Here is a 57,671-nt window from a genome sequence, read left to right on the forward strand (position 1 = left end):
GCCGGGCGCAGCACCGACCCGGGCTGCACGGTGGCGGGCTGCGGCGCGGCGGACAGGCTGGTCGGGGTGGACGCGACGGCGGGTGCGACGCCCGGCCCGAGTCCCGCGGCGCCACCGGCGACCGCGACCACCGCCGCGAGGGCAGGCAGCAGCGAGGACGGGCGGGACACCCCCCGATGCTAGACGGTGTCGCTGTGGCTCCCGGGGAGCGCGGCACCGCCCGGGCGCGGATAGACTGCCCGCCCGTGTCGACCGACGATCCCGCACCGCTGCGCACCCCCGGCCCCCTCAGCGTGGTCGAGGTGCAACGGGCCGTCACGACCGAGCTCGACCGCATCGCCGAGGTCATCGACGAGCTGGGCCGCCGCTTCAGCGCCGCGGGCCACGAGATCGCCCTGGTCGGCGGGCCGGTGCGCGACGCCATGCTGGGCCGCGCCCACAACGACCTCGACCTCACGACCTCGGCGCGCCCGGAGGAGACCGAGCGGCTGATCAAGGGCTGGGCCGACGCGACCTGGGACATGGGGCGGGCCTTCGGCACCATCGGCTGCCGCCGCGGCGAGTGGCAGGTCGAGATCACGACGTACCGCTCCGAGGTCTACGACCCGTCCTCGCGCAACCCCGAGGTGCAGTACGGCGACTCGCTGGCCGGCGACCTGGGCCGGCGCGACTTCACCGTCAACGCCATGGCCGTGCGCCTGCCCGGCCGCGAGGTCGAGGACCCCTTCGGCGGCGTCGTCGACCTGGCCCACCAGGTGCTGCGCACCCCCGGCACGCCGGAGGACTCCTTCTCCGACGACCCGCTGCGCATGCTGCGTGCCGCACGCTTCGCCGCCCAGCTCGGCTTCACCGTGGACCCGGGCGTCACCGCGGCGATGACGGCGATGGCCGACCGGATCTCGATCATCTCCGCCGAGCGCGTGCGCGACGAGCTGGTCAAGCTCATCTGCGCCCCGCACCCGCGCCTAGGGCTGACCCTGCTGGTCGAGACCGGCCTGGCCGAGAAGGTGCTGCCCGAGCTGCCGGCGCTGGCGCTGGAGCGCGACGAGCACCACCGCCACAAGGACGTCTACGAGCACACCCTCACGGTGCTCGAGCAGTCGATCGACCTCGAGGAGCGCCTCGGCGGCGGGCCCGACTTCGTGTCGCGCTTCGCCGCGCTCATGCACGACGTGGGCAAGCCCCGCACCCGCAAGTTCCTCGACGACGGCACGGTCACCTTCCACCACCACGACGTGGTCGGCGCGAAGATGACCCGCAAGCGGATGAAGGCGCTGCGCTTCTCCAACGACCAGATCGAGGCGGTCAGCCGGCTGGTCGAGCTGCACCTGCGCTTCCACGGCTACGGCTCGGGGGAGTGGACCGACTCCGCCGTGCGCCGCTACGTGCGCGACGCCGGCGACCAGGTCGAGCGCCTCCACGTGCTGACCCGCGCCGACTGCACGACCCGCAACCGGCGCAAGGCCGAGCGGCTGCGGCGCACCTACGACGAGCTCGAGGAGCGCATCGCCGTCCTGGCCGAGGCCGAGGAGCTCGACGCCCTGCGCCCCGACCTCGACGGCAACGCGATCATGGAGCTGCTGGGCCTCCCGCCGGGCCGCGAGGTCGGCGAGGCCTACCGGTGGCTGCTGGAGCGGCGCATGGACCGCGGACCGGTCGAGCCCGAGGTGGCGCGCGAGGAGCTCCTCGCATGGTGGGCGACACGCTGACGCGGGCGGCGTACTGACGGTACGGTCCGGGCATGACCGACACCACAGCCGCCCCCGACGAGCTGGAGGCCTCCATCGAGGTCTCCACCTCCCCCGCCCAGACCTGGGCCCTGGTCTCCGACCTGCGCCGCATGCGCGAGTGGAGCCCCCAGGTGCTGCGCACGTTCATCCCCGGCGGGCCGGTGAGGCTCGGCAGCCGCATGATCAACGTCAACCACCGCGGCGCGCTGGTGTGGCCGACGACCGCCAAGGTCGTGCGCTTCGAGCCCCACACCAGCGTGGCCTTCCGGGTCGCGGAGAACCGCACGATCTGGTCCTTCACCCTCGAGCCCACCGACGGCGGCGGCACGCGGATCGTGCAGCGCCGCGAGGTGCCCGACGGCATCTCGACGCTGTCCAACAAGCTGGTCGGCGTGGCCATGGGCGGGGTGCCGACCTTCGTCGGCGAGCTCCGGCAGGGCATGCGCCAGACGCTGGAGCGGATCAAGGCCGAGCTCGAGCGCTGAGCCCGGGCCGTGGGGCCCTTGACCTTGACCCTGCGGCAGGCCGCACGGTCTCCTCACCGGTGGATCCCCCACCGGTGACGAGGACCCAGGAGGCGGCGTGGACGGACAGGCCGGCAGGAGCGGCGCCACGCGGCTGATGAGCATCGGCGACTTCGCGCGCGCCAGCGGGCTGACGCCCAAGGCGCTGCGGCTCTACGACGACTCGGGCCTGCTGGAGCCGGCCGAGGTCGACCCGCACACCGGCTACCGCTGGTACGCCGAGCAGCAGCTCGCCCGCGCCCGGCTGGTGGCGCGGCTGCGGCTGGTCGGCATGCCGCTGGCCCGCATCCGTGTGGTGGCCGGGCTCGGGCCCGCCGCCGCCGTCGCGGAGCTGGTCTCCTACGGGCGCCAGCTGAGCGCCGACACGGCCAGCGCCCGCGCCCTCCTGGCGTCCCTCGTCGACGAGCTCGGCCACGCGCCGGACGAGGAGACCCCGATGAGCACCGACGACCGACGCACCACCCCGGACGGCAGCACCGACCACAGCACCGACCACGGCACCACCCCGGACCACGGCGGCCCCGTGCTCCCCGGGCCGACCCTGCGCTGCGCCGCCCGTCTCCAGCAGGGCGGCCGGGCCACCCAGGAGGACGCCGTCCTGGTCGGCACCCGGCTGGTGGCCGTCGCCGACGGCGTGGGCTCGGCGGGCGGCAGCGGCGAGCGCGCCGTGGCCGCCCTCGCGGCCGCCGAGCGCGACGGGCTCCTCGACCGCCGGCTCGACGGCGCAGCGCCGCTGGCCGCCGTCGAGGCGGTGCTCGCCCGGGCCGCGGCGGCGCTCGCGCCCGGTGACGCCACCACCTTGACGGCGCTGGCGCTGCACGCCGGTCAGCTGGTCGTGGCCCACGTGGGCGACTCGCGGGCCCACCTGGTGCGCGAGGGCCGCCTCACCCGGCTGACCCGCGACCACACGGTCGTGCAGACCCTCGTCGACGAGGGCCGCCTCACCACCGAGGAGGCCCGCTCCGACGAGCGGCGGGTGCAGCTCAACCGCGCGCTCGAGGGCGGCCGCCCCGCCGAGCCCGACCTCGCCGTGCACGCCGTGCGGCCCGGCGACCGGCTGGTGCTCACCACCGACGGTGTCCACGGACGCGTCGGACCGGCGGTGCTGGCCGACCTGCTCGCCGGTGGCGGGGACCCGCAGGAGGTCGCCGACGCCGTCGTCGCGGCGGTGGAGGCCGCCGGCGCCGACGACAACCTCGCCGTGGTCGTCGTCGACGTGGCCTGACCCGACCAGGCCCGATCCGGCCCGGCCCGGCCGACGTACGACGACAGCGCCGGTCCCCTCGCGGGGACCGGCGCTGCCGGGTGCTGCTGGTGCTGCGGGGTGACCGGTGCTGCTAGGTCACTCCTCGCCGCGGATGAAGGCCTCCACGCGACGGCGGCCCTCGTCGTCGGGCAGCTGCACCGGCGGGGACTTCATCAGGTAGGACGAGGCCGAGATGATCGGGCCGCCGATGCCGCGGTCCTTGGCGATCTTCGCCGCGCGCAGCGCGTCGATGATGATGCCGGCCGAGTTCGGGGAGTCCCAGACCTCGAGCTTGTACTCGAGGTTGAGCGGGACGTCGCCGAAGGCGCGACCCTCGAGGCGGACGTAGGCCCACTTGCGGTCGTCGAGCCACTGGACGTAGTCCGAGGGGCCGATGTGCACGTTGCGGTCGTGGATCTTGTCCGCGAGCTCGCCGTGCAGGTTGGAGGTGACGGCCTGGGTCTTGGAGACCTTCTTGGACTCCAGGCGCTCGCGCTCGAGCATGTTCTTGAAGTCCATGTTGCCGCCGACGTTGAGCTGGTAGGTGCGGTCCAGCGCGACGCCGCGGTCCTCGAACAGCTTCGCCATCACGCGGTGGGTGATGGTGGCGCCGACCTGGCTCTTGATGTCGTCGCCGACGATCGGGACGCCGGCGTCCTCGAACTTCTTGGCCCACTCGGGGTCGGAGGCGATGAAGACGGGCAGGGCGTTGACGAAGGCCACGCCGGCGTCGATGGCGCACTGGGCGTAGAACTTGTCGGCCTCCTCCGAGCCCACCGGGAGGTAGGACACGATGACGTCGGCCTGGGTGTCCTTGAGGACCTGGACCACGTCGACCGGCTCGGCGCCGCTCTCCTCGATGGTCTGGCGGTAGTACTTGCCGAGGCCGTCGAGGGTCGGGCCGCGTTGGACCTCGACACCGAGGGTCGGCACGTCGGCGATCTTGATCGTGTTGTTCTCGGAGGCGTTGATGGCCTCGGAGAGGTCCTTGCCGACCTTCTTGTCGTCGACGTCGAACGCCGCGACGAACTCGACGTCGCGCACGTGGTAGTCGCCGAACATCACGTGCATGAGACCAGGCACGGTGGTGTCGGGGGTGGCGTCCTTGTAGTACTCGACACCCTGGATGAGGGAGGTGGCGCAGTTGCCGACTCCCACGATGGCTACTCGAACCGAACCCATCGGATTCCTTCCTTACTTCTGCTGGTCGGCCGCGGGGCTCGCGGGCGGTGTGGTCGTGCTGGTCATGCGGTCGGGACGACGGGCGAGGTCGTCGGCGACCCGCTCCGCGTCGATGAGGTCGGAAAGCCAGCGCACCTCGCGCTCGACCGACTCGACCCCGTGTCGCTGGAGCTCGGCCGCGTAGCGGTCGACCTCCTTCTGCGTCATCGAGAGCTGGCCCTGGACCCGGTCCAGCCGCTCCTGGAGGCGGGTGCGCCGTCCCTCGAGCACCCGCAGCCGGATCTCCATGTCGGTGCGTCCGAAGAAGGCGAACCGGATGTCGAAGTTGTCGTCCTCCCAGGCGGTGGGACCGACCTCCGACATCAGCCGCTCGAACTCGCGGTGGCCGGCGTCGGTGACCTGGTAGACGATGCGCGGCCGGCGGCTGACCGGGGTGCCCGGTGCCTGCGTGGCCGCGACCTCCTCGATGAGGCTGCCCTTGAGCATCTTCTTCAGCGTGGGGTAGAGCGAGCCGTAGGACAGCACCCGCCCCCACCCGAGCATGAGGTTGAGCCGCTTGCGCAGCTCGTAGCCGTGCATGGGTCCCTCGTGCAGCAGCCCGAGGACTGCCAGCTCGATGGTCTCTCCACGACGTGCCATGCGACCTATCGTAGCGATATATCCGTCGAACGCGAACGCTGGACCTATCCAGGTCACCGTGTCGCGTGACACGTCGTACGCCGGTGTCGGCGCGCGCCGGGTGCGTACCCTGAGGGACGGTCCGGGGGCGCCGCGCGGCGCGCTGCGGGCCGGGACGGACCCTCGAGCACCCCCGGGAGAGACGACGTGAGTGGCAAGCGCAGGGCCGACGGGCCCCCCGTGACACGGGCCCCGAAGCAGAAGGGTGCCCTGAAGCGCCGCGTGCTGAAGACGGTGAAGTGGCTCTCGATCCTCGGGGTCGTGGGCCTGCTGCTGGCCGTCGGCGGCTTCTACTACCTCTACACCGTCACCGACATCCCCGACGCCAACGAGGACTTCGAGGCGCAGACGTCGTTCGTCTACTACGCCGGCGGCACCGAGGAGATCGGCAGCTACGCCACCCAGAACCGCGTGCCGGTCGCCTTCGAGGAGATCCCCCAGGAGCTGCGCGACGCCGTCGTCGCCGCCGAGAACCGCACCTTCTGGACCGACAGCGGCATCGACCCCAAGGGCATCGCGCGGGCGTTCCTCAACAACGCCACCGGCGAGTCGACCCAGGGCGCCTCGACGATCACCCAGCAGTACGTCAAGGTCCTCTACCTCACCCAGGAGCGCTCCTACACCCGCAAGGTGAAGGAGGCGATCCTGTCGCTGAAGGTCGCGCGCCAGCAGAGCAAGACCGAGATCCTCACCAACTACCTCAACACCATCTACTTCGGTCGCGGCGCCTACGGCGTGCAGGCGGCGGCGCAGGCGTACTTCACCAAGGACGTCGGCGACCTGAACCTGCGCGAGTCGGCGGTGCTCGCCTCGGTGCTCAACAACCCGACCAACCTCGACCCCGACAACGGCCGCGACGCCCGGCAGGAGCTCAAGGGCCGCTACGACTACGTGCTCGAGAGCATGGCCGAGCTCGACATGGTCGAGCCCGCCGCCGCCGAGAAGGCGCTCAAGCGGCTCCCGACGTTCCCCGAGATCGACGCCGAGAGCACCTACGGCGGGCAGAAGGGCCACGTGCTGACCCTCGTGCGCAGCGAGCTGCGCCGGCTGGGCTACTCCGACGAGGAGATCGACGGCGGGGGCCTCGAGGTGACCACCACGCTGACCCCGCAGGCGATGAAGGCCGCCGAGGACGGCGTGCTCGCGGCCAAGCCCGAGGGCTTCGGCGACAAGCAGCTGCACATCGCGGTGGCCAGCGTCGAGCCCGGCACGGGGGCGCTGCGCGGCTTCTACGGCGGCCAGGACTACCTGCAGTCGCAGCTGAACTGGGCCGTCGAGGGCGGCATGGTGGGCTCGACCTTCAAGCCGTTCGCCCTGGCCACGGCGATCCAGCAGGGCTACTCCATCCGTGACAGCTTCGAGGGCAACTCCCCCTACGAGTTCCCCGACGGCCTGCAGGTGCGCAACGAGGGCGTGGGTCCCGACGGGCTCGGCAACGACTACGGCTCGAGCGTCGACGGCGTCTACGCCATGGAGCAGTCGATCAACACCGCGTTCGTCGACATGTCGGCGAGCATGGACGACGGCCCGGCCAAGATCTACGAGACGGCCGAGAAGATGGGCGTGCCGCCGCCGGAGGCCGACCAGGAGTACCCCGGCATCCCGCGCACCAGCGTCGACCTGAGCCCCGAGGACACCCTCATCACCCTCGGTCGCGCGCGGATCAGCCCGATCAACATGGCCAACTCCTACGCCACCATCGCCAACGGCGGCGAGCGGGCCGACGTGCACCTGATCGAGAAGGTCGTCAGCCCCACCGGCGACGACTACGAGTGGGACGGCCCCACCCGCCGCGCTCTCGACGAGGACATCGCCGCCGACGTGTCCTACACGATGGAGCAGACCGTGCTCGAGGGCACGGGCGCCACCGCGAGCAACCTGGGCCGACCGGCCGCGGGCAAGACCGGCACGGCGACCAACGACGACGACGAGGTCTCCTCGGCGTGGTTCGTCGGCTTCACCCCGCAGCTGTCGACCGCGGTGATGTACGTGCGCGGCGACGGCGACGACCAGCTCGACGGCTGGCTGCCGTCGTACTTCGGCTCCGACTACCCCACCGACACCTGGCTGGCGGTGATGCAGCCGCTGATGGAGGGCCGCGAGGTCGAGGAGCTGGCCGACCCCGTCTACGTCGACGGCGACGCCCCCGACGGCCAGGAAGACTACGTGCCGCCGAGCACCGAGGCCCCCGAGCCGGCGCCCACGCAGCCCCAGCCGCAGCCGAGCCGGACCCCCTCGGCCCAGCCGACGCCCACCGAGGAGCCGACCCCGACCGAGGAGCCGACGCCCACCGAGGAGCCGACGCCCACCGAGCCGACCGACGACCCGACGATCCTGCCGCCGCCCCCGCCCGAGGAGCCGACGCCCAGCCCGACGCCCTCCCAGGGCGGGAGCCGGGGCGCGAGCCCCTCGCCCGCGGCCGACACGGGTCCCGCGCAGTGGCGTACGACGGCGACGGGGACTCCCGTGACGGCGGCCCGGTCACCCTGGACGACCGGCTGGCTCTGGCCGTGGTGACCCCGCGTGGGTGAGGTCGCCGGCGACGCCGGTGCCGCCGGCGCGAGCCCCGTCGACGGCCACGTCCACCCCACGCGCGACGACGCCGTGGCCCGCGCGCTCAGCGAGGGCCTCGGCGGCCCGGTGGGCGAGCACGCCGGGCGCCACCGGTGGTGGACGCCGGTGCGGGTGCTGCTCGCGCTCACCGCGGTGTGTTTCGCCCTGGGCATGGTGCAGAAGAGCGGGTGCTTCGAGCGGACCTGGCAGGACAACCAGGCCGGCTACGCCCAGATGTGCTACTCCGACCTGCCCTACCTCTACACCGGCCGCGGCCTGGTGGAGCGGGCCTGGCCCTACTCCGACGACCCGGCCGTGCGCGAGCGCTTCCCCGAGGTCATGGAGTACCCCGTGGGGATCTCCTACCTCGCCTACGGCACGAGCCTGCTCACCCAGGCCGTGGTCGGGTGGCCCGACCTCGCGCCCCGTCAGGCGCTCGCGACCGACCAGCTCTTCGTCGACCCCGAGGTCAGCCAGGAGATCCGGTGGTTCATGGTCGTCAGCGCGCTGGTCTTCGCCGCGCTGGCCCTGCTCACGACGTGGTTCGTGGCCGGCACCCACCGGCGCCGCCCCTGGGACGCCGCGATGCTGGCCGCCTCGCCGACCCTGCTGCTGACCGGGCTGATCAACTGGGACCTGCTCGCCGTGGCCCTGACCGCCGGCGCGGTGTGGGCCTGGTCGCGCGACCGGCCCGTGCTCACCGGCGTCATGGTCGGCCTCGGCACGGCGGCCAAGCTCTACCCGCTCTTCCTGCTCGGCGGGGTGCTCGTCGTGTGCCTGCGCCAGCGGCGCTACCGCGAGCTCGCCGTCACCATCGCGGTGGCGGTGGCGGCGTGGCTGGTGGCCAACCTGCCGGCCCTGCTCACCGGGCCCGAGCAGTGGCGGGTCTTCTGGAGCTTCAACTCCGAGCGCGGACCCGACCTGGGCTCGCTGTGGCTGGTGGCGCGCGACGCCCTCGACACCGAGATCACCGCCCACACCGTCAACGTCGGCTCGTGGCTGTTCTTCGGCGCGTGGTGCCTGGGCGTGCTGGTGCTCGGGCTGCGCGCCCCGCAGACCCCGCGGCTGGCCCAGCTCGGCTTCCTCGTCGTGGTCGGCTTCCTGCTGGTCAACAAGGTCTACTCCCCGCAGTACGTGCTGTGGCTGCTCCCGTTGGCGGTGCTGGCCCGCCCGCGCTGGCGCGACCAGGTGGTCTGGCAGGGCGCGGAGATCCTCTACTTCGCCTCGGTGTGGTGGTACCTCGGCGGCTACCTCGCCCCGGGCGGCGGCGGCGACGCCGGCTTCTACTGGGTCGCGATCGTCGTGCGGGTCGCCGGCGAGCTCTACCTCACCGCGCTCGTCGTGCGCGACGTGCTGCGCCCGGAGCGCGACCCCGTGCGGGCCGCGCCCGACCTGGGTCGGGGCTCAGCCGCGCCGGGCCCGCCGCCGGGCGGCGGGGCGGGTCAGGAGACGACGACGCGGTCGAACGACGTGGTGGTGTAGCGCACCCGCACGTCGACCAGCTCGCCCACCTGCGGCACCCGGGCGCCGCCGGGCAGGAACAGCATCGAGGCCTGCATGTGCGGGGGCTCGGCGAAGAGCCGCTGCTTGCCGTCGGTGGAGAAGGGCGAGCGCACGAAGCCGACGGCGTCGAGGCCGCCCCGCGCCAGGGCGCCGGCGCGGGCCTTGATGCTCGAGTCGCCCGTGGGCGCCTCCAGGCCGATGCCGTGGGCGGTGCCGCCGGACACGATGAGCAGGTGGCCGTCCTTGGGCACGGTGCGCGAGCGGTAGCCGAAGGCGTCGCCCCGGCTGACCGGGTGCACGTCCAGCACGGTCGAGGTCACCCGCATCGCCTCGCGCGCGCCCAGCCACAGCGCCGTGCCGATGCGCGGGCGCAGCCGGAAGTCGGGGTACGCCGCGCGCAGCTCGGCCAGCTCGGCGTCGGTCAGGTGGCTGACCCAGATGGTGCGCGCGCCGGGGGTGTCGGGCAGCTCGGCGCCGGCCACGTCGGTCATGAGGCGGTGCACCTCGCCGACGTGGGAGCCCTGCTGCAGCGGCAGGTGGAAGGCGATGCCCTCGAGCCGGGCCCGGGGGTGGGAGCGCAGCTCGGCGGCGACGGCCCACAGGTCGCGTGCGCTCAGGCCGTGGCGCTGCATGCTGGTGAGGCGCTCCAGCACGAAGCGGGCGTCGGGCTGGCGCGCCAGCAGGTCGCGCACGTCCTCGGGGCGGCTCAGGGTGTGCACCAGGCGCCCCGACAGCGCGGGGTCGACCTCCAGCGCCGACTCGAAGGGCCGCCACGGGGTGAGCACCAGCAGGTCGCCGTCGAAGCGACTGGCCAGGTGCGGCAGCTCGTCGTAGGTGCCGACGGCGATGGTGTCGACGCCGTGGCCGCGCTCGTCGAGCCACTGGGACCTGCGCGCCAGGCGGCCCAGCGTGAAGCCGTAGCCGTTGCCCTTGCAGACCGGCACCAGGCCGGGGTGCTTCTCGGCGGTGGCGAGCAGGTGCTGGCGCCAGCGCTCGCCGTCGACGGTCAGGGTGAGGCTCATGTCGTCAGCGCCGCTTCATGTAGAGGTCGAAGGCCTTGTAGAGGACCGTGCTCAGCGGCAGGTCCCACTCGCCGGCGTACTCGACGGCCTCGCCGCCGGTGCCGACCTTGAACTGGATCAGCCCGACGTGGGAGTCGTCGCTGTCGAGGGTGTCGGTGATGCCGCGCAGGTCGTAGACGTCGGCGCCGGCGGCCAGGGCGTCCTGCACCATCGCCCACTGGGCCGCGTTGGAGCCGCGCACCTCGCGCTTCTCGGTGGAGGAGGCGCCGTAGGAGTACCAGCTGTGCGCGCCGACGCGGATCGCGATGGTCGCGGCCACCAGGTCGCCCTCGTGGCGGGCCAGGAAGAGCTTGATCCGGTCGGGGTCCTCGGCGGCGAGGGCCTCGACCATGGTGCGGAAGTAGGACAGGGGTCGCGGGGTGAAGTGGTCGCGCTCCGCGGTGTGGACGTAGAGGGCGTGGAAGGCCTCGAGCTCGGCCAGCGCCTCGGCCGCGCCGGTGGTGGCGGTGACGACCACGCCCTCCTTGGCGGCCTTCTTGATGTTGCGCCGCCACAGCTGGTTCATGCCCTTGAGCACGTCGTCCTCGCTGCGGGGGCTGCCGTCGGCCGTGCGCAGCGGCACCTGGAAGACGTACTGCGGCTGGCCGGCGGCGAAGCCGCCCTCGACCTGCTGCGGCACCCAGCCCAGCTCGCGCAGCTGGGAGACCACGCGCGCGCCGGTGTGGTCGCGCTCGGAGGGCGCGACCTGGCCCAGGGTGCGCACCCCGTCGTCGGCGATGCCGGCCTTGACCTGGGCGGCGCTCCACCGGCGGCAGACCACGGGCGGGCCCATGCGCACACCGAAGGCGCCCTGGCCGCGCAGGTGCTCGGTGAGCGGGTCGAGCCAGGCGCGCAGGTCGTCGCCGGCCCAGTCGATCACGGGCCCCTCGGGCAGGTAGGCGAGGTAGCGCTTGAGCTTGGGCAGCTGGCGGTAGAGCACGAGCGCGGCGCCGACGGGGGCGGCGCCGCCGGGCTCGAAGAAGCCGAGCGACTCGCGGCGCCACTCCGCCTTCACCCGGCCCCACGCGGGGGTCTGCAGGAAGCTGGCGGAGCGCTGCGTGGCCAGGAAGGCCAGGTGCTCCGCGTCGGAGATCGGGCGCACGCTCAGGGCGCTGGCGGTCTTGTCACGGGGCACGGCTGCGAGGCTACCGGTCCTCGCCGGCCGGTCCCGGCACCCCTCCGCGGGCTCCGTGTGGGCCGTGGTGCGGGCCACGGGGCGCCCGTCGTGGTGCGGGCGGTGGTGCGGGTCGTGATGCGGGCCCGGGGCCGGCTCGGGTGCGGGCGGTGGGTGCGGGCGGCTCGGGTGCGGGCCGTGGGTGCGGGCCACGGGTGCGGGCCACGGGTGCGGGCCCGGTCGTGCGGGCGGCGGGTGCGGGACGGGGCCGGCGTACGTCAGAGACGCGCGCGCAGCCAGGCGAAGTCGGCGACGTGGGCCTCGGCGGGGCCGGGGGTCTCGCAGACGACCGGGGCGCCGGCGTCGCGGACCACCGCGGCGAGGAGGTCGGGGTCGATGCGTCCGGCGCCGAAGTTGGCGTGGCGGTCGGCGCCGGAGTCGAAGTCGTCGCGGCTGTCGTTGCAGTGCACGAGGTCGATGCGCCCGGTGATCGCGAGGACGTCGGTGACGACGCTCTCCAACGCGTTGCCGCCGGCGTGGGCGTGGCAGGTGTCGAGGCAGAAGCCGACGCGGTCGGCCTGCTCGGCGCCGGAGATCGCGTCCCAGACCCGGCCGATGCGCTCGAGGTGGCGGGTCATGGCGTTGTCGCCGCCGGCGGTGTTCTCGATCAGCAGCGGGACCTTGAGGTCGGTGGCCTCGACGGCCTTGCGCCAGTTGTCGAAGCCCTTCTCCGGGTCGTCGGCCTTGCCGACGTGCCCGCCGTGCACCACGAGCCCCCGGGCGCCGATCTCCGCGGCGGCGTCGACGTGCTGCTGGAGCAGCTTGCGGCTCGGGATGCGGATGCGGTTGTTGGTCGTGGCCACGTTGATGACGTAGGGCGCGTGCACGTAGAGGTCCACCCCCGCGGCCTCGGCGTCGGCGCGCAGCCCGGCCGCGCCGCCGGCGTAGGCCACCACCGGGCCCTTGTAGCTCTGCGGGTCGCCGAGGAAGAGCTGCACCAGCGGGGCGCCCCGCTCCTGGGCCTCGGTGATCGGGTCGACCTGGTCGACGTGGGCCCCGATCCTGATCCCTGCCTGCGCCGCTGCCTGGGTTGCCTCGCTCATGGCGCCACCCTACGAGCGCCCGCCGACGCCGGGTGTGGCCCGGCGGTGTGGCCCGGGGTGCGGCCGGCGGTGCGGCCCGGGGTGCGGCCCGGGGGTGCGGGGTCGTGGATCGCGCAATTGCGCGGAGCGGGGCGGTGCTGGCTGCGGCCGCGTGGTGCTGGGTCGTGGATCGCGCCATTGCGTGAACCGGGTGGGCGACGGGGTGTGGGGTCGTGGATCGCGCAAGTGCGTGGAGCGGACGGGCTGCCGGGTGTGGCGTTGCGTGGTTCGCGCCGTCGCCGCCCGTCGAGGACCGCCGCAACCACGCAAACCGTCCGCGGGCGCGCCTGACGGGCCCGCTCACCCGGTGCCTGTGGAGGAGCGGTCGCGCGCCGGCGGTTGCGGTGACAGCCTCGGAGGGTCAGGCCGGTCGACCGGGAGGGGGGAGCGTGACCCCGTGGCTTCCCGGTGACCCCGGTGACCCCGGTGACCCCGGCGACCCCGGCGACCCCGGTGTCCCCGGTGCTCCCGTCGCCGCCGGTGCCGCCCGGTGCGGCACGGCACGCCGTGCCGTCGTCGCCGCGGTGCCCGTGCCCGCGGTGCTCGTCGCCACGGTCCTCACTGCCGCGGTGCTCACCGCCGTCGTGCTCCCAGCCGCGGTGGCCGAGGCCCTGAGCCCCGCCGCGGCCGCCGCCTGGTCGCCCGGCTCCGCGTCGGGCGGACCGCTCACCGCGCGAGGGTCGGGCGGCGACGAGGGGCTCCGGCCGGTCGACGGGGCCGCCGGTCACCGGCGGCCACCGGTGCTCACGACCGGGCGCTACCGCGACCGCACGGTGGAGCCGACCTCGCAGAACATCTACTCCGTGCGCCGCGCCCTGCCCGGCTCGACCGTGGTGGTGGGGGCCACCGTCACCCGCGGGCCGGGCGGGCCGGGTGGCAAGGGCGGCCAGGGCGCCGCAGGCGCGGGCGCCCCGGGGCCCGGGCGGCTGACCGTGCTCCTGGGCTACCCCCGCGCCGACGGTGGCGGCTTCGTGCCCTGCGGGCGCTCTGACCGCTCGCCGCTGACCCGCGCGGCGCGGATGCCGCTGTCCACCGACGTCGCCTGGTCGGTCGAGGCCCGCGGCTGCCCGGCCCGGGCCGAGCTCAGGGTCGCGGTCTTCGCCGTGCGGACCTCCGGGGTGCCGGTCGGCAGTGCCTACGAGCTCGACGTGTGGGAGGTCCCCGCCCCGGGTGGGAGGTCGCTGCCGGAGCCGGCCCCGGGCGCCGGGGCGCACCCCGACGCGGGTGTCGCCACCACCACGGTCGCTGCGGCCGCGTCGCCCGCCACGGCACCGGTGCTCGAGCCGGGCGCGAGCGTCCACGTCGCGCTCGATCGCGGGCGGGTCGGCTGGCTCGGCGTACCGGTCGGGGTGGGGGAGGAGCTGGCGGTGCGCGCCGACGTCGACCCCCTGCCCGGCCGGCCGGCCGCGGAGCTGGCGCTGGTCGGCCCCGCCGGAGGGCTGGCCGGCCCGCCCGACGTCGGCTCCCGGGGCCGCGCCGGGCCCGGGCCGCTCGTGCTCGGGGCCGACGGGGCGGTGGTGACCCCCGCCTCCCGGGCCGGCGGCGACCCCGGCGCGGGCGCCGCGTCGGAGCCCGGGGTGCACCTCGTCGCCCTGTGGGTGGCGGGGTCGGGCACGGCCGAGGTCACGGTGACCACCGCGGCGGTGCCGGGCGCGCCACGCACCGGCGCCGGCGCGTCGTACGCCGGTCCGCCGCGGGCCCTGCCGCTCCCCACCGGAGCATCACCCGCGGCGTGGCCCGGCGCGCGCGGCGACGTCGGTGCTTCCGGGCAAGCGGACGCCTCCGGGGAGGCGGCGGCCCGGACCCCCGCGGTCCCGGGCCGCACGGTCGGCGGCGTGGCACTGCTGCTGGGCGCGGTGGTGCTCGGCGGCGCGGGGACGGCCCTGCTGCGCCGGGCCCGGCGTCACTGACCCGAGGCGGAGCCCTCGCCCTCGTCCGAGCCCGCGCCGCACCGCACGTCCTCCTCGGGCCTGGTCCCGCAGGTGCCTTCGCCCGGGCCCTCCCCACGCCCGCGCTCTTCCCCGGGCCCGCGTCGGGGGCGGCCTCCGCCCGCGGAGGTGGGCGAGCGGGGCCCGGTGACGCTCAGCCGGCCAGCAGCCGGACGCCCGCGACGGCGAGGCCGCCGGCGCCACCGAGGCAGCCCGCGCCGGCCAGCCCGAGGGCCCAGCGGTGCGCGCGGCCGGGCGGGCGGTCCCGGGAGGGGTCCGTCACGGCCCGCGCCCCCGGCGGCGCCGGCCAGGGCGGGGGACCGATCCGGTCCACGACCACCGGGGGCCGGGGACCGTCCCTCCACGGGGCGCCCGACGGCACGCCGGCCCGCCGCAGCAGGCCCAGCGCCGCGGCCGCCGAGGCCGGACGTCGTCGGGGGTCGTGCGCGGTCAGGGCGTCGAGCAGCGGCACGAGACGCCCCGGGGGCGGCGTGGGCGGCGGTCCGGAGCGGGTCGGGGCACGCCCGCTGAGCAGCTGGAGGGCGACGACGCCGGCGGCGTAGAGGTCCTGGCCGGGGTCGGGGGGCTCGCCCGCCGCCTGCTCGGGGGCCATGTAGCCGTCGGTGCCGACGGCACCAGGGGTGCGGGTCAGGCGCACGTCCTCGGCGAGCGTGGCCACACCGAAGTCACCCAGGCGCACGTGCGGCCGCGCCGAGCCGGTCGCGTCGAGGAGCAGGTTGGCGGGCTTGACGTCGCGGTGCACCACGCCGGCCGCGTGCACGGCGGCGAGCGCCTGCAGCAGCTGGTCCAGCACGACGGCGACGAAGTCGGCGGGCAGGGGGCCGTGGGTCTCCAGCAGCGACTGCAGCGAGCCCCCGCGCACGAGGTCCATGGCCAGGACCACCAGGTCGTCGTCGGCGGCCCAGCCGTGGGGGGCGATCACGTGGGGGTGGCGCACCCGCACCGACTGCTCGCGCACGAAGCGCAGCAGCAGCGAGGCGTCGTGCTGACCTAGCACCTTCACGGCGACGAAGCGCTCCTGGCGCAGGTCCCACGCCCGCCAGACGCTGCCCATGCCGCCGGCGCCGACCTGGTCGGCGAGCACGTAGCGACCCGCCAGGGGCGGGATCGGCGGCACCGGGCTCACCGGGACGACGCTAGCCACGGCGCCGGCGCGTCGCAGCGGCTCTCCACAGCCCCCCGACCGGGGGCGGGGCGGCCCGGGGGCCACCCCGGGGGCGTCCGGGACGGGGATTGCCGGGCGGCGTCGGGGCGCTGGTAATCTCAGGCGTCCTCGTGCGCGCTCCCCACCGATGGGATCGGGCTCGCGCGGGACACGCTCGATGTCCCCGGTGCGCCGGGGCTCGGGCGACGCACAGCCCTCCTGCCACGGAGAGACCGTGGCCGCCGAGTCCAGAGGAGGTGGAGACCGCTATGCGTGCTTATGAAGTGATGGTCATCCTCGACCCCAGCCTCGAGGAGCGCACGATCGCGCCCTCGCTCGAGAAGTACCTCAACGTCGTCACCAAGGACGGTGGCACCGTCGAGTCGGTCGACGTCTGGGGACGTCGTCGCCTCGCCTACGAGGTGAAGAAGAACGCCGAGGGCATCTACGCGGTGATCTCGCTGAACGCCGAGCCGGCCACGGTCAAGGAGCTCGACCGCCAGCTCACGCTCAACGAGTCCATCCTGCGCACGAAGGTCATCCGCCCCGACGCCAAGTGAGGCGTGGCGGCAGGTCGGGCCCCGAGCCCGTCCCCGCCGCCTGTGGAGGACCTCTGGCCGTTGTCGGCGGCTGCCGCCACCATGGCAGCACCGACATCGGACCCGACTGATGCGCACGCACCACCCGACACCCTGAGGGAGAACCCATGGCCGGCGAGACCATCATCACCGTGGTCGGCAACCTGACCGACGACCCGGAGCTCCGCTTCACCCCGTCCGGGGCCGCGGTCGCCAACTTCACGGTCGCCTCGACTCCGCGCACCTTCAACCGTCAGACCAACGAGTGGGAGGACGGCGAAGCCATGTTCCTCCGGTGCTCGATCTGGCGCCAGGCCGCGGAGAACGTCGCCGAGTCCCTGCAGCGCGGCATGCGTGTCGTGGTGCAGGGCCGCCTCAAGGCCCGCTCCTACGAGACCCGCGAGGGCGAGAAGCGCACCGTCTTCGAGCTCGAGGTCGAAGAGGTCGGTCCGTCGCTGAAGTTCGCCACCGCCAAGGTCACCCGCGCCTCCCGTCAGGGCGGCGGGGGCGGCTACTCCGGCGGCGGCCAGGGAGGCTCGCAGGGCGGGTCCTCCCAGGGCGGCGACGACCCGTGGGCCAGCCCCGCTCCCTCGGGCGGTGCCGGTGGGTCCGGCGGTGGCTACGGCGGCGGCGGTGGCGGCGGGCAGTCCCGTCCCGCCCCTGCGGCCGGCAACGACCCCTGGGCCGCCCCCGGCGTCCAGGACGAGCCCCCGTTCTGACCCGCAGCACCACCTGCACGACCCGCTCCACCGCCGGTCGCTCGACCGGCGTCCTGTCCGTCCACCTCAACCATTCCGACCTGGTAGCCACTCCGGGACGGGCTTCTAGAAAGGAAGCACCACAATGGCCAAGGCAGTGATCCGCAAGCCGAAGAAGAAGGTTTGCCAGTTCTGCAAGGAGAAGGCGACCGGTGTCGACTACAAGGACACCACGCTGCTCCGCAAGTTCATCTCCGACCGCGGCAAGATCCGCGCGCGTCGGGTGACCGGCAACTGCGTCCAGCACCAGCGCGACGTCGCCACCGCGGTCAAGAACGCCCGCGAGGTCGCCCTGCTGCCCTACACGTCCACCGGTCGCTGAGAGGAGCGGAGAAGATGAAGCTCATCCTGACCCAGGAAGTCACCGGTCTCGGTGCCCCCGGCGACATCGTCGAGGTGAAGGACGGCTACGGCCGCAACTACCTCGTCCCGCGCGGCCTCGGCATCCGCTGGACCCGCGGTGCCGAGAAGACCGTCGAGTCGATCAAGGCCGCCCGCGCCTCGCGCGCGGTCCGCGACCACGACCACGCCGCCGAGATCAAGGCCAAGCTCGAGGCCTCGCCCGTCACCGTCAAGGTGCGCGCCGGCGAGGGTGGCCGCATGTTCGGCTCGGTCAGCGTCAGCGAGATCGCCACGGCGGTCACCGACGCGACCGGCGAGGCCGTCGACAAGCGCACCATCGCGGTGACCAACCCGATCCGCTCGCTCGGCGCCCACCAGGTGTCGGTCAAGCTGCACGACGAGGTGTCCGCCACGGTGGCCCTCAACGTCGTCAAGGGCTGATCCCAGCACGACCCCGGGCCGCTCGGCGGCCCGCACGCCGACGGGGCCGTCCCTCCTCCAGGAGGGGCGGCCCCGTCCGGCGTTCCCGGGGCCCTCGGTGTCGGTGGGCCGGTGTCAGTGGGCCAGGATGCCGTCGAGTCGCACGGGCCGACCGTCGCTGGTGACGCGGATGCGGATGGTGCCGGTGCGCAGCGGGCTGTTCTGGTCGCGCACCGTGTAGATGTGCTGGCGGTCCACGGTCGGGGTGGCGAGGTCCACCGGCTGCCACGTCCGGGCCCGGCCGATCTTCACCTCGACGCTGCCCGCACCGGGACCGCTGGGGCCGATGAGCAGCAGCTCGCGCACGTTGCGCCCGTAGTAGCGCAACATCGCGCCCCTCTCCCAGGTCTCCAGGAAGCTACCGCCCAGCGCGTCGGCGGAGCGCAGCGAGCGCCAGGGGCCGCCGTCGGCCGCGGTGAGGTCGGCCGGCACCGCGAAGACCGCAGTGCTGTCCTTGAGGGTGGGGTCGGTGTTGCCGGCCCTGTCGGTGGCACGCACCGTGAGCGTCTTGTCCCCCGGCCCCAGGCCGCGCAGGGTCGTGACGCCCTCCGCGCACGGCACGGCGGCGCCGTCGACGTCGCAGGCGAAGGTCGAGCCGCCCTCGTCGGCGGCCAGTCGCACCTGCGGGCTCAGCGAGTCGGCGATCGGCAGCCGGTAGCCCTCGAGCTGGGGCGGGGAGCTGAGCACGAAGGTGTTGGGTGCGACGGTGTCGACGCGCACCACGCTCACCGCGGCCGACTCGTCGAGGTCGGGCAGGTCGGTCTCGGCGCCCGCGACGAGCAGCCCGGGTGGGGCGGTGGCGTCGATGGCGTCGTCGGCGGTGTCGATCGCGCGCACGCGGAAGGTGTAGGGGGCCGCAGAGCTGTCGTCGAGGTCCTGGTAGGTCTGCGGGCTCCGGCAGGCCTCCCAGCGGTCGTTGGTCGACGCACCGTCGTCGTCGAGCTGGCACTCGAAGGAGATCGGGTCGGTGTCGCCGTCGGTGTGGCGCCCCGAGAAGGTGAAGGTCAGGTCGTCGGTGCGCAGGTAGCCGGCCGCGTTGGGCGGCGGGGTGAGCGCGGTGATCGTGGTCTCCGGCGGCGCGATGTCGTCGCACGGCGGGCCGGTGGGCAGGCCCAGCACGCTGCGCGGTGCCACCTCGGTGGTGCAGGCCTCGGCGGCCTGTGCGATCCCGGCGGGGCCGACCAGGGGGAGCAGCCCGGCGACGAGACCGCCGGCGGCCAGGAGTCCGACGCGGCGGACGCGGGGCGAGGTGGGCATGGCGACTCCTGGGGGCAGCGGGACCGGTGGTGGCTGGACAACGCCCCGGGGCCCGCCCAGGCTACGAAGCCGCGCCGGGAATCCCAGCTGCTCCAGACAACTGCCCGCGGGTGGCCCAGGGGCGCGCGGCGTACCGGAAGCCGAGCCAGACCAGCACGAGCAGCAGCAGCTGCGCGGCGACGTACGCCGGCACCTCGAGCGCGGCGACGCCGGCGCCGAAGACCAGCGGGGGCAGGACGGCGACGACGACGGCGAGCAGCCGCAGGGTGCGCAGCCAGGCCGACGCGCGGGTGTCGCCCGCGGCGCGGGCCCGCTCGGCCAGCTCGTGGCACAGCAGCAGCACGAGCGCGAGCTGGGGCAGGTTGGCGCTCCACAGCAGTGCCGGGTCGCCGTCGGCCAGGCGGGTCGCGACCTCGGGGAACCACACCGCCACCGACACCGCGCCCGCCACGGCCCCCAGCGCCAGCAGCGGGCGGCGACGCGCGACCGGCAGGTCGCGCACGCCGAGCAGCACGAGGACCCACCCGACGGGGTCGGCGAGCAGGTCGTGGCCGCGCACGGGAGCGACGAGCAGGATGATCAGCAGCCCCATCGCGACGGACTGCAGCGGCTTCATGGCCGTGATGGTAGGCCGCGCCCCTGCTGCGGCGGAGGGGCGGTCAGGCGCGGGCCGGCCCGGTGACCATCCACGCGTCGCCGCGGGCACGCGCGACGAGCACCACCAGACGCGCCCCCATGAACACCGCGCTGAACCCCACCCAGAGCAGCACGAGCCCGCCCGTCGGTGCGGCCAGCAGCGCCACCGGGGCGTAGACCAGCAGCGTCGCCACGCCGCCCCAGGCGAGGTAGACGCCGTCGCCGGCACCGATGAGCACGCCGTCGAGCACGAAGACCACCCCGGCGACCGGCTGTCCGAGCGCGGCGACGAGCAGCACCGGCACCAGTCGCTCGGCGACGGCGGGGTCGTCGGTGAAGAGCCGCCCGAGCACGGGGCTGACCGCGGCCAGTCCCAGGCCGGTCACGACACCGGCGCCCACGCCCCACTGCAGCATGCGGCGGGTGGTCGCGCGGGTGCCCGCCAGGTCGCCGGCCCCGAGGGCGCGACCGGTGAGGGCCTGGGCGGCGATGGCGATGGCGTCGAGCACGAAGGCCAGGAAGGTCCACAGGGTCATGGCCAGCTGATGGGTGGCGAGGTCGACGTCCTGGGCGCCGCCCACGACGCCGAGCGTCACGGCGTAGGTGGTCACGAGCAGCGCCGCCCGCAGGGTGAGGGTGCGCACCACCAGCGGAACGCCGGCGCGGCCGGCCGCTCGGATGCCGGGGAGGTCGGGCCGCAGGGGGGCGCCCTCGCGTCGCGCGGCGCGCACGACGACGGCGAGCAGCGCCGCGGCGGAGGCGACCTGGGCCAGCACCGAGCCGATCGCGGAGCCGGCGATGCCGAGGTCGAGGCCGTAGACGAGCAGCACGTTGAGCACGACGTTGAGCAGGTTGCCGGCGACGGCGACGACCAGGGGGGTGCGGGTGTCCTGGAGGCCCCGCAGGATGCCGGTCGTGGCCAGCATGACCAGCAGGGGAGTGGTGCCGAGGAAGGCCAGGCGCAGGTAGGTCTCGGCCTGCGCCGCGACCTCGGGTCCGGTGCCGAAGGCGGCCACCAGCGGCGTGGTGCCCAGGACGCCGCCGACGGTCACCACGGCGCCGATGACCACGGCCAGCCACACCCCGTCGACGCCCTGCGCCATCGCCCGCCGCGTGTCGCCGGCGCCGAGGTGGCGCGCGACGGCCGCCGTGGTGCCGTAGGCGAGGAAGACGCACAGGCCGACGGCCGTCTGGAGGACCACGGCGGCGATGCCGAGACCGGCCAGCTCCGGGGTGCCGAGGTGGCCCACGATGGCAGCGTCGGTGAGCAGGAAGAGCGGCTCGGCCACGAGGGCCAGGAACGCCGGCACGGCCAGGCGCAGGATCTCCCTGTCCTCGGCCCGCCGCACGGGTCGCAGTGTAGTCACGTAAGGGGCTCCTGGCCGTTCCGGTCCTGACCGTCGTAGTCCGTGGCGACCAGTGGATAACTCGGGCCTGCCTGTGCATATCGCACGGGCACGGTGCTTTGTCGACAAACACCCAGGCATCCGCCCGGTAGCCGGGGTGTGAACGCCCACGGCGTGAAAATACTTTGGTTCCACATGGCCTCAGCACTGTTTGCGCAGGTCAGCGCGGTGCGGTCGAGGAAAGTCGGTTTGTTGTCCACAGGGTTGTCCCCAGGCGGTGCACAACGCCACGCGTGTCGTCCACGGGTCACCCCGAGTTATCCCCAGGGCCTGTGGACAAGGTGGTGTCGCCGACCCCCTCCGACCACGTACGGTCCGACGACTGTCGGTGGAGGTCCCTACCGTCGGCAGCGGCCGGGCACCCCCGGCGCGACCCGGTGACGGGGTCGCCGACGCACGGTCCGGGGTCGGGACGAGGAGGAGCCACAGCATGAGCGTCACCGAGCAGGCCGGTCACTCCGGGGGCTCCGCTCCCCTCGACGAGCCGCCCTTCGAGGACTGGGGCGACGGCCCGGTCTCCTACGCGCCGGGCGAGCGACCGACCACCCCCGGCGCGCGCACGCCCCCGCAGGACATGGCCGCCGAGCAGTCGGTGCTCGGCTCGATGCTGATCTCCAAGGACGCCATCGCCGAGGTCTCCGAGGTGCTGCGCGGCGTCGACTACTACCGCCCCAGCCACGAGACGATCCACGACGCGATCATCGACCTCTACGGCCGCTCCGAGCCGGTCGACATGATCACCGTGGCCAACGAGCTCCAGCGCCGCGGCGAGCTGCAGAAGATCGGCGGAGCGCCCTACCTCCACACGCTCTCGGCCAACGTGCCGATCGCGGCCAACGCGGGGTGGTACGCCCAGATCGTCCACGAGAAGGCCGTCCTGCGCCGCCTCGTCGACGCGGGCACCAAGATCGTCCAGATCGGCTACGCCGGCGAGGGCGACGTCGACGACATCGTCGACCAGGCCCAGGCCGAGGTCTACAAGATCGCCGACAAGCGCAGCACCGAGGACTACGCGCCGCTCTCCGACATCATGGACGGCGTCCTCGACGAGATCGAGGCCATCGGCAACCGGGAGAACGGGCTCTACGGCGTGCCCACCGGCTTCGCCGACCTCGACGACCTGACCAACGGTCTCCACTCGGGCCAGATGATCATCGTCGCGGCCCGACCCGCCATGGGGAAGTCGACCCTCGCCCTCGACTTCTGCCGCTCCGCCTCGATCCACAACAACCTCTCCAGCGTCTTCTTCAGCCTCGAGATGACGCGCTCGGAGATCACGATGCGCCTGCTCTCGGCCGAGGCGAAGGTGCCGCTCAACCACATCCGCAACGGCAACATGAACGACGACGACTGGACCAAGCTTGCCCGCAAGATGGGCGAGGTCTCCTCGGCGCCGATGTTCATCGACGACTCGCCCAACATGACGATGATGGAGATCCGGGCCAAGGCGCGCCGGCTCAAGCAGCGCCACGACCTCAAGCTCATCGTCATCGACTACCTGCAGCTGATGAGCTCGGGCAAGAAGGTCGAGTCGCGCCAGCTGGAGGTCTCGGAGTTCTCCCGCCAGATCAAGCTGCTGGCCAAGGAGCTCGAGCTGCCGATCATCGCGCTCTCCCAGCTCAACCGTGGCCCCGAGCAGCGCGGCGACAAGCGCCCGATGATGAGCGACCTGCGCGAGTCGGGCTCGATCGAGCAGGACGCCGACATGGTCATCCTGCTCCACCGCGACGACGTCTACGAGAAGGAGTCGACCCGCCCCGGTGAGGCCGACCTCATCGTGGCCAAGCACCGCAACGGCGCGACCCGCGACATCACCGTGGCCTTCCAGGGCCACTACAGCCGCTTCGTCGACATGGCCCACTGACCCGTGCTGGGGATGCGCTTTATCTGCTCAGTCCGCATCTAATCTGCCTACTTGCGCAGTCTGGCGCGCTTGGGTCACCCAATCTGCGCATACGCCGCGGAGGCAGCGACCATGGTGCCGCGGCTACAACGGGCACTCGATTCGCACCTGCTCGAAAGGCATTCGCGTTGCCTTCTCACAGGTTCATAGGTCATCGGCACCCGCGACGACCGCTCGTGGCAGGCGCGGGGCGCCGACATGGCGGCAGACTCCCGTCCGATGCATACCGTTCTGGCGTTCTGCGCTGGCATTTCCGGGGGACGCCGATGGAGTTCATGGCACGGTCCCTCCGCCGGGATTTCAGGGTAAGAAGCACTTGTGGTGCCTGTGGCTCCCCGCCGCAGTTACGCTCAAGAGGTGCGGGATGACGATGTCTCAACCGCGGGTATGCATCCGATGTACGCCGCCATCGGCCCCTTCTACGACTCCGACGGGGCTCGCGCTCAGCTCGATGGACTAGACGAGCTGGGACTTGAAGCTCAGCGCAAGTCCGGGGCGGTGCTCGCCATGCAGGCCGGGGACGATAGCTGGCTCTATCCGGCGTGGCAGTTCACCGGGAGTGGCACGGTGCACCCTGCGCTTGTGCCGGTCTTAGAGGTCCTGCGTGTCCTGGATCCGTGGGCGGCGGGCGTCTGGTTGATCAATCCGCATCCGGACCTCGACGGAAAGAGCCCCCGCGAGGCGCTAAGGAAGAGTGTCGCGCCGTCCGTGATCGTGCGGCTGGCTCGCCATGACGTCCACACGCTCACCAGCTGAACGCCGCCCACCCCGCCAGCCGACGCTCAAACCCGTCCCTGCCTAGGGTCAGTCCCTTGGGCCGCCACAGTCACCGCGGAGCTGCGGTCTTGACAAGCGTGAAAGACAACGACTGAACAGCCTCCCAGCCCCCTCCACGAGGCGCAGCCCTATCCTCGTCTGGCGCACGACTCTCTGACGCATGTCCAACCTGTTGTCGGCAGTAGAAGGCAGGATTGGCTAGGTGGGCCTTCATGCGAAGCCCGGCCACCACAATGTGCGCAGGGAGCACCAGGACTCGGTTGCGGCCGACCAGAAGTTGGAGTTTGAAGGGTGACGCTGACCGAGGAGATCATCGAGGTGCTGGTGGTGAAGCCGCGGAATCGTGTCAAGGCCTATGGGGAGGTCTTCACGCCGCGTCACATGGTCGACCGGATGCTCGACCTGGTGCGAGCCGAGTTGGAGGCTGCCCCGAATTTCGTCGACAAGACGTTCCTCGAGCCCGCCGCGGGGGACGGCAACTTCCTCGTCGCAATCCTCCACCGCAAGCTCCGGGCGCTGACGGTCCACTACCCGCCCGAGGCTTGGCCCACCGAGTCTCTCTTCGCGCTCGCCTCGATCTACGGCGTCGAGCTGCTCGAGGACAACCACGCGGACGCGCGCAACGCCATGCTCGAAGAGTTCGAGAGCTTTCATGCGGGCCATGAAATCCCCTGTGACCTGAGCACGGACTTGATGCGGGCCGCGACCTTCCTAGTCGAGACGAACATCGTTCGTGGGAACATGCTCAGCGGCTTTCTGGTCGACGAGGACGGCTCCGAGGCCGGTCAGGCGCTCATCACGTTCTCGTGGTGGAACCGCGTGGACGGCAAGCCTGGCATGGTCCAGCGTGAGACGTTCACCCTTGAGTCTCTCCGCAAGCAGGCGCAGGGCCGAGAGGACCTTTTCGACCTGTTCAACGTGGGCCAGGAGAACCCGTACTTGTCATGCCCGATTGATCAGGTGCACAAGGAGACAACCCGCTGATGGGGAGCCCCGACATCCAGACTTTCCGCGAGGTCGTCCCGTACATCTATTCGTGGAAGACGCCTGACATCCCGAAGTACGACGGTTGGGAGAAGATCGGGTACACCGAGCAGAACTCTTCCGAGACGCGCATTGCCCAGCAAGCGAGCCAGCTATCGGTCGAGAAGGTTCAAGTCTGGTCGTATCGAGCCACGTTCATCACCGAGGATGGCGGACGATTCACCGACACCGACTTCCACGCGTTTCTCAAGCAGCAGGGCGTGGAGCGCGAGGCGCCGCCGAAATACAAGAAGCGCACCGAATGGCACCGCTTCTCCGCCGCACCTCGCACGTCGCGTGACTACATCCTCGACTTCATCAGCAAGAACTTCGCCACGCCCCGGCTTGTCGCTGAAGAGGACTACACGCTCCGGCCCGAGCAGGAAGCAGCGGTGGCGCAGGCGGTCGCTGCGCTGGGAGCGGGCGAAGGCGAGGTGCTCTGGAACGCCAAGCCCCGGTTCGGAAAGACGCTGACGACGTACCACCTCATGCGAACGATGGACGTCCGCAGGGCGCTCATCGTCACGAACCGGCCGGCGATCGCCAACTCCTGGTACGACGACTTCCAGCGGTTCATCGGCCACCAGACGACCTACCAGTTCGTTTCCGAGTCCCCGTCTCTATCTGAGCGCTCCCCGATGTCACGTGAACAGTGGCGCGCATACTCCACGCAGCACATCGACGAGGACCCGCGGATCATCGAGTTCGTGTCGTTGCAGGACCTCAAGGGGTCGCAGTACTTCGGCGGCAGCTACGCCAAGCTCAAGCACATCGCTGAGATGGATTGGGATCTGCTGGTCATCGACGAGGCCCACGAGGGCGTCGATACGACGAAGACAGACATCGCGGTCGACCAGATCAAGCGCACCCACACCTTGCACCTGTCGGGCACGCCGTTCAAGGCGCTCGCCTCCGGACGGTTCAGCCAGGATCAGATCTTCAACTGGACCTACGAGGACGAGCAGAACGCTTGCCAAGCGTGGTCAGACGGCTCGCAGGACAACCCGTATGCCCAGCTCCCGACGCTCAATCTCCTCACGTACCAGCTGTCGCGCATGGTCGCCGACCGCCTCGCCGAGGGCGTCGCCGTCGACGAAGACGAGGTTAGCGTCGACTACACCTTCGACCTGGCCGAGTTCTTTCGCACCAAGGACAACGGCTTCTTCGAGTACGAAGGGGAGGTCCTCAAGTTCCTCGATACGTTGACGACCAACGACAAGTACCCGTTCTCGACCCCCGAGCTACGCGACGAGGTCCGGCACTCGTTCTGGCTCCTCAACCGTGTCTCCTCGGCGAAAGCGCTCGAACGCCTGCTGAAGAAGCACGAGGTCTTCAAGGACTACACGATCGTCCTGGCCGCGGGCGACGGTCGCTCTAGCGGCGACGAGAGTCTCGACGAGACCAGCGACGATGCGGCAGCCACGGGCAAGTCCCTCGGCAAGGTCAGGGAAGCCATCAAGAACGCCGAGGCGGTCGGCGGCAAGACGATCACACTGTCGGTCGGTCAGCTCACCACCGGCGTCACGGTCCCGGAGTGGACCGCAGTCATTATGCTGTCCAACATCTCCTCGCCAGCGCTCTACATGCAGGCGGCGTTCCGCGCGCAGAACCCTCACACGTTCGTCCGCAACGACAACAGGGTGCTCCAGAAGAAGAACGCGTACATCTTCGACTTCGCCCCCGAGCGCACATTGACCATCTTCGACGCGTTCGCCAACAACCTCGCCCTACACCCGCCCATCGACACCGGCGAACGGCAAGAGAACATCCGGCGGCTGCTGAACTTCTTCCCCGTCCTCGGCGAAGACTCCGAGGGCCGGATGATCGAGCTCGACGCTTCCCAGGTGCTCACCTTCCCGCAGGTCTTCAAGGCACGAGAGGTCGTGCGACGCGGATTCCTCTCCAACCTCCTGTTCGCGAACGTCGCCGGCATCTTCCGCTACAGCGAGCACGTCAAGGAGATCCTCGACAAGCTACCCACTGCCAAGCAGGGCAAGGTCACGACCGGGCAGTCGCTGGAGCTGCCCTACCCGCCGCCCGCCACCGACAAGGACGGGAACGTCAAGATCGACGTCGAGACCGTCATCAACCCGATGGTCGCTGAGCTCGGCAAGCCCATCTGGTCGGTCGAGTCGATCCCGCCCATCGACGGGAGCACCCCCGGGCAAACGGCGGCAATCAAGATCGCCGAGGCCGTCACCGAGCAGGCGCGCACCAAACGCACCGAGCTCCAGGAGTCCTACGGGCTCACCTCAAAGCAGGTCGAGCGCGACACCAAAGCGACCGAGGTCAAGGTGAAGGCCGAGGTCGAGCGCGCCTATGCCGAGCACAAGATCGCCCAGCAACACCTCGAAGACGAGGCCGAGAAGGCGGCTACGGAGGCCGAGGCGCAAGCGGTGGCGACTAAGCGTGCCGCGGCCCACCAAGCGTTCCAGGCGAACATCCTGAGCATCGTCGAGGAGACGATGGACAAGATCGTCCCCGAGGTCGTGACCCGCGAGGAGACTAAGAAGGTCCAGAAGCAGGCCGACAAGTCGATGGACGACGCCCGAAGCCACCTTCGCGGCTTCGCTCGCACCATTCCGATGTTCCTCATGGCCTACGGCGACCGAGACATCCGGCTCGCGAACTTCGACGACTACACCCCCGACGACGTGTTCGAGGAGATCACCGGGATCACGGAGGCCGAGTTCCGCCTCCTGCGCGACGGTCAGGATGTCGCCGAGGCGGATGGCAGCGTTATCACGATTCCCGGCCTCTTCGACGAGGCCGTCTTCGACCAGGCCATCCAGGAGTTCCTCGACAAGAAGGCTGAGCTCGCTGACTACTTCGATGACGCACTGACCGAGGACATCTTCGCCTACATCCCCCAGCAGAAGACGTCCCTGGTGTTCACACCGAAGGCCGTCGTCAACAAGATGGTCGACATCCTTGAGGCCGAGAACCCGGGTATCTTCACCGACCCGACAAAGACCTTCGCCGACCTGTTCTCAACGGCCGGACTCTTCCTCATGGAGCTCGTCCGCCGCCTCGATGCGGGCCTCGCCCAAGCGATCCCCGACCAAAACGAACGCCTGCGCCACATCCTCAGCTCGCAGATCTACGAGATGAGCCACAACGAGATTCTGCACCGCATCACTATCGAAGCCGTCTCAGGCGGCGTCGAAGAACGCAAGGCCTGGATCGAGAACTCAGGGCACTTCCGGGTCGACAACCTCGCCAACATGACGCCCGAACAACGCGCCAAGACGATCGCCGAAATGCTGGGAGACGACTGACATGACCAAGAAGTTCGACGTCGTCATCGGCAACCCTCCATACCAGGAGGAGGCCCAGGGTGAGGGCACCCGAGAGACCCCCATTTACCACCGCTTTATGGACGCCGCGTACGAAGTCGGCACTAAGGCTGTGCTCATCACCCCCGCGCGCTTCTTGTTCGACGGTGGCCTCACGCCCAAGGCGTGGAACCGGAAGATGCTTGCGGATGAGCACCTGAGCGTGGCCCACTACGAGTCCGACTCAAGCCGTCTGTTCCCGAGCCTTACGGACCCCATCAAGGGCGGCATCGCCGTCACCTACCGCGACTCGGAGCGCACGCTTGGCCCCATCGGCTCCTTCATCAAGCACCCCGAGCTCACCACGATCCGAGACAAAGTCCTGGAGTCCGGAACGGCCTTTATCGAGACCCTCGGCATCACGAGCTCACGCTCATACCGCTACACCACGAAGTTGTATGAGGACCATCCTGAGGCATTCGCAATGCGCCCCGTGGGCAACACAGCCTTGGTCAACACCAACGCGTTTGAGTTGTTCTCGTTCCTGTACCACGCCGAGAAGCCCAGCGATGGCAGCGAGTACGTGCGCGTCCTCGGAGTGATCAAGAACAGGCGCGCATACCGCTGGCTTCGCAGCGACTACGTCACCGGCCCTCCCTCGTTCGGTGCTTACAAGGTTGCGATCCCGAAGGCGAACGGGTCGGGGTCGACCACCGACTTCTTCGGCGTCCCATTGAACAACCCGACCGTGCTTGCGCCGGGGATCGCTGTCACGCAGACGTTCATCACCATCGGGTCGTTTGAGACCGAAGCCGCCGCGGAGGCGTGCTTGAAGTACCTCAAGTCCAAGTTCGCCAGAGCGATGCTGGGAGTCCTGAAGATCACGCAGGACAACCCGCGAAGCACGTGGAAGTTCGTCCCGGCACAGAACTTCACGAGCAGCTCGGACATCGACTGGACCAAGACGATCGCCGAGATCGACGCTCAGCTATACGCGAAGTACGGCCTCGACCCCAAGGAGATCTCCTTCATCGAGGACAACGTCAAGCCAATGGACTGACCGCGCGGGCGGGATTCGACTGGCCCGTCGCCATCATCTGATGTGCACTTGCTCTTGCCAATGCGGGTCGCTAGCGCCGGACTGCCCGGACGGAGCCACTCCCATGAGTCCCCAACCAACTGGTCACGAGGAGGTCGGCGGAGCACGGAGGTCCAATCCAGGGCCGTGGGTCTGACTCCTGGCGTCAGGCTCGCTCCTATCCGACGATCCCCGTTCGCTCAGCCGCCCGAACCTGGCTCACTTGAGTGAGGTCGCTGAGCAGGACGTCGAGCAGCGCCTCCTCGTGGACCGCGACACCCGCGTGTGCCATCGACACCGCTAACCGTGGGTCCCATGGTGTCTCCACACGTCGTCCCGTCAGCGGCACCCGGTCTACCGAACTCGCAGACGCGATTGCCACCTCGTAGTCGCTCGCGCCTAGACGCCACGGCTCGACACCCGCGGCCAGCAACCGACCCGCGATCGCCACCCCCGACCAGTCAAAGTCCCCGTGGTACCGCACCCGAACACCCTGATCCACCAGACCCCGGATGAGCAGCCAGCCCACACTGGCCGGATTTCCCGAGGTACACACCAGCGCACCCCCGGCTCCCGCTCGCGCGGCCGCCTGCAGAACCTGCGGGTTCTCGCACACCGAGACCAGCGCCCCGTCCGCTGCCCACTGGACGCCCGCGGCGGGACCACGCAGCTCATGCAGCGTCAGGTGCGTGACCAGACCTAAGTCGGCCCGCGCCCGCATCATCGTCGACCACGGGTCGTCGCCGGGCGGCCGCAGCGACCACGCAAGGACCGTCCCGGACAGCTCGTCGGGGACGACCCCGAGCTTGCTCCACAGAGCCCGTGCGTCGCCAGCCGACTCCGGCACCCGTTCGCCGAGAGCAGCCGCGGCCGCACGCAACACCAGCGCAGCTGCCACCTTGCCCGGGTCCAAACCGTGGGCGTCCCCGGTACATCTGGTCGCGAGCTCGGCTAGCCCCCACCCCGCGCGCAATCCCGACCCCAGGTCCGTGGAACCGGGTACTGCGTCCGGCCGTGCGGACGGAATCAGGGTTCCGGCACCCGCCAGCTCGGCCAGTACCGCCCCCGCGTGTGCGATGGCCGTGGCCGCTCCGCCGCCTGCCCGGGTCAGCAGTCCAGCCAGCCGTACGCCGTCGACGAACTCCGGCACCCAGCTCAGATCAGCGAGGCCCGCATCTGCCAGTGCGACATCGAGCTGCGCCGCTGTACCTGCTCGCGCGTCCGCCTTCGCGGCGCGGGCGGCCTTCCGGTCATCGAGAGGCCCTGTCAGGGTCCCGACGACCGCGACCAAACCCGCTGAAGCCGCAGACCGTCGCAAGGCCCCGTCGAGGTCCTGGAGCCGGAGCCTGGACGGTCGCGCGACGCGCCGGCCGAGCAAGCCGCCGAGCCGCTCCATCCCCGCCTCGTCGAGGTCGACTGCGACGACTCCGGCGACGCGGAGGCCGTTGCGTTCGAGGCGGCCGCGAACCCCGTCCCACAGCGGCGTCAGGGACGCGTGGCCGAGGTAGGCCCGCGTGTCCGCCGGCATCGGCGGACCGGTTCGTGTCGCGGCAGGCTCAGTCATCGCGCTGCCCGGAGGTGCCGGGTATGGCCGTCCCAGTGCATATGGGTCGTGACAGCCGCAGTCCCTTCAACTCGCCGAACCTCGTAGCAGTCCAACGAAGGCACCTGCGGGTACGTACCCCACAAGGCGTGACCGGTCATCGCGAAGTCGACGTCGAGGCGTACCAGCAGGCCCATGAGCTCGCCGATGGTGCGGTCGTCGACCTTCGCGAATGCGTCGTCGAGCAGCAGGAGCCGTAGCGCCCGACCTGTGTCGGGAAGACCGGACAGGTAGGCGTCGATGGCCGCGAATAGGGTCACGTACGACACGAACCTAGTCTCGCCTTGGGACAGGCGGGCCTTGCGGCTGATGCGTCGCTCCTGTTCCGGGTTCGGGCCGAGGATGATGACTTCGACCTGATGCCAAGCCCGGTAGTCCAGCGCCTCCCGCAGGTGCGTGGCGTACCCGGCTGACTCATCCAGCGCGAACGCTTCATCGACGCGTGCCTTCAGGAGTTCAGTCAGCTCCGCGGTCTGTTCGACGGATCTGACGGCGCCGGCGGTTGCCACGAGTTCCTTGATGCGTGCGACCGTCGGGTCGGAGGTGTCGGCGACCTTCCACCGCAGCTTCACCCCGATGCCGTGAGACGTCTGGATGGTGGACAGGGAGGCGTTCATCGCCTCGATGAGCTCCGCGGCCTGGTCCAGGCGCCGCCGTAGCTCCTCCGCCACGCCACCAAGGACGAACTCGGTGAAGACCTTCCGCTCACGCTCGCTGAGCGCGTTGCGACCCTCTTCAACGGTTCGTTCGAGCTCGCCGGCGGCCTCGGCAACCGTTCGTCGGCCCGTGGCATCAGACAGCTCGACCAGTCGGATGCCGTCGCGGACCTCGGGGATGACGTCGTAGGTGCCTGACAGCTCCCGCTCCAGGTTCTGCTGCGGCCGTATGAGGCCGTTCTCGTCGACGGCCTGGGCGTGGCGGCGAAGGTTACCGGTCACCTGCGCCACAGCTCGCCGGACAGCCGCAGGCGTGACCTCTGCCAGCTCCAGCGGCACGGGAGTGTCGGTGAACGCGGCTGCAGCGATGCCCGGCAGCGCCAGGCGGCGCCGCAGCCGATCGACCGCGTCGACCAGCTTGTTGTGCGTGTCGGTCACGCCGGCGGCGGCGTTGCGGGCCTCCACCTTCGCGGCGCCGAGGTCGCCCTCGAGGCGCGAGACCTCGCCGCTGACCTGCTTCAGCTCGTTCGCGAGCTCGGTGTGCGCCTTCTTGCAGTCGCGCAGCTCGGCCTTCGCCGCCGCAGCCGCCCGACCGATGTTGGTGCGCGTGGACGCGAGCTCAGCGGCCTCGCGATGCCACACCGCCCATTCGCGGTCGGCGAGCTCCTCCGCATCCCGGCGCTCAGCTGCCCGGTCTTCCACCCGCCCCAGAGCCTCCGTGTGCGCGTCGACCGCCTTGCTGAGGTCGGCCAGTCGTTCGACGACGCGGTTGCAGGACGACGCGGCCTCATCGCAGGCCCGGCGAACCTCATCGAGGTCGTCGGCGCCGTGCGGCAGGCCGAACTCCGAACAGATCGTCCCGTGCTCGGCGTTTGCTCGCGACCACGCACTGCGCATCTCGGCCGCCTGCCTCGCCGCCGCGTGCGCGCTCGCGCGTTCCCGCGCGGCGAGCCTGGTGGCATCCGCGGCCCGGACTCGCGCGGTCGCGACCGGCTGCGTCACAGGCGCTGAACGAGTGACCTCGGACAGGCGCGCGATGGCAGCCTCGGCCTCGGTTCTCGCGGCCTCTCGGGCCTGCTCCGCGTCGGCGAGGTCGGCAAGTTCGGTCGCGATGGCCGCCAGGCGCACGCGCCGCGCCTCCGCACGCGCCGCAGCACCGATGTGCCGAGCGGTGGTCGGGACGTGCCGGCCGTTGAGCGGCCCCGCCCCCCAAGAGCCGTCCGGAGCGACCCAGACGCCCGGCGCGCCGGACCTACGGTCGTCCGCGACGTGCCCGTACCCGATGCGGGACAGCACGGCCTCGACGACGTCGACACGAACCGGGCTCGCCGGATCGGCCACGACCTTCCCCGCCACCGACTCCGCAGCGGCAGGGCCGTTCAGGGTGAGGAGCAGCTGGCCATCCTCGGCCCGCAACGCCCCGTCTGCGTGCACGGTCGCGAGCAGCAGGCCCGACGCCAGCAGCGCCCCCTCGAGGCCGGCCCGCTCGGTCTCGGGCAGGTCTTCTGCGAAGTCCACGGTCCGCCACAGCGGAACTGCGCCGTCCCCGGCGTCCCGCAGCCACGCGGGAGCAGCGGGGCTCGGGTCGACCGCAGACTCCAGTTGCCGCCGCTCAGCCTCAAGCGCCCCACGAACTGCGGCGGCCTCGGCATCGGCGGCGTCGAGCTCGGCGATGGTACGGACGTGCCGCACGCTTGCCCGTTGAACCAACCCTTCGGCCACCCGGTCGAGCTCGGCGAGGCCGTCGCCGTCGAGGTCCACGACCAGGACGGACGGGTCAGCGAGGACCGCGTCCACGACCGTGCCGGTCAGGTCCGGGGCGCCGTCGAACGCTGCGACAGTCGCACTTGAGGCGACCCAGTCGCGCCAGTGCTCGGCGTAGGCGACCGCGGACTGATCCAGGTCGCCCTGACGCTCGACCTCGGCCTCATCGGCCTCCCTGGCGCGTTCCTCGGCCGCTCGGGTGTCGCTCTCAGCCCTCTCCACGTTGGCCCGCTCAGCTGCCAGCGACCGAGCCTTCTCCAGCCGGCCCCGGGCTTGCTGGCCGCGGCCCTTCGCGTTCGCCTGCACCAAGGCGAGCTGGCTCGACGCAGCCGCCAGGTCGCCCGGCGTCACGGCAACCACCTGCGGAACGGGACGATCGAACGCAACCGCGTCACCCTCACGCTCCGCTCGGACGGTCTCGTTGACCGGGCTGCCCGCAACGACCGAAGCCGCGATGGCGGTCGGCAGCGTGCCGGCGACGCCTGATGCTTCGACCCTCCCGCGCAACTCCTCCAGAACGGCGGCCGCGCGCCCGGCGGCGCCCACGACCCGCTCGACGGCCGAGCGCGCGGCTCCGGCCTCCCGGGCCTCGGCACCGCGAGCCGTCTCGGCGGCGCGAAGCGCGATGTCTGCGGCCGACCCGAGAGCGTTGACCTTCTCCTCGCGCTCGTCAAGGTCCCGGGCATCCTTGTAGGCTGGCGAGGACTGGATGCCCGAGATGGTCGCCTCGAGCTCGGCGATGGTCTCCGCCAGCTCTGTCGCGCGGGCGGTCTGACGGCCGTGCTCGGCTTCGAGTGAGTCGCGCTTGCTCACCCAGTCCGCAGCGTCCTTGACCGCGCCCTCTGCGGCCGCCGCCGCCGCAGACGCCTGGTCTGCCGTTTCGGCGACCGCGGTGCCGGCGTAGCGGCGGTAGGTTCCCAAGAACGCGTTCACGTGCGCTAGCGCGGCCTCGAGCCTGGTCTGCGCGGCGCGGGTCTCCGACAGTCCGTCGAGCTGCTCGCCGGCGGAGTTCAGCGCCGTCTCGTTCAGGGGCGGGAGGGCGTCGGACAGGATCTGCGGCAGCCGGCCCTCGTCGATGCGGTTGCCCACGTCGGGAGAGCGCAGTGTGTGGAGCAGCTGTAGCAGACCGGCGTACCGCTCAGCCCCCGAGTCGCCGGTCAACGTGAACACCGCGGCCCGGACCCGGTCGCGGTGGGTGCTGGGCGACGTGGTGAGGCGGTCGGCGCCGATGAGCTCGGCGAGCTTCTCGCGCGGCAGCGTCTCCCGGGTCCGGGACAGCAGCTCCAGGTCGACCCCGACCCGCCGGTCGGTGATGAAGTAGTGGGGCTTCACCTCGCCCGTGGAGCGGGAGAACCGCAGGTGAACGCCGATGGTGAGGTACTGCTCGGTGGCGCCGGCCGCGTGAAGTTCGGCGTCGGCCGGGTCCGCTTGGTCGACGGTACGGGCGAGCTCGAGCCACAGGTAGCCAGCTCGCGTCGTGCGGTCGTCGGCGCCCGCCTTCATCAGCTCGAGGAGGCTCACCTTCCCCGACCCGGTCGCGTCCATCTTGCGACGGTCCGCATCGAGCACGAACGGCAGCAGCAGCTCGAGTGCGCGGCTCTTGCCGGAGCCGTTGGTACCTCGCAGGATGAGCCGGCCGCCGGAGAACTCGAACTCGGTGTCGTAGTAGAACCAGACGTCCACGAGTCCGGCGCGGTGCATCCGCCACCGATACGGGTGGTGCCTCGGCGGGGTCTGGTGGTCGCTGTCGAGACCGTCGACAGGGGTGGCGGTGCTGGTCACGACTGCTCCTGCTGGCGCGTTCCTGCGCCAGGACGCTGGCTTGGACCTTGGCCCTGGGCTGGGTGCTGGGGCTCGGAGCCGCGCACGGGCTCGTTGGCGAACAGCGGCTCGTCCGGCTCATCGGGGTGGTCGTCGTTACGGTCGAGCCGACGTTGCGCTCGAGTTCGGCCGGGGGTGCGAACGGGTTCGGGCCGGTACCGGTAGCAGGCCGGGTGCAGGACGAGCCCCTCGGCGGTGGCCGTTGCCAGCGACACGGCCTCCAGCACCGCGATGACCTCGTCGGTGAGCCGACCAAGGTCGCCGGTGACCTCGGCCCGCCATGCCTTGGCATTGCGTACGGCGAGGTCCTCGACGTCGTCCGCGACCATCTCCCAGGGGGCCAGCACGCCCGGCACCTGGACGTCGCCGACAACAGCCGTGGCGCCGGCCTCAGGGCGGAGTGTGTCGACGAGGGCGTCCAGGATCAGCAGGGCCGCCTGGCGAACGGTGCCCTGACCAGGGAACTCGACGTCGGTGAGCTCGTCATCCGGGTCGTACGCCAGCGCCCCCTCGAGGCGTACCTCGAGCGTCAGCCCGAACGCGTCGTCCAGCGCTCGAGCGACCTCGCGCCGTTCACGCGACAAAGCGTCCGCCTCTCCCTCGGTGAGAGCCTCGCGGCGACTCAGCGGGTGCTCGGCCAGCCTTCGCCGCAACGCGGTCCGCGGCTGCTCCAGGGCGTGCTCGTCGACCGCCCACATGTCCTCCGGCCCGTCCATGCCGGCCAGGGGACAAGCGACGATGTGCGGCAGCAGAGACCGGTTCACGGTCAGCAGCGCCTCTTCGCGGCGCTCGCCCCACGCGGCGACGGTGCCGTCGGTCTCGACGAGCACCCCCCACTCGATGAGCTGGTCGACGGCAGCCACCAGGGCACGCCGTTCGCCCAGGTTGTCGTCGATGCTGATGCCCGCGATCGCGGCGTCCGCGCGGAGCTGCTCGACGAGGGTGGAGAGCAGAACCTGTTCACCGGACCCGGGCGCCATCAATCCGGCGCAGACCAGCGCCAGGTAGGTGTAGGCGCGTGGCGTGAACTCGGCGCCGTTCGACCGGCGTGCGCCGCGCGCGGGAGCGTCGGCGGGCGGCACCGACTTCACCAGCCGCGCAAAGCCCGGCTCGACGACGAGCGGGTACCCGAGCACCGTCTGAAACGTCTGCCGGAGCGCGACCTTGTGACGGCGGACCAGCGTGAGGTCCTCGGCGTGCTGCACAGCGGCGAGGATGGGGGTGTTCATCAGAGCTCTGGCGGCGGCGCGGCGCTCGGTGGCCGCGTGCTCGCTGGTGGTCGGCATCGAACGTCCGTTGGAGCCGGTCATGCCGTGGTCTCCTCACGGACCGGTCGGGCGTCGGCGCCGTGACCAGAGGCGTTTGCGCCGGTGTAGTCGGTCGAGGCGCTTGCAGGGTCGGCGCGGAGCTCGAGGTCGTGCACGGTTAGGTCGCCGTCGGCGCAGTGGATGACTGTTCTGCGGCCGGCGATGGGCGTGGCGGTCACGACGAGGTTCGCGTCGGTGTCGGTCGAGGTCGCCGGCCCGCCAAGCGCCTGATCGATGGCGATGAGGTCACTGAGACGGTCCAGGAGTAGCTCTCGGGCGGCCGGAGTGAGCCGTGCACCGTCGAGGTCGCCGGCGGCCGCCAGCTCTGCGGCGGCGGCGCGCTTCCGGTCGAGTTCCTCCTGCGCCTCAGCCAGGAGTCGCTCCCGGTCCAGGCCCGGGTCAGGGACCCGGGAGGCGCGTCCACGCGCGATGCGGTCCCCGCGTTCGCGCAACGACAGCGGGATGTCGACGGGGTCGCTGTCCCACCACGACGTCGTCGCGCCGGCCCGACCGGAGTCCTCATTCGGGCCGCCGAGGAGATGCCGAGCCGGATAGGCCCCGAACGCGGCGTCGAAGAGGCGGTGCGCCGTGGGAGCGTCAGCCTCGTCGAACCAGACCGCCAGCCGCAGCAGATCCGCGCGCCGTGACACCCCCGTGCCAGCGGCCGCCAGCATCCGCTTCGCGTTCGCAATCAGCTGCCCCAGCGCCTGGTCGGCCGCAGCGCGCAGCTGCACCGGCCCAGACCGGCCGCGGCGCCCCGTGTACCACGCCGTCAGGTCCGCCCAGTCCTCCCGCGAACGACCCGGCGACCGCTCAGTGGGCTGGCCGGCTGCACTGGCCAGCCCAGGCATTGAGTCCAACGTCGCGAGCAGCAGATCGACCCGCCCCTCGATCTCCTCCAGCAGGGCCGCGACCGCTGGCGCGTGCCGGGCTACGTCGGCGGAGATGAGGTCGACGTAAGTCAGCAGCATCGTCTTGAACGCCGCGTACTCCGGGCCGCCCAGGTCGTAGCGCGATACGCGGCTCTGAACGAAGGCGTAGAAGTCGGTAGCGGACTCCGCGAACAGTCGCTGGTTGTTGAACACGGTCGTTACATCACCGGCGAGCGCGTCCGCGTCGACTGGGCGCACATCGAGGTGCCCGAGGATGCGTTGCAGGGTCTGCACCGTGCCGCCGAGAAGCTCGCGGGCCACCTCCCGAGCACCCTCGGAAGCGCGGACGACCTCGTCGACCTGCCGGTGCACGCGGCCACCGAGCTTCGATACCTGATACCGCGAACGGGAACGTAGCCACTCGCTCACCGTCGCGACCCTGGCGTCGCGCACCGACGGGACGAGGTTGCCCCACAACACCAGCTGGCGGCACCGGTTCTCGATGTCGTCGACGGTAAGCGTCAGGTCGGGCACGGCTCGAACGAGCGCTTCATGAGCCTCGGACGCCGACAGATCGGTCAGCAGAGTCTCGGTGAACAGCCGCATCAACTGTAGGTACTCACCGGCGTTGTCGGCGTTCAGGTAGCGGTACAGGTTCAGCCGCTCGGCGACCTCTTCAGTGTTCGGAGGCACGGTGGGATCCGCGATCAACTGTTCCGCGTCGCTGTCCTGGACCACCCAGCACCCCCTTCATCCGTACCTGACGGGCGCCGTGCCGCGGACCGAACCGTCAGCGGTGGACCATGCGAAGCTCTGCCAGTCCTTTCCGCCTCGAGGTCGACCCCGTCGAATCGAACGGTACGGGAGCCCGCCGACATACGTGACCAGTTCGGTGACGACGTCAACGAGCAAGACCTACCGAGCGTCGTGGACCATGCCGAGAAGGGCGAGAACCCCAGCTTGTGCGTTTAGCAGGATCCGAAGTGCAACCGGGAGAAGTAGGAACGGAGGTCTGGTCCTGCAACCGCGGACTCGTTGAGCACTCGAATCGGGCACTGATCGCCGCGAACTCGGGACGTTAGTAGCGGCGGATGGCCATGGGCGCGTAGTGGTGTTGCTCTACCACCGCTCTGTCCCCGCCGAACCGCCGCGGTCAGCGACCGAGGGCCGGAACCGGCCTACACGTCGGGGCTCCGAACGCATGAGTTTGTTGTGTTCCGATTCTCTCGGTCACAACGGGACAACCGATCCCGACGTTCGCTCTGACCTCTCAACTTGACGACAGGACCGGCTTCGCTGCGCGTTGCAAGAGATGACCGAACCCGCGTCTCGCTCAGTCGCCGCCCATCTGGTACTCCAGCGCCTGCCGCACCAGGCCCATGACGTATGCGAAGTCCGACGTCTCGTCCAGGCCGACCTCGGTTGGCCCATTGCCCCAATGGCCTTTGTCGCTGACGTCCCAGGCGAGCCCGCGCTCATCGCGTAGCGCCTCCAGGGGAATGTTGAGGCTGAGTCGCATCCGCGCCTTCTGCGGCACAACGTCCACGAAGTTGGTCTCCGCTTTGAAGGCGACGTAGAGCTTCAAGAACTGCCGAGTGATCCCGGGGTCGAGAGCCAGCGTCTCGGCGCTGAACTTGTTGAACAGCTCACGGCGGGCGGCTGGTAATAGGTGGGGGTGGTCCTCGATGGAGAAGTCCGAAGCGGCTCGCTGCACCTGGAACTGGGCTATCGCCTGCTCGGTCAGAGAAGGTCGTGGCCAGATGTGCAGCGCATCGTCGGCCAGACGCTCTGCGCGCTTGTCGATCTCAGTGGGCGTCCATGCGTCCAGCTGGCCGAGACCCTTGTTGAGCCTGAGCGGACTGTCCTTGAAGCCGCCCTCCATGTCGCGCTTCTTAGCAAAGGGATGGTCCGAGTACTCCGAGTTGTAGCCCGTGAGAGTCAGGTTGCCAAGTGTGTGCAGGTAGCGCTGCTGCACGTCGGCCCAGTCCTCGCCGAGAGCGATCCGCCACTCCGCCGGCAGGTCCTCGTTCTGCGGGAGGATGTGCTCGATCGTGTAGTCCTCGATCGTCACGTGCTCCTTGCGATTGTGGTTCTCAAGCAGCCGAAGGAAGTACGAGCGTCGACGGAAGTTATAGAGGTCGGTCGTAACGAGGGAGTGCTTGAACTCCTTGTCCGAAGGAAAAGCGCGGTAGCTCTTGAGTGACAGGAAGTGTGCCTTGACGCTCTCGACGTAGCGGTCCTTACGGACGGCCGCGCTGAACCCGGCGAACGTCTTGTTCAGTGAGTTGGTAGGGACGCGACACACCGCCCGACGGAAGATGTACGACGTCACCATCTGCACGATCTCGTGAAGGCCGTCGCGATCCAGCGTGCCGAGCTCGTAGTCCGTGTAGACCTCGAGCAGGAATGGGTAGACCACGTCCGCCTTGATCTGGTCCAAGTCCTGGAAGGCTGCGCGCAGTTTGGGGTCGTCTTCCTTGCTGAGGGCCATCGCGCAGTAACGGTGCGCGTACTGCCGCAGCTCAGTGACGAGTGAGGTGATCGTCTCGTCCGCGTCCGTGAAGGCGACAGCGTGGTCCTTGAAGGCCTCGTAGATGTCGTCCAGCCGAGGGATCTCCCCGGTCTTCACCGTCAGGTAGTGACGGACGAACTGGTCGAACTGGCTCTCCTCGGCCCCGGCGAACTCCAACTCCATCGGGCGCCAATACGCCGTGTAGACCTTCTCCTGCTCTTTCGGTGGCAGGTCCATCAGGACGTAGTTCCGAATGAGGTCGGCCTGGGACAACTTCTTGCCGGTGGAGTTCATCGCCTCGAAAACGAGCTGGGGGTTGTCCACCCCCCGCTCGAGTTTGACGTCGACGACCACAAGCTTGTCGAGCCCCTTGCACACCGTCGCCAGGTTGACCGTCGGGTCGGCGAGCTTCTGCTCGAAGAAGGCGTAGTTGTCGATGACCCGGGTGACCATCCCGCCAGACGGGGCGACCCCTTGGAGAAGTGAGATCAGAGCAGCCTTGTCGCTCTGGGACAAGATCAACTTGTACTGGCGCTCACCCTCTTCGTCGTCGTTGAGAAGGTAGCGGTTGCGGATCTTCTTAGGCGAAAAGCCGTCCCAGGGCTCCTGCTCGTCCGCGGGCAGCTCCTGTAGCCGTGCGGCGAGGGCGGTCAGGATCAGCGTGACGGTGGTGACTCGTTGCTGGCCGTCGATGATCAGGTCGGGCTCGGCGGAGGTGTTCGTGGACTGGTCGCGGGCCACATAGACGATCGAGCCGGTGAAGTGGGCCCCCAGGTTGGGGATGGAGCCCGCTCGCAGGATGTCGGCCCACAGTTGCGCGCACTCAGCCTCTTGCCAGGAGTACAGACGCTGGTAGATCGGCACGATGAACTGGCTGCTCGCTTTGAGCAGGGTGAGCAGGTGTGAGTCGACGGCCTTCATCAGAGTCCTTCCCGAGGGTCGATTGGCAACCTACCCGGGTTGATGACCCAAGAGCGCGCCGACGAAGGCGCCGGGCAGGGTCACCAGCCCCGTCGAGCGGGTCTGGTCGAGCGTGGGCAGGAGCATCTCGCGCGTGGCCTCGCGGCCGATGTCGCGGTGCGCCCGGGTCGGGGTGGCGCCCAGCGAGAGCCAGGCCTCGACCTCCCCGGACCGCTGGGTGGCACTGCGCAGGAAGGTGCGCCCGGTGAGGGTCGCGGCGCTCATCGCGTTGCCGATGACGATGCCGGCGACCGCCACCACGTAGCGCACCTCCGGCTCGACCAGGCGCAGCGCGAGCACCGCGCCCAGGGCGACCACGGCGCCACAGACGACGCCGAGCACGGCCGCGCGGCGCCCGCCCCACAGCCCGCGCAGGCGGCCGCGGGCCGTCCACGACGCCGTGGCGAGCATGAGCGCGAGGAAGGCCACGACCGTCCAGGGCGCGGAGAGGATGCCGCGCAGCAGCAGCGCCACGACGCCCAGCTGGACCACGGCCCGCAGCAGCGCGGTGAGCGGGGCCAGCCCCAGGGAAAGCCCCGCCGCCCGGGCCAGCAGCACCGTCGCCGCCACGAGCGCGCCGAGCCCCAGGGCGAACCCGAGGTGGTCCTGCCAGGCCGTCACGCGCCCAGTCTCCCCGAGGCGGGGGACGCGTGGGGCCCGGAGGTGACGGCTGTCGGCGGTCCCCACTACGGTGTCGCCTGCTGTGACGCACGTCACCGGATCGATCTCGGGAGCCCCCATGCCACGCACCACCCGTCCTGCCCGTCCCGCCCTCCTCGGCCTCGCCGTCGCCGCGGTCCTCGCCCCCCTGGCCGCCGCGCCGCTGGTGACCTCGCCGGCCGCCGCCGACCCGGCGTCCGCTGCCACCGCGACCGGCACCACCACGACCGGGTCGACCGGCGCCCCGGTCGCCGACCCGCGGCCGGCGGCGCGGGCGCGCCACTCGCTGCGCGGCGACCTGACCGACCAGAGCTTCTACTTCGTGATGGGCGACCGCTTCGCCAACGGCGACCCCTCCAACGACCGCGGCGGCCTCGAGGGCGAGCGCGAGGTCACCGGCTTCGACCCCACCGGCAAGGGCTTCTTCAACGGCGGCGACCTGGTCGGCCTGCGCGAGCGGCTCGACTACGTGCAGGGCCTCGGCACCGACGCGATCTGGCTGACGCCGGTCTTCAAGAACAAGCCGGTGCAGCTGGAGGACGGCCCCTCGGCCGGCTACCACGGCTACTGGATCACCGACTTCACCCAGGTCGACCCCCACCTCGGCACCAACGAGGACCTCGCCGCGCTCGTCGACGCGGCGCACGAGCGGGGCATGAAGGTCTTCTTCGACATCATCACCAACCACACCGCCGACGTCATCGGCTACGAGGAGGGTGCGCGCACCGCCTACGTGCCCAAGGACGTCGAGCCCTACCGCACCGTCGGCGGCCGGGCCTTCGACGACCGTGACGTCGCCGGCCGCGCCTTCCCCGAGCTCGACGCCGCCACGTCCTTCCCCTACACCCCGGTGCTGGAGGAGGGCGAGGAGGACCTCAAGGTCCCGGCGTGGCTCAACGACCCGCGGATGTACCACAACCGCGGCAACACCACCTTCACCGGCGAGGACAGCCAGTACGGCGACTTCTTCGGCCTCGACGACCTCTTCACCGAGCGGCCCGAGGTGGTCGAGGGCATGCTCGACATCTACCGCACGTGGGTCGGCGACTTCGGCATCGACGGCTTCCGCATCGACACCATGAAGCACGTCAACGACGAGTTCTGGCAGGAGTTCGGCCCCGGGATGGTCGACTACGCCCACGCCCAGGGCAAGGACGACTTCTTCATGTTCGGCGAGGTCGCCCTCGACGGCAGCGGCACCGCGGCCAAGGCCTTCACCTCCCGCTACACCACGACCGACCGGATGCAGTCGGTGCTCGACTTCCCCTTCCAGGACGCCGCCCGCGGCTTCGCCTCGCGCGGGGGCTCGGCCGCGGCCGTGGCCCGCTTCTTCACCGCGGACGACTGGTACACCGACGCCGACTCCAACGCCTACCAGCTGCCCACCTTCCTCGGCAACCACGACATGGGCCGCTTCGCGCACTTCCTGCGCGCCGACAACCCGGGCGCCGACGACGCGGAGCTGCTGCGCCGCGACGTCCTGGCCCACGAGCTGATGTACCTCTCCCGCGGCAACCCGGTCGTCTACTACGGCGACGAGCAGGGCTTCGCCGGCGAGGGCGGCGACCAGCTGGCGCGCCAGACCATGTTCGCCAGCCAGGTGCCGGAGTACGCCGACGACACCCAGCTCGGCACCGACCGCACCGGCGCCGACGACAACTTCGTCACCGACCACCCGCTCTACCAGGCCATCGCGGGGCTCGACGCGCTCACCGAGGAGCACCCCGCCCTGCGCGACGGCGCCCTCCAGGTGCGCCACGCCGACGCCGGGCCGGGCGTCGTGGCCTTCTCCCGCACCGACGCCCGCGAGCAGGTCGAGTACGTCGTGGCCGTCAACAACTCCACCGAGGCACGCACCGCAGCGGTCCCGACGTACGCCGCCCGCGCCGGCTTCCGGCTGGTGCACGGCGACGGGCCGGCCGACCTCGTGACCGGCCGCGACCGCAGCCTGCCCGTCGAGGTGGGCCCGCTGTCCACCGTGGTCTACCGCGCCACCCGCGCGCTGCCGGCCTCGACCCGCGCCCCTCGGATCGAGCTCGACCGCCCCGCGCCCGCGGCCGCCGCCCGCGGCCGGATGCAGGTGCGCGCCGACGTCGACACCAGCTCCTTCGCCGAGGTCACCTTCCTGGCCCGGCGGGCCGGCGGGGCGTGGCGCTCGATCGGCACCGACGACTCCGCGCCCTACCGCGTCTTCCACGACACCAGCGCGCTGCCCACCGGGGCGCGCGTGGACTACCGCGCCGTGGTCCTCGACAACGCCGGACACACCCGGTCGAGCCAGGTGCGCGCGGCCCGGGTCGCCGCTCCGACGCTGACCCTCGACGCCGGGGCCGACGAGGCCGGCACGGTGAGCAGCATCGACCCCGTGACGGTGACCGCGGGCGTCGACCCCGAGCGGGCCGACCAGCGGGTGCGCTTCGAGCGACGCGTGGGGGCCGGCGACTGGACCCGCCTGGGCGTCGACTCCTCCTCGCCGGTCTACACCTGGCGCGACGACGTGACCGGGCTGCCCGTCGGCTCGCGGGTCCGCTACCGCGCCACGCTGCTCGAGCCCGGGACCCCCGCCGTGCGCAGCGACGTCGTCACGGTGCGCACCGCCGAGCCGGTGGCCCAGCGCGACCGCGTGGTCGTGGCCGGCGACCTGCAGAGCGAGATCGGGTGCCCGGGCGACTGGGACCCCGCCTGCGAGCAGAGCCGGCTGGCCTTCGACCCCACCGACGGGCGCTGGCACGCGACGTTCGCGCTGCCGGCGGGCTCCTACAGCTGGAAGATCGCGGTCGACGGCGGCTGGGAGGAGAACTACGGCGCCGGCGGCGCGGCCGGCGGCGACAACCTCGCCCTGGACGTGCCCGACGGCGGCGGTGACTACCTCTTCACCTGGGACCAGGTCAGCCACGTGCCGTCGGTCGAGCCCGCGGGCTGAGCGCCCGGTGCGAGCCGGGCCGCGACGACTCGCGGCCCGGCCCGGTCACCGGCCCGGTCGCCGCCGGGGTCACCCCCAGCGGCTCGGCCCCCGGTCGTCGCGACCGGGAGCGCCGCCGGGCGGCGGGTCCTCGTGCCGGGGAGGACCCCGTCCATCAGCGCCGACTGCGCGTCGTCGTCTGGCGGTAGGTGCCGGCCGCCTGTCGCTGGGCTGGGTGACCGGACGGGCGGACGGCCACCCGTAGGTTCTCCTCGTGGCGACCACCTCAGACGACCTCGTCGGCCGACCCCACTCCACGCAGCGGATGGTGGCCGTGCTGCCGGGTGTGCCGATGCTGCTCATCGGTCTCTTCCTGGTGGCGGTGCGCCTCAACCCCGTCGGGCTGGTGCTCGTCGTGCTCGGCTTCGCCATGGTGTCGAACCTGTGGCGCAAGGTGACCGTGCACGAGGACCACCTCGTGGCGCAGGGCCGCTTCTCGCGCCGCCGCCTCGACCTGCGCGAGATCACCCAGGTCGGTCTCTCGACCTTCGCCGCCGCCTGGGTGCAGCCGCGCCACGGCAAGGCGATCCAGCTGTGGATGATCTCCGAGGGCGACGACATCGTGAACCCGGGCCGGATGGGCTTCATCCGCCAGCTGCGCGAGCGTGCGGCCCGCGCGGGCGCCACCCTCGAGCCCGAGCTGCAGGAGCCGACCGACCCGGCCGAGGCCGACCGCTGGTTCGGCCGCTGAGCCGGGGGCGGCCCGGCCCGGACGCGACGAGGCCGCCCACCGGGAGTCCCGGGGGCGGCCTCGTCGTAGGACGTCCGGCCGGTCGGCCGGGGTCGGGTCAGCTCTTGGCGACGGCCTTCTTGAGCTGGGCGCCGGCCTTGAACGCGGGAGCGGTGCTGGCCGCGATCTCCATGGTCTCGCCGGTCTGCGGGTTGCGGCCCTGGCGAGCCGAGCGCTCACGGGTCTCGAAGGTGCCGAAGCCGGGGAGGGTGACCTTGTCACCGGCGGCGAGGGCCGAGGTGATGGAGTCGATGACGGCGTTGACGGCCTTGTCGGCCTGGGCGCCGGTGATGTCGGCGGCGGACGCGACGGCGTCGCGGAGCTCGGTCTTGTTCATGGTGGAACCACCTCTCGGGTGCGGAGCACCCCGGTCGAGTATCGGATGACGCGACGACGACGGGGCTCGTCCACAGGGCTGTGGGGCCTGCGACCGGTGCCGTCGTCGTACGGCGCAGCCTCGATCCCACCGCGCCGAGGGGGCTCCTGCCAAGTCGACGCACCGGTCGCGGGCCCGCCGTCGGGCCCGAAGAGCCCGATCCGGCGCGGATTTGACCCTGCGCGGGCTCCGCGGCGACCACAACGCAGGTCCGCGCGCTGCGGCGCCGTGGACAGCGCGTTGTGACGCCCACCACCACGCCGTAGGTTCGGGGGACCGCGGCCCGGCAGGGGCCGCCCGGGCGAGGAGGTGCCGTGGCCGAGCGCGAGAGCTTCGACTACGTGGTCGTGGGAGCCGGCAGCGGCGGGGCGGTGGTGGCCGCCAGGCTGACCGAGGACCCGTCGGTCTCCGTGCTGCTGCTGGAGGCGGGGGGAGCGGCCGACGCCGACGAGATCACCATTCCCGCGGCCTTCGCCAACCTCTTCAAGACCCGGTGGGACTGGAACTACACCACCACCGAGCAGAAGCAGCTCGAGAGCAGGCGTGCCTACTGGCCGCGCATGAAGGCGCTCGGCGGCTGCTCGTCGATGAACGCCATGATCTACATCCGCGGCAACCACGCCGACTTCGACACCTGGCGCGACGCCCACGGCGCCACCGGCTGGGGCCACGCCGACGTGCTGCCCTACTTCGTGCGCTCCGAGGGCAACACCCGCCTCGGCGGACCCCACCACGGCCAGGACGGCCCGTTGCACGTCGAGGACCGCCGCTACACCCACCCGCTGACCCACGCCTTCGTCGACGCCGCGGTCGCGTCGGGCTTCAAGCCCACCGACGACTTCAACGGCGCCGAGCAGGAGGGGGCGGGGCTCTACCAGGTCACCCAGCGCAAGGGACGGCGCTGGTCGGTGGCCAAGGCCTACCTCGAGCCCGCCGCCGACCGGCCCAACCTGACGGTGCGCACCGGGGCCTTCGTGGAGAAGGTGCTGGTCGAGGGCGGCCGGGCGGTCGGGGTCAGCTACCAGCAGGGCCCGACCGTGCGCACGGCGTACGTCGAGGCCGAGGTGGTGCTCGCCGGCGGCGCGGTGAACTCCCCGCAGCTGCTGATGCTCTCGGGCATCGGGCCGGGGGCCCACCTGCGCGAGATCGGCGTCGACGTGCTCGTCGACCTGCCGGGTGTGGGCCAGAACCTCCACGACCACCCGGCCGTCCCGCTGGTCTTCCGCACCCGCGACACCACCGACCTGATGGACCACAACACGCTGGTGCAGTTCGCCCGGGCCAAGGCCACCGGCACCGGGCCGCTGGTCTCCAACGTCGGCGAGGGCGGCGGCTTCTGGCGCACCCGCGACGACCTGGCCGCCCCCGACCTGCAGGTGCACGTGGCGCCGACCGGCTTCTACGACAACGGCCTGCACGAGCCCACCACCCGCAACGTCACCCTCGCCCCGACCCTGGTGCACGTGGCCAGCCGCGGCTCGGTGCGGCTGCGCTCGACCGATCCGCGCTGGCACCCCGACATCGACCCGGGCTACTACGACGACCAGGCCGACCTCGACGCCATGACCGCGGGGGTGCGCCGGATGCTGGAGGTCGCCGCGACCGGGCCGCTGGCGGCCCACGTCGTCGGCCCCGGTCTGCCCACGATGCAGGGCTGGGGCGCCGACCCCACCGACGCGCAGATCGTCGAGCACGTGCGCGCCCAGACCCAGACCCTCTACCACCCCGTCGGCACCTGCGCGATGGGCTCCGACGAGCGCGCCGTGGTCGACCCCGAGCTGCGCGTGCGCGGCGTCGCGGGTCTGCGCGTGGCCGACGCCAGTGTCATGCCGATGGTCACCCGCGGCAACACCAACGCCCCCTCGATCATGATCGGCGAGCGCGCCGCGGACCTCCTGCGAGGCCGCACCGCCGCCGGGAAGGACCACCGATGAGCCTCGACACCGGCCTCGACGCCCACGCCGACCCCCACGCCGACCCCCACGCCGAGGGCCTCGGCCTGCCGGAGGGCCAGGACGGGCCCGCCGACGGGCCGACCTTCGACTCCCTCGACCCCGCCACCGGCGACGTCGTGGGCACCCACCCGGTCGACGACGCCGCCGCGGTCGACGCCGCGGTGGCCCGCGCCCGGCAGAGCGCCGGCTGGTGGGCCGCGCTCGGCTTCGACGGGCGCAAGGAGGTGCTGGCCCAGTGGCGCGGGGTGCTGACGCGCCGGATCGGCCAGCTCGCCGCGGTCGTGCACGCCGAGACCGGCAAGCCCCACGCCGACGCCGCCCTCGAGATCGGCCTGGCCATCGACCACCTGGCCTGGGTCGGCGCGCACGCCGAGAAGGTGCTGGGCCGCAAGCGGGTCTCGCCCGGACTGCTGCTGTCGAACCAGACGGCGTCGGTGGAGTACCTCCCGCTCGGCGTGGTCGGCGTCATCGGCCCGTGGAACTACCCCGTCTTCACGCCCATGGGCTCGATCGCCTACGCCCTGGCCGCCGGCAACGCCGTGGTCTTCAAGCCCAGCGAGCTCACCCCCGGCGTCGGGCGCTGGCTGGCCGACAGCCTGCGCGAGGTCGTCGGCGACCGCGCGCTGCTCCAGGTCGTGACCGGCTTCGGCGAGACCGGCGCCGCGCTGTGCCGCGCCGACATCGACAAGCTCGCCTTCACCGGGTCGACGGCCACCGGCAAGCGGGTGATGGCCACCTGCGCCGAGCGGCTCACGCCGGTGGTGATCGAGGCCGGCGGCAAGGACGCCCTGCTGGTCGACGCCGACGCCGACGTCACGGCCGCCGCCGACGCCGCGGCCTGGGGTGCCTTCTCCAACGCCGGGCAGACCTGCATCGGCGTCGAGCGGGTCTACGTGCACGAGCAGGTCTACGACCGCTTCCTCGCCGAGCTCAGCGACCGCGCCCGCGCCGTGCACGCCGGCAACGACCCCGCCGCCAAGCTGGGCCCGATGACGATGGCCAGCCAGGTCGACGTCGTGCGCAGCCACGTCAGCGACGCCCTGCAGCGCGGCGGGCGCGCGGTCGTGGGCGGGGAGGACACGGTGGGGGAGCGCTTCGTGCAGCCCACCGTGCTCGTCGACGTGCCCGAGGACTCCCTCGCCGTCACCGAGGAGACCTTCGGGCCCACCGTGACCGTGCGCAAGGTGCGCGACATGGACGAGGCGGTCGCGCTGACCAACGCCGGCAAGTACGGCCTGGGCTCCACGGTCTTCTCCGCCAAGCGCGGGCCCGAGATCGCCCGCCGGCTGCGCACCGGCATGACCGCGGTCAACTCCGTCATCTCCTTCGCCGCCGTGCCGGGGCTGCCCTTCGGCGGGGTCGGCGACTCCGGCTTCGGGCGCATCCACGGCCCCGACGGTCTCAAGGAGTTCACCTACGCCAAGGCCGTCACCCGCCAGCGCTTCAAGCCGGTGCTCAACCTGACGACCTTCGACCGCACCCCCGAGCAGGACACCACCTTCGCCACCCTGCTCACCGCGCTGCACGGGCGCGCCAGCCAGCTGCCGAAGAGGCCGCGCAAGCCGCTGCGCACCCGCAAGGACTGAGCCCGCTCCGGTCCGGTCCGACCGGTGTCCGGCCGAGGTCTGGCCGGGTCCGGTCGGGGTCCCGCCGCTGCGTCGGCGGGACCCCCGGCCACGGCACGGCGGCTTGGAGCGGCCTGCTCCACTGGTGGGCATGCCCGAGGGCCACTCCATCCACCGTCTGGCCCGCCGCCACGACCGCCTGCTCGTCGGCCACCGCGTCGCGGCCAGCAGCCCGCAGGGCCGCTTCGCCGAGGGCGCGGCCCTGCTCGACGGGCGGGTGCTCGCCCAGACCCACGCCCGCGGCAAGCACCTCTTCCACCGCTACGTCGAGCCCGCGGCCTGGCCGCAGGACCGCGATGCGCCCTCCGGACCCGACGACCGGTGGCTGCACGTCCACCTCGGCCTCTACGGCAAGTGGGCCGACGGCCGCGGTGAGCCCGAGGCGCCACGGGGCGCGCTGCGGCTGCGCCTGGTCAGCGACGCCCACTGGTTCGACCTGCGGGGCCCGACGGCCTGCGAGCTGCTGACCCCGGGGGAGCGCCAGGCGATCCTCGACCGTCTCGGCCCCGACCCGCTCGACCCCGCCTGCGACCCCGCGCCCGCCACCCGCCGGATCGGGCGCAGCCGCGCTCCCATCGGCACCCTGCTGATGGACCAGTCGGTCGTGGCCGGCATCGGCAACGTCTACCGCGCCGAGGTGCTGCTGCGCAGCCGCGTGAGCCCCTTCCTGCCCGGGCGCGACCTCGACGCCACCACGTGGAGCCACCTGTGGGAGGACCTCAAGGTGCTCATGGAGGCCGGGGTCAGGGCCGGGCGCATCGTCACCACCGAGCCCGACCACCGCGAGCGGCCCGCCGGGCGCCCGCGTCGCGTCGACGCGACGTACGTCTACGGCCGCACCGGGCTGCCGTGCCGGATCTGCGACACCCCCGTCGAGGCGGCCGAGCTCGGCGCACGGCGGGTGTTCTGGTGCCCCACCTGCCAGCCCGACCCGTGAGCGGCCGCTGAGGCGCGGGGGATCCACGTGAAACATCGCGGCCGCGCGGTTGGGCCCTCTTGCCACCATGGCTGCATGACCTCCCGTCTCCCCAGCCGTCTGCCGAGCCGCCCCGCGAGCCGTCTCGCCGCCCTCGCGACCACGGGCCTGCTGGCGGCCGTGCTGGTCGGCTGCGGTGACGAGGACACGGCCGCCACCGGCGAGCCCAACCCCGCCACCCGCACGGCCGAGCCGTCGGCGACCGCGTCGGAGGAGCCGGCCGGGGAGGGCGAGGGCGCCCCGCGCACCGGCGAGGACCTCGACGTCGCCGAGGTCGCCACGGGCCTCACCAGCCCCTGGGGCATGGTGCTTCTCGAGGACGGCGGCGCGCTGGTCAGCGAGCGCGACACCACCGACATCAAGCTGCTGCCCGCGGGCGACCCCGGCCGCCCGCGCGTCGTGGCCACCGTCGAGGCCGCCGAGCCGACCGGCGAGGCCGGACTGCTGGGTCTGGCCGCCACGCCCGACGAGCGCACCGTGCTGGCCTACTACACCACCGCCGAGGACAACCGGATCGCCGCGATGAGCTGGGACGGTCGCCGCCTCGGCGAGCCACGGGTGATCGTCGACGGCATCCCCGCCGGCGCGACCTACCACCACGGCGGACGGATGCTGGTCGGCCCCGACGGCTACCTCTACGTCAGCACCGGCGAGACCGGCGACGTCGAGCTGGCCCAGGACCCCGAGTCGCTGGGCGGCAAGATCCTGCGCTACACCGTCGAGGGCGAGCCCGCCCCCGGCAACCCCTTCGGCGACGCGGTCTACAGCCTCGGGCACCGCAACGTGCAGGGCCTGGCCTTCGACGACGAGGGCCGGCTGTGGGCCTCGGAGTTCGGCGACGCCAGCTGGGACGAGCTCAACCTCATCGAGGCCGGCGCCAACTACGGCTGGCCGCGGGTCGAGGGCACCGGCGGGGAGCCGGAGTACGTCGACCCCGTCGCCGTCTGGCGCACCGCCGACGCCTCCCCCTCGGGCCTGGCCTTCTGGGACGGCTCGCTGTGGATGGCCGCCCTGCGCGGCCAGCAGCTGTGGGAGGTACCGCTCGACGGTGCCGGGTCGCGCGCCGGGGCCGACGAGGTCGGACAGCCGGTCTCGCACCTGGCCGGGGAGTACGGCCGGCTGCGCACCGTCACCACGCTGCCCGACGGCAGCGGGCTGTGGCTGGCCACCTCCAACACCGACGGTCGCGGCGACGTGCGCGACGGCGACGACCGGGTGCTCGAGCTGACCCGCTGACCGGCCGGCGCCGACGGCGGGCGCCGACCGGGGGGCCGTCGACCGGTCGGCATGGCGCGCTGCGGGGTCCGGTCACGAGCGGGCGCGCCACTCCTCGGCCAGCAGGGCGTAGGTGAGGCCGTCGAGCCAGCCGCGCGAGCGGTGCAGCGAGTCGCCGACGGTGTGGGCCTCTCGGCGCATCCCGACGCGCTCCATCAGCCGCCACGACGGCGTGTTGTCGGCGAAGCAGTCGGCCACCACCCGGCGCAGCCCGAGAGCGTCGAAGCAGACGCCGAGCAGCGCCCCGACCGCCTCGGTGGCCAGGCCCTGCCCGCCGTACGCCGGGTCGAGGACCCAGCCGAGCCGCGCCTGCGTGCCGGCCGCGCGGTCGGCGACCTCGGTCTGGGCCCAGGCGTCCTCTACGGCGAGCATGAGGTCGCCCACCACCACGCCGGGCCGCTCGCGCCGCTCGACGACCAGCGACGTCGCCAGCCGCTGCGGGCGGGTGAACATCGCGGCGTACTCCCCCGGCCCGAGCGCGGCCGAGGAGAGCCACTCGTGCACCTCGGGGCGACGACGGATCGCGTAGGTGGCCGTCACGTCGGCCCGCTCGGCGCGGCGCAGCAACAGCCGCTCGGTCCTCACCGGCCACGGCACCCGGGTCAGCGGGTCCGACGGGTCGGCCACGGCGTGCTCGCTCACGCCTCGATGGTGCCTGGTCGGGCGGGGGCGGTCACGCGGGTTTCGCCAGCCGGCCGGCGAAACCCGCACTGGTCGGCCCACGCGCGGGCCGACAGGTGCGGTTCCGGGCCGACAGGTGGCGGGTCTGGGCCGACAGGTGCGGGTTTCACCGGCTGACCGGTGAAACCCGCAGCCACCCGCACCCCCCACGACCCGCCCACCCACCTCTCCCGCCCCGCGGCCAGGGCCGATAGGGCAGGGTGAGGGGGTGTACTTCATCGGCGTCGACCTCGCGTGGGGAGACCGGAGCCCGACGGGCCTGGCGGTGGTGGACGGGACGTCGCGGCTGCTGCACCTCTCGGCGGTGCGCTCCGACGACGAGATCGCGGAGGCGCTGGCGCCGTACGTGACCGGCGACTGCCTGGTGGCCATCGACGCGCCGCTCGTGGTGACCAACCCGACCGGGTCGCGGCCCGCGGAGAAGGCGCTGAGCAAGGACTTCCGCCGCTTCGAGGCCGGCGCCCACCCGGCCAACACCGGCAAGCCCGAGTTCGCGCACGGCACGCGCGGCGGAAGGGTCGCGGAGCGCCTCGATCTCGACATCGACCCCCGCTCGGCGCGCAGCCGCCGCGCGATCGAGGTCTACCCCCACCCCGCGACGGTGGTGCTCTTCGACCTGCCGCGCACGCTGAAGTACAAGAACAAGCGCGGCCGCGACCTCGACGGGCTGCGCGAGGCGCTGCTGACGCTGATGTCGCACGTCGAGACAGTCGTCGACGTCGACGAGACCTGGCGCGGCCTGCGCGCCCAGGTCGAGCAGGCCACGCGCAAGAGCGAGCTGCGGGTGGTCGAGGACCAGGTCGACGCCGTGGTCTGCGCCTACGTCGCGCTCTTCGCCTCCCGCTCGCCCGACCGGGTCACGACCTACGGCGACCTCGAGACCGGCTACATCGTCACCCCCACGCTGCCGGGCGCCGAGCCCGAGCTGGCCCGCGAGGACGTCGTGCGCGCCGCCGTGCGGGCCTACGACGCCCAGCACGACGAGCTCCGCCTGGCCGCCGAGGAGGCCGCCGCCCTGGTCACCCGGATCCTCGACGAGGCCGGCATCAACTACCTCACCGTCACCTCGCGGGCCAAGAGCGTCGCGTCCTTCGCCGAGAAGGCAGGCCGCACCAGCGCCGGCGTGCCGCTCTACTCCGACCCGCTGACCCAGATCACCGACCAGGTCGGCGTGCGGGTCATCGCCTACGTCGTGAGCGACGTCGACGCGGTGGCCGACCTGCTCGGCGACCAGGTCGTCGTCAAGGACGACCGCGACATGGGCCAGGACGCCATCAGCGCCGGCGGCTTCGGCTACGCCAGCCGCCACCTGCTCATCACCCCCGACCCGGCCCGCGAGGGCGACCCGGCGCTGGCCCACCTCGAGGGCCGCACCGCCCAGGTGCAGGTGCGCACCGTGCTGCAGCACGCGTGGGCGGAGTTCGAGCACGACATCCGCTACAAGGGCGTCGTGCCCGAGGAGCACGCCGCCGACTTCGACCGCCGCTTCACCCTCGCCGCGGGCCTGCTGGAGCTGGCCGACCGGGAGTTCGCGGAGATCCGCGACCGGCTGCGCGCCGGGCCGCGCGGGTCGGTGGAGCCCTCCGAGCACTCCGAGGACGAGATCGACGGCGACCTCGACCCGCGTCTCGACGCGCGCGAGCTGGCGGCCTTCCTGGCCGGGCAGTACGCCGACGCCGGGTGGTCGCGCACCGACCACTACGCCTGGATCTCCGGGCTGCTGCTCGAGCTCGGGATCACCTCCCTCGACGAGCTGGCCACCGCCCTGCGCCCGGTCGCCGACCTCGACCTCAACGCCCGCATGGACTACCGCTACCCGCCCGGCGCGGTGCGACGCCTCGACGACGCCCTGCTGGCCTCCTTCGGCCAGACCTACGTCGACCTGCACGGCAACGCCCACCGCGTCGCGCTGCTGGCCTCCCGGCTGGAGCGGCTGCGCGGCTGACCCGCGCCCGACGGGCGGTCGCGGCCGTCCCTCCCCGTCCCGGTCGCTCCGCACGCCCGGGCGGGCGAGGACCGCGGTGGCGGGGTCGACGTAGGTTCGGGTCATGACTCCCGCAGAGCTGCTCACCGACGCCTTCGAGCGCATCCTGGAGGCGGGCACCGCCGCGGTCGACGGGCTCGACGCCGACCAGCTCGCCCACCGCCCGGGCGTCGACGCCAACCCGATCGGCTGGCTGGTCTGGCACGCCGCGCGGGTGCAGGACGACCACGTCGCCGGCGTCGCCGACCTCGAGCAGGTCTGGACCGCGCAGGGCTTCGCCCGCCGCTTCGACCTGCCCTACGACGACGCCTCCATCGGCTACGGCCAGTCCAGCGAGGAGGTCGGTGCGCTGCGGGTCGAGGCCGACCTGCTGGTGGAGTACCTGCGCGCGGTGCACGCGCAGACCACGGCGTACGTCGCGACGCTCGGCGCCGAGGACCTCGACCGTGTCGTCGACGAGCACTGGGACCCGCCGGTGACCCTGGCCGTGCGCCTGGTCAGCGTGGTCAACGACGACCTCCAGCACGTCGGCCAGGCCGCCTACGTGCGCGGGCTGCTCGGCGCCTGACCCGGGCCCCACCGCCCGGCCGCTCTGCCGCCCGGGCGGTGGTCAGCCGAGGAAGCGGACGTCGACGGGGCTCTCGGCCACGGGCACGGCCTCCATGGCGTCGTCGAGCCCGTCGGCGTCGCCGGCGCGGTGCACCCGGAAGGCCCGGGCGTCGGGGCGCGAGGACACTGCCTCGACCAGCTCGCCGTCGCGGAAGAGCAGCGCGCAGCCGTCGTCGGCGGCGTAGCCGGAGGGCAGGACGCCGCGCCCGACGAGGTCGACGTAGGTCGGCTGCCGCTCGGCCTCGCCGTCGTAGTGCGGGCAGGCGCTGCCGCGCAGCAGCCCCAGCCCGTCGGGCAGGGCGTCGAGCGGGCCCCAGGAGTCGGTGACCGAGCCCTCGAACCAGCAGTTCATGCCGGCGCTGATCCCGGCCAGCACGACCCCGGCCTCCCCGGCCTCGCGCAGCACCTCGTCGAGGCCGTGCAGGCGCCACAGGGCCAGCAGGTTGAGGGTGGAGCCGCCGCCGACGTAGACGACGTCGGCGGCCAGGACCTGCTCGCGCAGGTCGCGTCCGTCGCGGCGGAAGAGGCTCAGCACGTCGGTCTCGGCGCGCTCGGCGAAGGCGGCCTCGAAGTCGGCGATCCGGCCCTGGTCGTCGCCGGCGGCCGTCGGCACGTAGAGCACCCGCGGTCGGTCGCCGGCACCGCGCCGGCGGGTGGCCAGCGAGAGCAGGAAGTCGTCGAGCAGCGGGTTGTCGGGCTCCATCAGGAAGCCGCCCCCGCCGAGGGTCAGGATGGTGGTGCTCACGCTCTCTCCTCCTCGTCCTGCTCCCGCTCGACCCGCTTCTTGATGCCGCGCAGCCCGGGGAGCTTGCCCAGCATCTCGTTGAGCTCGCGGGAGACGTCGAGCAGGTCGTGCAGGTCGGGCGCGACGCTGCTCAGCGACTCCAGCATCGGCACGATGTCGGTCTCCATCTTCTCGGCCAGCAGCGGCAGCTGGTCGACCAGCGCGACCATGGCGTCGACCTCGTGGGGGTGGGTGGTCTCGGCCAGCCGGTCGAGCACCGGCAGCAGCCGGGTCAGCGGCGGCACGACCTGCTCGAGCAGGGGCTCGACCCGCTGCACCATCGGCTCGGCGCGGCCCACGAGCGCCTCGGCGCGGCCCACCAGCGGGGCGCCCTCGTCGAGGAGGCCGCCGGCCCGCTCGACCAGCGGCGCCCCGGCGTCGAGCAGCCCGTCGGCGCGGCCGAGCAGCGGCGCGGCCTGGCCGACGAGGCGGTCGGCGCGGCCCAGCAGCGGCTCGACGTCGTCGAGGAGGCCCGCGACCCGCTCGGCGAGCGGCTCGAACGACGTGAGCGCCCGGTCGGCCCGCGCCCGGGTGCGGTCGACCTCCGCGACCACCTCGTCGGCGGCCAGGCGGGTGGCGTCGACGCGCTCCAGCAGCAGCCGGGCCTCGCCCACCAGCCCCTGGGCCGAGGCCAGCAGCGCCTCGGCGCCCGCGAGCAGGCCGACCACGCGGGGACCGGCGGCCACGGCCTGGTCCACCAGCCACCTGACGTCGGAGGGACCGGGCAGCGGGGGGAGTCTCATCACCTCAACCTAGGCCGCGCCGGCCCGCCCGGCTCCACCCCGGGGGCCGAGGCCCGGGCCGGGCGGCGCCTCCGGTCGCTCAGGTCAGGGGCGCGGCGGTGCGGGTGAGGCGGTAGCGGACGAACGACGGCACCGCGAGCGCCGCGAGCACCGTGCCGACGACCACGAGCACGCCGCCGCCGGCCGCGGCGGCCCCGGCGCCGACCGAGGCGGCGGCCGCGCCGTGGGCGACGTCGGCGATCCGGGGACCGCCCGCGACCACCACGATGAACACGCCCTGGAGGCGCCCGCGCACGGCGTCGTCGGCAGCGGTCATCAGCATCGAGCTGCGGAAGGCCGCCGAGGCCATGTCGGCGGCGCCGCCCACCATGAGCATCAGCAGCGCCACCACGAGCATCGGGGTGCGCCACCCGTCGACACCGGCCAGCAGCACCGCCGTGCCGAAGCCGACGACGGCCGCTCCCCAGACCAGGATGCACACGATGACGGCCAGGCCCTGCCGCTCGATGCGCGAGACCCACCCGCTCAGCACGCCGCCGAGCACGGCGCCGGCGGGGATGGCGGCGAAGAGCAGCGCGAAGACGATGCCGCCCTCCTCGGGGCCGCCGAAGTCGACCGCGGCGATCTCGGGGAAGAGCGCGCGGGGCATGCCGAAGACCATCGCGATCAGGTCGACCACGAAGGACATCAGCAGCACGGGCTGCTGGCGCAGGTAGGCCAGGCCCTCGACCACCGAGCGCAGGCCGGGGGTGGTCGTGGCCGCGTCGACCACCGCCAGGCTCGGCAGGCCGAGCACCGCGCCGAGCGTGGCCAGCAGGGTGATCGTGTCGATGAGGTAGAGCCACTCGAAGCCGAGCACGGGGATGAGCACCCCCGCCACCAGCGGCCCGGCGATGGCGCCGGCCTGCATGACGGTCATGTTGAGCGAGTTGGCCGCCGGCAGCAGCTCGGGGGGCAGCAGCTTGGGCAGCACGGCGCTGCGGGTGGGCTGGTTGACGGCGAAGAAGGCCTGCTGCACCGCGAAGAGGCACAGCAGCAGCCACACGTTCGTCGAGCCCGCGGCGGCCTGCAGCCAGAACAGCGCGCTGGTGACGATGAGCCCGACGGTGGTGACCAGCAGGATGGTGCGGCGGTCGAAGACGTCGGCCAGGGCGCCGCCGTACAGCCCGAAGACGACGAGGGGCACCAGCCCGAAGAGGCCGGTGAGGCCGACGTAGGCCGAGGAGCCGGTGTCGGCGTAGATCTGCGCGGGCACGGCGACGACGGTGAGCTGGGCGCCGACGACGGTGACGATGTTGGCCAGCCACAGCCGCTTGAAGTGACGGTTCTGCAGCGGTCGCGTGTCTGCGACGAGGTCCCGGATGCCCACGGGTCGCCAACCTACGTCGCCGCCGCGCTGTTCCCAGCCGCGGCCGGGGCGGCCGCCCTGGTCGGTCCGGCTGCACGGTCCGGCTGCCGACGGGCCGGCTGCCGACGG

Annotated in this window: 44 protein-coding genes (1 of these 44 only partly in view); 23 read left to right on the forward strand and 21 right to left on the reverse strand. The window is 72.2% G+C overall.

Translation table 11 applies throughout. The features are described 5' to 3' along the window. Nucleotides 1-170, reverse strand: the start of a protein-coding gene (locus tag IR170_RS06520; protein ID WP_193661721.1) for a DUF6049 family protein. Its footprint begins 2,341 nt before the window's first position; the window shows 170 of its 2,511 coding nt (coding positions 1-170); it begins with the start codon at nucleotides 168-170; its stop codon lies off the left edge, out of view. Between the two features lie 75 nt (nucleotides 171-245). On the opposite strand from IR170_RS06520, the gene IR170_RS06525 reads away from it, so the two are divergent. From IR170_RS06525 to IR170_RS06535, 3 genes are all read left to right on the forward strand, one after another. Beyond that, the gene (locus IR170_RS06525; protein WP_406603374.1) at nucleotides 246-1,709 is read left to right on the forward strand and encodes a CCA tRNA nucleotidyltransferase; all 1,464 of its coding nucleotides are present in this window, start codon (nucleotides 246-248) and stop codon (nucleotides 1,707-1,709) included. 32 nt (nucleotides 1,710-1,741) lie between these two features. After that, nucleotides 1,742-2,215 (forward strand): SRPBCC family protein, encoded by a 474-nt coding sequence (locus IR170_RS06530; RefSeq protein WP_193661723.1) that lies wholly within the window; start codon nucleotides 1,742-1,744, stop codon nucleotides 2,213-2,215. A gap of 97 nt (nucleotides 2,216-2,312) precedes the next feature. Further along, nucleotides 2,313-3,479 carry a MerR family transcriptional regulator gene (locus IR170_RS06535; RefSeq protein WP_319804933.1) on the forward strand — a complete coding sequence of 389 codons (1,167 nt, stop codon included), beginning with the start codon at nucleotides 2,313-2,315 and terminating at the stop codon, nucleotides 3,477-3,479. Nucleotides 3,480-3,596: 117 nt separating this feature from the next. Here IR170_RS06535 and IR170_RS06540 read toward each other — a convergent pair whose 3' ends face one another. Together IR170_RS06540 and IR170_RS06545 are read right to left on the reverse strand one after the other, a co-directional pair. Further along, the gene (locus IR170_RS06540) at nucleotides 3,597-4,682 is read right to left on the reverse strand and encodes an inositol-3-phosphate synthase (protein WP_193661724.1); all 1,086 of its coding nucleotides are present in this window, start codon (nucleotides 4,680-4,682) and stop codon (nucleotides 3,597-3,599) included. Nucleotides 4,683-4,694: 12 nt separating this feature from the next. Beyond that, nucleotides 4,695-5,321: a PadR family transcriptional regulator gene (locus IR170_RS06545; protein ID WP_056865091.1), complete on the reverse strand. Its 627-nt coding sequence runs from the start codon at nucleotides 5,319-5,321 to the stop codon at nucleotides 4,695-4,697. Nucleotides 5,322-5,540: 219 nt separating this feature from the next. On the opposite strand from IR170_RS06545, the gene IR170_RS06550 reads away from it, so the two are divergent. Both IR170_RS06550 and IR170_RS06555 read left to right on the forward strand, forming a co-directional pair. Continuing rightward, nucleotides 5,541-7,877, forward strand: a complete 2,337-nt coding sequence (locus IR170_RS06550) for a transglycosylase domain-containing protein (protein ID WP_319804934.1) — start codon at nucleotides 5,541-5,543, stop codon at nucleotides 7,875-7,877. Nucleotides 7,878-7,883: 6 nt separating this feature from the next. Then, nucleotides 7,884-9,395: a glycosyltransferase family 87 protein gene (locus IR170_RS06555; protein WP_193661726.1), complete on the forward strand. Its 1,512-nt coding sequence runs from the start codon at nucleotides 7,884-7,886 to the stop codon at nucleotides 9,393-9,395. On the opposite strand, the gene IR170_RS06560 is transcribed toward IR170_RS06555, so the two are convergent. From IR170_RS06560 to IR170_RS06570, 3 genes are all read right to left on the reverse strand, one after another. After that, nucleotides 9,356-10,438 (reverse strand): alanine racemase, encoded by a 1,083-nt coding sequence (locus IR170_RS06560; protein ID WP_193661727.1) that lies wholly within the window; start codon nucleotides 10,436-10,438, stop codon nucleotides 9,356-9,358. The two genes, IR170_RS06555 and IR170_RS06560, sit on opposite strands and share 40 nt — an antisense overlap. Nucleotides 10,439-10,442: 4 nt before the next feature. Further along, entirely contained in the window at nucleotides 10,443-11,612 is a 1,170-nt protein-coding gene (locus IR170_RS06565) for a lipid II:glycine glycyltransferase FemX (RefSeq protein ID WP_319804935.1), read from the reverse strand. Nucleotides 11,613-11,869: 257 nt separating this feature from the next. Beyond that, nucleotides 11,870-12,694 (reverse strand): deoxyribonuclease IV, encoded by an 825-nt coding sequence (locus tag IR170_RS06570; protein WP_193661728.1) that lies wholly within the window; start codon nucleotides 12,692-12,694, stop codon nucleotides 11,870-11,872. A 428-nt stretch (nucleotides 12,695-13,122) separates the two neighbouring features. On the opposite strand from IR170_RS06570, the gene IR170_RS06575 reads away from it, so the two are divergent. After that, nucleotides 13,123-14,643, forward strand: a complete 1,521-nt coding sequence (locus IR170_RS06575) for a hypothetical protein (protein WP_193661729.1) — start codon at nucleotides 13,123-13,125, stop codon at nucleotides 14,641-14,643. A gap of 172 nt (nucleotides 14,644-14,815) precedes the next feature. Here the strand turns inward: IR170_RS06575 and IR170_RS06580 are convergent, their stop codons facing one another. Then, a complete protein-coding gene (locus tag IR170_RS06580; protein WP_319804936.1) occupies nucleotides 14,816-15,808 on the reverse strand; it encodes a serine/threonine-protein kinase in 993 nt (330 codons plus the stop codon). Nucleotides 15,809-16,095: 287 nt separating this feature from the next. Here IR170_RS06580 and rpsF point away from each other — a divergent pair, with 287 nt between their 5' ends. From rpsF to rplI, 4 genes are all read left to right on the forward strand, one after another. Beyond that, nucleotides 16,096-16,386, forward strand: coding sequence for a 30S ribosomal protein S6 (gene rpsF, locus IR170_RS06585; protein ID WP_082500432.1), 291 nt, complete (start codon nucleotides 16,096-16,098; stop codon nucleotides 16,384-16,386). A 146-nt stretch (nucleotides 16,387-16,532) separates the two neighbouring features. Further along, the gene (locus IR170_RS06590) at nucleotides 16,533-17,123 is read left to right on the forward strand and encodes a single-stranded DNA-binding protein (RefSeq protein WP_056865084.1); all 591 of its coding nucleotides are present in this window, start codon (nucleotides 16,533-16,535) and stop codon (nucleotides 17,121-17,123) included. 124 nt (nucleotides 17,124-17,247) lie between these two features. Continuing rightward, nucleotides 17,248-17,484, forward strand: a complete 237-nt coding sequence (gene rpsR / locus IR170_RS06595; protein ID WP_056865083.1) for a 30S ribosomal protein S18 — start codon at nucleotides 17,248-17,250, stop codon at nucleotides 17,482-17,484. Between the two features lie 14 nt (nucleotides 17,485-17,498). Next, nucleotides 17,499-17,945, forward strand: a complete 447-nt coding sequence (rplI, locus tag IR170_RS06600; RefSeq protein WP_193661730.1) for a 50S ribosomal protein L9 — start codon at nucleotides 17,499-17,501, stop codon at nucleotides 17,943-17,945. A 114-nt stretch (nucleotides 17,946-18,059) separates the two neighbouring features. Here the strand turns inward: rplI and IR170_RS06605 are convergent, their stop codons facing one another. The 3 genes from IR170_RS06605 to IR170_RS06615 all read right to left on the reverse strand — a co-directional run bounded on the left by IR170_RS06605 (nucleotide 18,060) and on the right by IR170_RS06615 (nucleotide 21,226). Then, nucleotides 18,060-19,241, reverse strand: coding sequence for a hypothetical protein (locus tag IR170_RS06605; protein ID WP_193661731.1), 1,182 nt, complete (start codon nucleotides 19,239-19,241; stop codon nucleotides 18,060-18,062). A 61-nt stretch (nucleotides 19,242-19,302) separates the two neighbouring features. After that, nucleotides 19,303-19,857 carry a hypothetical protein gene (locus IR170_RS06610; protein ID WP_193661732.1) on the reverse strand — a complete coding sequence of 185 codons (555 nt, stop codon included), beginning with the start codon at nucleotides 19,855-19,857 and terminating at the stop codon, nucleotides 19,303-19,305. 43 nt (nucleotides 19,858-19,900) lie between these two features. Continuing rightward, entirely contained in the window at nucleotides 19,901-21,226 is a 1,326-nt protein-coding gene (locus IR170_RS06615) for an MATE family efflux transporter (protein ID WP_235557708.1), read from the reverse strand. Between the two features lie 487 nt (nucleotides 21,227-21,713). On the opposite strand from IR170_RS06615, the gene dnaB reads away from it, so the two are divergent. From dnaB to IR170_RS06640, 5 genes are all read left to right on the forward strand, one after another. After that, nucleotides 21,714-23,147, forward strand: a complete 1,434-nt coding sequence (dnaB, locus tag IR170_RS06620) for a replicative DNA helicase (RefSeq protein ID WP_056865078.1) — start codon at nucleotides 21,714-21,716, stop codon at nucleotides 23,145-23,147. Between the two features lie 396 nt (nucleotides 23,148-23,543). Next, on the forward strand, nucleotides 23,544-23,942 hold the full coding sequence (locus tag IR170_RS06625; protein ID WP_193661733.1) for a hypothetical protein: 399 nt from the start codon (nucleotides 23,544-23,546) through the stop codon (nucleotides 23,940-23,942). Nucleotides 23,943-24,254: 312 nt separating this feature from the next. Further along, on the forward strand, nucleotides 24,255-24,947 hold the full coding sequence (locus IR170_RS06630; RefSeq protein WP_193661734.1) for a DNA methyltransferase family protein: 693 nt from the start codon (nucleotides 24,255-24,257) through the stop codon (nucleotides 24,945-24,947). After that, complete coding sequence (locus tag IR170_RS06635) at nucleotides 24,947-28,264, forward strand: DEAD/DEAH box helicase (protein ID WP_193661735.1); 3,318 nt, start codon at nucleotides 24,947-24,949, stop codon at nucleotides 28,262-28,264. The genes IR170_RS06630 and IR170_RS06635 overlap by 1 nt, the downstream gene beginning before the upstream one ends. 1 nt (nucleotide 28,265) lies before the next feature. Next, nucleotides 28,266-29,321, forward strand: coding sequence for an Eco57I restriction-modification methylase domain-containing protein (locus IR170_RS06640; protein WP_193661736.1), 1,056 nt, complete (start codon nucleotides 28,266-28,268; stop codon nucleotides 29,319-29,321). Between the two features lie 196 nt (nucleotides 29,322-29,517). Here IR170_RS06640 and IR170_RS06645 read toward each other — a convergent pair whose 3' ends face one another. The 6 genes from IR170_RS06645 to IR170_RS06670 all read right to left on the reverse strand — a co-directional run bounded on the left by IR170_RS06645 (nucleotide 29,518) and on the right by IR170_RS06670 (nucleotide 41,455). Beyond that, nucleotides 29,518-30,903: a DUF2399 domain-containing protein gene (locus IR170_RS06645; protein WP_193661737.1), complete on the reverse strand. Its 1,386-nt coding sequence runs from the start codon at nucleotides 30,901-30,903 to the stop codon at nucleotides 29,518-29,520. Then, a complete protein-coding gene (locus IR170_RS06650; protein ID WP_193661738.1) occupies nucleotides 30,900-35,144 on the reverse strand; it encodes a TIGR02680 family protein in 4,245 nt (1,414 codons plus the stop codon). Before IR170_RS06650 ends, IR170_RS06645 begins: the two co-directional genes overlap by 4 nt. After that, nucleotides 35,141-36,493 carry a TIGR02678 family protein gene (locus IR170_RS06655; protein WP_227488776.1) on the reverse strand — a complete coding sequence of 451 codons (1,353 nt, stop codon included), beginning with the start codon at nucleotides 36,491-36,493 and terminating at the stop codon, nucleotides 35,141-35,143. The genes IR170_RS06650 and IR170_RS06655 overlap by 4 nt, the downstream gene beginning before the upstream one ends. After that, nucleotides 36,490-38,100, reverse strand: a complete 1,611-nt coding sequence (locus IR170_RS06660; protein WP_193661739.1) for a TIGR02677 family protein — start codon at nucleotides 38,098-38,100, stop codon at nucleotides 36,490-36,492. Before IR170_RS06660 ends, IR170_RS06655 begins: the two co-directional genes overlap by 4 nt. Nucleotides 38,101-38,695: 595 nt before the next feature. Further along, on the reverse strand, nucleotides 38,696-40,795 hold the full coding sequence (locus IR170_RS06665; protein ID WP_193661740.1) for a DUF262 and DUF1524 domain-containing protein: 2,100 nt from the start codon (nucleotides 40,793-40,795) through the stop codon (nucleotides 38,696-38,698). Between the two features lie 30 nt (nucleotides 40,796-40,825). Next, complete coding sequence (locus tag IR170_RS06670; protein ID WP_319804937.1) at nucleotides 40,826-41,455, reverse strand: ABC transporter permease; 630 nt, start codon at nucleotides 41,453-41,455, stop codon at nucleotides 40,826-40,828. A gap of 118 nt (nucleotides 41,456-41,573) precedes the next feature. Between IR170_RS06670 and IR170_RS06675 the strand changes: the two genes are divergently transcribed. Both IR170_RS06675 and IR170_RS06680 read left to right on the forward strand, forming a co-directional pair. After that, a complete protein-coding gene (locus IR170_RS06675; protein WP_193661741.1) occupies nucleotides 41,574-44,417 on the forward strand; it encodes an alpha-amylase family glycosyl hydrolase in 2,844 nt (947 codons plus the stop codon). Between the two features lie 253 nt (nucleotides 44,418-44,670). After that, nucleotides 44,671-45,147 carry a hypothetical protein gene (locus tag IR170_RS06680; protein WP_193661742.1) on the forward strand — a complete coding sequence of 159 codons (477 nt, stop codon included), beginning with the start codon at nucleotides 44,671-44,673 and terminating at the stop codon, nucleotides 45,145-45,147. Between the two features lie 97 nt (nucleotides 45,148-45,244). Here the strand turns inward: IR170_RS06680 and IR170_RS06685 are convergent, their stop codons facing one another. Beyond that, the gene (locus tag IR170_RS06685) at nucleotides 45,245-45,523 is read right to left on the reverse strand and encodes an HU family DNA-binding protein (protein WP_193661743.1); all 279 of its coding nucleotides are present in this window, start codon (nucleotides 45,521-45,523) and stop codon (nucleotides 45,245-45,247) included. A 353-nt stretch (nucleotides 45,524-45,876) separates the two neighbouring features. Here IR170_RS06685 and IR170_RS20235 point away from each other — a divergent pair, with 353 nt between their 5' ends. The 4 genes from IR170_RS20235 (at nucleotide 45,877) to IR170_RS06705 (ending at nucleotide 51,354) form a co-directional block, all read left to right on the forward strand. After that, on the forward strand, nucleotides 45,877-47,496 hold the full coding sequence (locus IR170_RS20235; protein WP_193661744.1) for a GMC family oxidoreductase: 1,620 nt from the start codon (nucleotides 45,877-45,879) through the stop codon (nucleotides 47,494-47,496). Further along, nucleotides 47,493-49,103 (forward strand): aldehyde dehydrogenase family protein, encoded by a 1,611-nt coding sequence (locus IR170_RS06695; RefSeq protein ID WP_193661745.1) that lies wholly within the window; start codon nucleotides 47,493-47,495, stop codon nucleotides 49,101-49,103. Before IR170_RS20235 ends, IR170_RS06695 begins: the two co-directional genes overlap by 4 nt. 130 nt (nucleotides 49,104-49,233) lie before the next feature. Next, a complete protein-coding gene (locus IR170_RS06700; RefSeq protein WP_193661746.1) occupies nucleotides 49,234-50,079 on the forward strand; it encodes an Fpg/Nei family DNA glycosylase in 846 nt (281 codons plus the stop codon). Nucleotides 50,080-50,154: 75 nt separating this feature from the next. Beyond that, nucleotides 50,155-51,354, forward strand: coding sequence for a PQQ-dependent sugar dehydrogenase (locus IR170_RS06705; RefSeq protein ID WP_193661747.1), 1,200 nt, complete (start codon nucleotides 50,155-50,157; stop codon nucleotides 51,352-51,354). 72 nt (nucleotides 51,355-51,426) lie between these two features. Here IR170_RS06705 and IR170_RS19375 read toward each other — a convergent pair whose 3' ends face one another. After that, entirely contained in the window at nucleotides 51,427-52,035 is a 609-nt protein-coding gene (locus tag IR170_RS19375) for a GNAT family N-acetyltransferase (protein ID WP_251534450.1), read from the reverse strand. Between the two features lie 247 nt (nucleotides 52,036-52,282). Here IR170_RS19375 and IR170_RS06715 point away from each other — a divergent pair, with 247 nt between their 5' ends. Continuing rightward, nucleotides 52,283-54,019 carry a DUF429 domain-containing protein gene (locus tag IR170_RS06715; protein ID WP_193661749.1) on the forward strand — a complete coding sequence of 579 codons (1,737 nt, stop codon included), beginning with the start codon at nucleotides 52,283-52,285 and terminating at the stop codon, nucleotides 54,017-54,019. 103 nt (nucleotides 54,020-54,122) lie between these two features. Continuing rightward, on the forward strand, nucleotides 54,123-54,626 hold the full coding sequence (locus tag IR170_RS06720; protein WP_193661750.1) for a mycothiol transferase: 504 nt from the start codon (nucleotides 54,123-54,125) through the stop codon (nucleotides 54,624-54,626). Nucleotides 54,627-54,668: 42 nt separating this feature from the next. Here IR170_RS06720 and IR170_RS06725 read toward each other — a convergent pair whose 3' ends face one another. The 3 genes from IR170_RS06725 to IR170_RS06735 form a co-directional block, all read right to left on the reverse strand. Further along, a complete protein-coding gene (locus IR170_RS06725) occupies nucleotides 54,669-55,412 on the reverse strand; it encodes a Type 1 glutamine amidotransferase-like domain-containing protein (RefSeq protein WP_319804938.1) in 744 nt (247 codons plus the stop codon). Next, nucleotides 55,409-56,194, reverse strand: coding sequence for a hypothetical protein (locus IR170_RS06730; RefSeq protein WP_193661751.1), 786 nt, complete (start codon nucleotides 56,192-56,194; stop codon nucleotides 55,409-55,411). The genes IR170_RS06725 and IR170_RS06730 overlap by 4 nt, the downstream gene beginning before the upstream one ends. Before the next feature lie 79 nt (nucleotides 56,195-56,273). Then, the gene (locus IR170_RS06735) at nucleotides 56,274-57,563 is read right to left on the reverse strand and encodes an MFS transporter (RefSeq protein WP_319804939.1); all 1,290 of its coding nucleotides are present in this window, start codon (nucleotides 57,561-57,563) and stop codon (nucleotides 56,274-56,276) included. Nucleotides 57,564-57,671 lie beyond the last annotated feature (108 nt).

Origin of the sequence: Nocardioides kribbensis (assembly GCF_015070375.1) — a bacterium.
Lineage (GTDB): Bacteria > Actinomycetota > Actinomycetes > Propionibacteriales > Nocardioidaceae > Nocardioides > Nocardioides kribbensis.

What these genes read in the sequence shown, in the direction of transcription:
- IR170_RS06545 (WP_056865091.1), bottom strand. Translation starts at nt 5,321, where the DNA reads ATGGCACGTCGTGGAGAGACCATCGAGCTGGCAGTCCTCGGGCTGCTG.
- IR170_RS06705 (WP_193661747.1), top strand. Translation starts at nt 50,155, where the DNA reads ATGACCTCCCGTCTCCCCAGCCGTCTGCCGAGCCGCCCCGCGAGCCGT.
- IR170_RS06665 (WP_193661740.1), bottom strand. Translation starts at nt 40,795, where the DNA reads ATGAAGGCCGTCGACTCACACCTGCTCACCCTGCTCAAAGCGAGCAGC.
- rplI (WP_193661730.1), top strand. Translation starts at nt 17,499, where the DNA reads ATGAAGCTCATCCTGACCCAGGAAGTCACCGGTCTCGGTGCCCCCGGC.
- IR170_RS06635 (WP_193661735.1), top strand. Translation starts at nt 24,947, where the DNA reads ATGGGGAGCCCCGACATCCAGACTTTCCGCGAGGTCGTCCCGTACATC.
- rpsF (WP_082500432.1), top strand. Translation starts at nt 16,096, where the DNA reads ATGCGTGCTTATGAAGTGATGGTCATCCTCGACCCCAGCCTCGAGGAG.
- IR170_RS06540 (WP_193661724.1), bottom strand. Translation starts at nt 4,682, where the DNA reads ATGGGTTCGGTTCGAGTAGCCATCGTGGGAGTCGGCAACTGCGCCACC.
- IR170_RS06605 (WP_193661731.1), bottom strand. Translation starts at nt 19,241, where the DNA reads ATGCCCACCTCGCCCCGCGTCCGCCGCGTCGGACTCCTGGCCGCCGGC.
- dnaB (WP_056865078.1), top strand. Translation starts at nt 21,714, where the DNA reads ATGAGCGTCACCGAGCAGGCCGGTCACTCCGGGGGCTCCGCTCCCCTC.
- rpsR (WP_056865083.1), top strand. Translation starts at nt 17,248, where the DNA reads ATGGCCAAGGCAGTGATCCGCAAGCCGAAGAAGAAGGTTTGCCAGTTC.
- IR170_RS06560 (WP_193661727.1), bottom strand. Translation starts at nt 10,438, where the DNA reads ATGAGCCTCACCCTGACCGTCGACGGCGAGCGCTGGCGCCAGCACCTG.
- IR170_RS06640 (WP_193661736.1), top strand. Translation starts at nt 28,266, where the DNA reads ATGACCAAGAAGTTCGACGTCGTCATCGGCAACCCTCCATACCAGGAG.
- IR170_RS06700 (WP_193661746.1), top strand. Translation starts at nt 49,234, where the DNA reads ATGCCCGAGGGCCACTCCATCCACCGTCTGGCCCGCCGCCACGACCGC.
- IR170_RS06720 (WP_193661750.1), top strand. Translation starts at nt 54,123, where the DNA reads ATGACTCCCGCAGAGCTGCTCACCGACGCCTTCGAGCGCATCCTGGAG.
- IR170_RS06675 (WP_193661741.1), top strand. Translation starts at nt 41,574, where the DNA reads ATGCCACGCACCACCCGTCCTGCCCGTCCCGCCCTCCTCGGCCTCGCC.
- IR170_RS06610 (WP_193661732.1), bottom strand. Translation starts at nt 19,857, where the DNA reads ATGAAGCCGCTGCAGTCCGTCGCGATGGGGCTGCTGATCATCCTGCTC.
- IR170_RS06590 (WP_056865084.1), top strand. Translation starts at nt 16,533, where the DNA reads ATGGCCGGCGAGACCATCATCACCGTGGTCGGCAACCTGACCGACGAC.
- IR170_RS06685 (WP_193661743.1), bottom strand. Translation starts at nt 45,523, where the DNA reads ATGAACAAGACCGAGCTCCGCGACGCCGTCGCGTCCGCCGCCGACATC.
- IR170_RS06530 (WP_193661723.1), top strand. Translation starts at nt 1,742, where the DNA reads ATGACCGACACCACAGCCGCCCCCGACGAGCTGGAGGCCTCCATCGAG.
- IR170_RS06570 (WP_193661728.1), bottom strand. Translation starts at nt 12,694, where the DNA reads ATGAGCGAGGCAACCCAGGCAGCGGCGCAGGCAGGGATCAGGATCGGG.
- IR170_RS06695 (WP_193661745.1), top strand. Translation starts at nt 47,493, where the DNA reads ATGAGCCTCGACACCGGCCTCGACGCCCACGCCGACCCCCACGCCGAC.
- IR170_RS06655 (WP_227488776.1), bottom strand. Translation starts at nt 36,493, where the DNA reads ATGACCGGCTCCAACGGACGTTCGATGCCGACCACCAGCGAGCACGCG.
- IR170_RS06645 (WP_193661737.1), bottom strand. Translation starts at nt 30,903, where the DNA reads ATGACTGAGCCTGCCGCGACACGAACCGGTCCGCCGATGCCGGCGGAC.
- IR170_RS06730 (WP_193661751.1), bottom strand. Translation starts at nt 56,194, where the DNA reads ATGAGACTCCCCCCGCTGCCCGGTCCCTCCGACGTCAGGTGGCTGGTG.